We start from the raw sequence: 54,519 nt of genomic DNA on the forward strand, positions 1-54,519 counted from the left end.
GTCATGCGGCGCACCGGCCGCCTCGATTGTCTTGAGGCCGACAAAGCGGCCGATGCCGTGGTCGGCGTGGACGACGATGTCGCCCGACGACAGCGACGCTGCCTCGGCGATGAAGTCGGCAGCGCGCTTGCGCTTCTTCGAGCGCCGGATCAGCCGGTCGCCGAGAATGTCTTGCTCGGCAACGACGACGAGGTCGCCTGACTCGAAGCCGGCCTCGATCGGCAGCACCGCGAGGCCCGCCTCGCCCGGCTTCAGCGCTTCGACCTCGGCCATGTTCGCCACACGCTTGAGGTTGCCGAGTTGGTGCTCGTCGAGGATCTGCGTCAGCCGGTCGAGCGAGCCTTCGGTCCAGCCGGCGACAATGACGCGGCGCTTGGCCGCCCGCTGGTCGGCGATGTGCCGGGCCACCACGTCGAAGACGTTGGCGTTCGGGTCGGCGCGCTCCTCGGCAAAGCTGCGGCCGGCATGCGAACCGGCATGCAGCACCTTGCGTCCGCTCGAAAACGGCGTGTCGAACGGCGTAAGCTCAGCATTGACCTGGTCGGCGAGCGCGGTGAACACCTCTTCGGGCGACAGATACATCTGATCTGGCACCACAGGCTTGTAGGGCACGGCATCTTTGAGCCCCTTGCCCTCGCCCTGCTTGCGGCGGGCCTCGTAGTGATCAAGGATCAGCGCATGGCGCTCGCCCAAAGCCTCGCGCGCCAGATGGTCGAACACCACAGGCGCGTCGGGCAGGTAGTCAAAGATCGTTTCGAGATGCGAATAATAGAACGGCAGCCAGTGCTCCATGCCGGCAAAGCGCCTGCCTTCGCTGACCGCGGCGTACAGAGCATCGTCGCGCGACGGCGCGCCAAAGGCTTCGATGTAACTGCGGCGGAACTTGCTGATCGTCTCCGGCGTCAGCGCCACCTCGCTCATCGCCTGCAGTACCACCTGATTGCGGCTGCCCGTCGTGCGCTGGCTGGCGACGTCGAAGGCACGGATCGTCTCCAGCGTGTCGCCGAAGAAGTCGAGGCGCAGCGCATCGGCGGCACCCGGCGCATATAGGTCGAGGATGCCGCCACGCACGGCGAATTCACCGACGCCGCGCACCGTCGGCACGCGCTCGAAGCCAGCCCGTTCGAGCCGCGCCACCAGTTGGTTCATCTCGACCTGGTTGCCCGGCTTGGCGCGGAATTCCTGCGCTTCGAGCGCAGCCGACGGCGGCATGCGCTGCAGAAGCGCATTGGCCGTCGTCAGCACGATCGCCCGATGCGGCTCTTTCCTCAATGCGATTATCGCCGCCAGCGCATCGAGCCGGCGCGCTGCCGTATCCGACCCCGGCGACACGCGGTCGTAGGGCAAGCAGTCCCAGGCCGGCAGTTCGAGCACCGGCAGGTCGGGCGCGACGAAAGCCAGCGCTTCGACGATCTGCGGCAGCCGCTGTCCGTCGCGCGCGACAAACAGCAGCGGCTTGTCAGGCGCCGTCTCGGCGGCGGCGATGGCGAGCGCGAAGGCCTCATAGCCGTCGGCGACGCCGTCGACGATGAACTGTCCGGCGCGACCCTTGGGCAGGCCGATTGCTTTGGTCAGGCTCATGATTTCACTCAGGCTGTGAACGCGCCGCGCGATGCCACGATCTGGCGGTAGACGTCATGGTCGACTTCAGCCGGCACCGGATGTTCGCCGATGATCCACGACAGCAGCTCCTTGTCGGTGATGTCGAGCAGCACCTCGTAGAGGTCGAGCTCCGCATCGCTCAGCCTGTCGATATTGGCGTCGGCGAAACTGCCGAGGATCAGGTCCATCTCGCGCATGCCGCGATGCCAGGAGCGGAACAAAAGCTTGCGCCTGCGCGTATCAAGCCCTTCGCTCGAGCGTGTCGATCCGGTCATGTCAGCAATCCTCTGATGTCGAGGCGCATATAGCGTGGATAGCCGGCCATGTCAGCCTTTGCCCGGGCTGCAGCAGCGCATAAGCTGACACGATGCGTCCATCCCTTCTCGATCCCCTGTTCTCCCCCATCACTTCGCTCACCGGCATCGGACCTAAGGTTGCCGTGCTGATCGAAAAGGTCGTGCCTGCCGATCTCGGCGACCGGTCCGCCCGCGTCGGCGACCTCGCTTTCATATTGCCCAACAGCGTCATCGACCGCCGCAACCGACCTGGTATCGCGCTCGCCGCGGAAGGTGCCATCGTCACGCTGGAGGTCCGCATCGACCGCCACCAGCCGGCGCCGCGCGGCAACCGCTCGGCGCCCTACCGCGTCTTTGCGCATGACGACACAGGTGAGATCACGCTGACCTTCTTCCATGCGCATGCCGCCTATCTCGAAAAGGCGATGCCCGAGGGCGAGAAAGTCATCGTCTCGGGCCGCATGGAGTGGTTCAACGGCCGCCCCTCGATGGTTCATCCCGACCACATCGCGCTTGCCAGCGAAGCCGACAAGCTGCCGCTGGTCGAACCTGTCTATCCGCTGACGGCGGGCCTGTCGGCCAAGGTGCTGCGCCGCGCCATCGGCCAGTCGCTCGAACGGGTGCCTGAGATGCCTGAGTGGCTCGACGGCGATGTCATACGCCGGCAGAGTTTTCCCGCTTTCGCGGCGTCGCTGCAACGCGTCCACAATCCTGCTGATCCGATCGACGCCTCGCCCGAAAATGCCGCCTGGCGCCGCCTCGCCTATGACGAGTTGCTTGCCGGCCAGGTGTCGCTCGCCCTCGTCCGCGCCCGCGTGCGCAAGCTGCATGGCCGGCCACTGACTGGCGACGGCCGCCTCGTCAACGCACTCCGCGCGGCACTGCCTTATCAACTGACCGGCTCGCAACAGGCCGCCCTGGAAGAGATCGATGCCGACCTCGCCAAACCCGAACGCATGCTGCGCCTGCTTCAGGGCGACGTCGGCTCGGGCAAGACGGTGGTCGCACTTCTGGCCATGGCTCGAGCCGTCGAGGCGGGAGGCCAGGCGGCACTGATGGCGCCGACGGAAATCCTTGCCCGCCAGCATCTGGCGACAATCGCGCCCTTGGCCGAACGAGTCGGCATGCGCGTGGCGATCCTGACCGGCCGCGAAAAGGGCCGCGACCGCGCCCAGACGCTGGCGGGGCTCGAAAGCGGCGAGATCGACATCGTAATCGGCACCCACGCCTTGTTCCAGGATACAGTCACCTTCCGCGACATGGCGCTGGCCGTCATCGATGAACAGCACCGCTTCGGCGTGCACCAGCGCCTTGCCATGAACGCCAAGGGCCAGGCGCCCGACATGCTGGTCATGACCGCGACGCCGATCCCACGCACGCTGGTGCTCACCGCCTTCGGCGACATGGATGTGTCGCGCCTGACCGAAAAGCCGGCCGGCCGACAGCCGATCCGCACTGTCACCATGCCGCTCGAGCGCTTGGAGGAACTCGTCGGCCGCATGCGCGACGCCGTCGCCGAAGGCCAGAAGGTCTATTGGATCTGCCCGCTGGTCGAGGAATCCGAAGAGATCAAGCTGATGTCTGCCGAGGATCGTTTCGCCTCGCTGCAGCCGGTCTTCGGCCAACGTATCGGCCTCGTTCATGGCCGGATGAAGGGCGCGGAGAAGGACGAGGCCATGCGCGCCTTCAAGGAGGGCGAAACGCGTGTGCTGATCGCCACCACCGTCATCGAGGTCGGCGTCGACGTGCCCGACGCCACCATCATCGTCATCGAGCACGCCGAGCGCTTCGGCCTCGCCCAGTTGCACCAGTTGCGCGGTCGCGTCGGCCGCGGTTTGAAACCATCTTCCTGCGTGCTGCTCTACAAGGATCCGCTTGGCGAAACCGCCAAGCGCCGGCTGTCGGTCATGCGTGAAACCGAGGACGGCTTCCTCATCGCAGAGGAAGACCTCAAACTGCGCGGCGAAGGCGAGTTGCTGGGCACGCGCCAGTCCGGCACGCCGGGCTTTCAGATCGCGCGCATCGAAGCGCACGCCGACCTCCTGGAAATCGCCCGCGACGACGCGCGCCTGATCCTTGCTCGTGATCCAGAGCTCGTGTCGCCACGCGGGGAAGCGTTGCGCCTGCTGCTTTACGTGTTCGGCAGGGACGAGGCCGTGCGCTTGCTGAGGGCCGGCTGAGGCAGCGCGCCGGCAGGAGGGTTGCCGATGGGCCCTTCGATCGCCTTGCTCTTGGCTGCTGCGCCCGGCGCCGGTTCTGGCACCACAAGGCCAGCCGAGACGATCAGCTTGGCGCCGTCCTCGATGCTCATGTCGAGCAGCACGACCTCGGAGCGATGCACATACATCAGGAATCCCGTGGTCGGATTGGGCGTGCACGGCATGAACACCGCAATCAGCGGGTCGCCTTCCTTGTCGAGCTTGTCGTTGATCTCCGTCCGCTTTTCATTGCCGACAAAAACGATCGACCAGACACCCTTGCGCGGATATTCGACCATGCCGACGGTCCGGAACATGTCGCTCTTATTCGACAGCGCGGTCTCGAACAGCTGCTTCAGCGTCTTGTACAGGCCGCGCACCAGCGGGGTCCTGTTCAGGAGCCGCTCGCCGAATCCGACGATGGCGCGTCCGATGAAGTTGGCCGTCAGGAAACCGATCAGCGTGATCATCACCAGGGCGACGATCAGGCCGAAACCCGGCACCCGAATCGACAGATAGGTATCGGGATTGTAGCTCGCCGGAATATACGGCTTTACCCAGGAGTCGGCCCAGCCGATGAACGACCAGACGATATAGATGGTCAGCACCAGCGGCGCGCAGACGATGAAACCGGTGAGGAAATAGTTCCTCAGCCGCGTCATCCCAGAAGTCTTGTGGCCATCCGACATCGTTCACCGCCGCACCGTTTGCAGCGCAACATTAGTCAAGCGCGCGACGCTTTGGAACACAGATCTTGGTAGGGGGTGTCGGCCCTACTCCACTGTCACCGACTTTGCCAGGTTGCGCGGCTGGTCGACGTCGGTACCCATGAACACGGCCGTGAAATAGGCCAGCATCTGGATCGGCAGGGCATAGATGATCGGCGCGATGAACTCCGGCACGTCGGGCAACACGATGGTCTCGAGTGTCTTCACCGTCGCCTGCGCGGCACCCTTCTGGTCGGTGATCAGGATGATCTTGCCGCCGCGGGCCGCCACTTCCTGCATGTTCGACACGGTCTTTTCAAAGATGCGGTCATGTGGAGCGATGACGATGACAGGCATGTTCTCATCGATCAGTGCGATCGGGCCGTGCTTGAGCTCGCCGGCGGCATAACCCTCGGCATGAATGTAGGAGATTTCCTTGAGCTTGAGCGCGCCTTCCATGGCGAGCGGGAAATTGGTGTCGCGGCCGAGATAGAGCACGTGCTTGTAGGAAGCCAGCTCACGCGAAACCTTCTCTATCTGCTTGTCGAGCTTGAGCACCTGGGCAGCATAGCGCGGCGTCTCCGACAGGCTGCGTACCAACGCCTTTTCTTCTTCCGCCGTAATCGTCCCGCGTTGCGAGGCCGCCCGTATGGTCAACGCCGCCAGCACCGAAAGCTGACAGGTGAAGGCCTTGGTCGAGGCAACGCCGATCTCGGGGCCGGCAAGCGTCGGCATCACGACGTCGGATTCGCGCGCCATCGTCGACTCGCGCACGTTGACGATCGCGCCGATCGGCACGCCTTCCTTACGGCAGTAGCGCAGCGAGGCCAGCGTGTCGGCGGTTTCACCCGACTGCGAGACGAAGAACGCTGCGCTCTTCCTAGAGATCGGCATCTCGCGGTAGCGGAACTCCGAGGCGACATCGATGTCGACCGGCAGCCGTGCGTGGCGCTCGAACCAGTATTTGCCGACGAGCCCGGCAAGATAGGCCGTACCGCAGGCCGAAACCGCGAGGCGGTCGATGTCGGCGAAGTTGAACGGCAAGTCGAGCGGCTTCGACGTCCCTTGCGTGAAGTCGAGATAGTGCGCCAGCGTGTGCGAGATCACCTCCGGCTGCTCATGGATTTCCTTTTCCATGAAATGGCGGTGATTGCCCTTGTCGACGAGATAGCTTGTGCCGACCGACTGGCGCCGCTGGCGCTCCACCGGCACACGATCCATCGTGTAGATCTGGAATTCGTTGCGGCGCACCACCGCCCAGTCGCCGTCTTCAAGGTAAGTGACCGAGTTGGTGAAGGGCGCAAGCGCAATCGCATCCGAGCCCAAGAACATCTCGCCCTCGCCATGGCCGACAGCCAGCGGTGGCCCATTGCGGGCGCCGACGATCAGGTCCTCGTCGCCCTTGAACATGATGGCGAGCGCGAAGGCGCCGTTGAGGCGCTTCAGCGCCGCATGCGCTGCATCAATAGGCTTGGTGCCACGCGCCAGTTCACGCGCAATCAGATGCGCCACGACCTCGGTGTCGGTCTGCGACGTGAACTCATAGCCATCGGCCATGAGTTCCTGACGCAACTCGGCAAAATTCTCGATGATGCCATTGTGGACGATCGCCACGCCGTTGGAAAAATGCGGGTGCGCATTGGTCTCGTTCGGCACGCCGTGCGTTGCCCAGCGCGTATGGCCGATGCCGATATTGCCATCCAGCGGCTCGGCCTTGAGCCGGCGCTCGAGATTGACAAGCTTGCCCTCGGCGCGGCGGCGCGCCAGTTCGCCATTCTCAATCGTGGCGACACCGGCGGAATCATAACCGCGGTATTCCAGCCGCTTCAGCGCATCCACGATCAGCGGCGCAACCGGCGTCTGGCCGACGATACCAACGATTCCGCACATGATTTTGCCCCGTCCAATCCCTCAAAACCCTGTCGGCCTTTTAGGCAGCACAGTAGCCAAGCGGAAGTCACATTCCGTTTCGCAACGTATCAGCCGCCCGACCGGGCAAGAAGGACCATCCATGGCACGGCAGAATTGAAATGCCGTTACTTTGCACCCGCCTTTTTCGCAGCGGCGGCAGAGGCGAAGCGTTCGCGCAATTCCTTGCCCTTGCCCGGCAAGGTCTTCTGGCGCGCCCGACCAAAGGCCAGTGCATCCCCGGGCACTTCCTCTGTTATGACGCTGCCCGAGGCGACATAGGCGCCGGCCCCGATGACAATCGGCGCCACCAGCGACGAGTTCGAGCCGATGAATGCGCCCTCGCCGATATCGGTGAAGAACTTCGAGTAGCCGTCATAATTGCAGGTGATCGTGCCCGCGCCGATGTTGGCGCCGACGCCGACGCGCGCATCGCCGATATAGGTCAGGTGGTTGATCTTGGCGCCCTTCTCGACCGTCGCCTTCTTGACCTCGCAGAAATTGCCGACCTTGGCTTTCTCATGCAGCTCCGCACCCGGGCGCAGCCGGGCATATGGCCCGACCTCGGCACGGGGGCCGACATCGGCGCCTTCGAGATGGCTGAACGCATGGATGACGGCGCCGTCGGCAACCTTCACGTCAGGACCGAACCAGACGTTCGGCTCGACCAGCACGTCGGCGCCGATCTCCGTATCATGCGAAAAATAGACGGTTTCGGGCGCAATCAGCGTCGCACCGTCGAGCATGGCCTGCCGGCGGCGGCGCTTTTGCCAGATCGCCTCGGCTTCGGCGAGTTCCGCCCGGTTGTTGATGCCAAGCACGCTTTCGAAGCTCGCCTCGGTGGCAACAACCATGAGACTGGCCTTGTCGGCGATCTCGACGATGTCGGTAAGGTAAAACTCGCCCTTGGCGTTTGAATTGCCGACTTGATCGAGCAGCCTCAGCGCATCCTTGCCCGCAATTGCCATCAGCCCGGCATTGCAGAATCCGATCTTGCGTTCTTCGTCGGTGCAATCCTTGTCCTCGCGAATGGCGACCAGGCGCCCATCCTTTTCCAACAGGCGGCCATAACCTGCCGGGTTCGGCGGCCGGAAGCCGATGACGACCACGGCAGCCCCCTCGGCAAGCTTCTGACGCGCCAAGGCAAGCGAATCGGCCTCGACCAGCGGCGTGTCGCCGAACATTACCAGAATGTCGTCATGGCCCTTGGCGATCGCCGCCCGTGCCGCCAGCACCGCATGAGCCGTACCCAACCGCTCAGCCTGGACGAATGCATCCGCCTTCGGCGCGAACGCCTCCGCTGCCTTCTTCACCGCGTCGCCGCCATGCCCCACCACCAGCGCGACTGCGTCGGCGCCTGCGCCCTCGGCGGCCCTGGCGACATGCGCCACCATCGGCAGATTGGCAATCTGGTGCAGCACCTTGGGTGTCGCGCTCTTCATCCGAGTGCCCTCGCCGGCGGCAAGGATGATCGACAGGCAGGTTCTCGAGGTCATGGCGTCGTCCGGATTGGCAAGAAGCGGCGGGATTCGCCCGCCTTTCTAGCATTGCTGGCAATCGCCTCCAATGCACAGGCTATCTGGACGTTTTTGGAGCTAGCCGAGCTGGCCGAGCACCGGAAAGCGCTCCAGCAACCAGTAGGATGCGGTCTGCACGCCACCGGTCAGGAACAGCACGCCTGCAACCACCAGAAGCGCACCGATGGCCTTTTCGACCTTGCCGAGATGGACGCGGAACTTCTGCAGGAACCGCATGAAAGCGCCCGAAAACAGCGCCGCGATCAGGAACGGAATGCCAAGGCCGAGCGAATAGACAGCCAGCAGGGCAGCGCCCTCTCCCACCGTCTCGCGGCCGCCGGCCAGCGTCAGGATCGGCCCCAGCACCGGTCCGATGCACGGCGTCCAGCCAAAGGCAAAGGCTAGGCCCATCAGATAGGCGGCGAGATTGCTCGCCGGCTTGCCTTGCGACTGGAAGCGCGCCTCGCGCGAAAACAGCGGAATGCGCAGGATGCCGAGGAAATTGAGGCCCATCAGGATGATCAGCACGCCAGCCGCCATCGCCAGCGGTTCCTGCCAGGTTCGCAACAGCTGCCCGATCGTCGAGGCGCCAGCACCCAGCGCCACGAAGACGGTGGAAAAACCGAGCACGAAGCAGGCCGACGCGGTCAAAAGCGCGCCGCGGGCGCGGGAAACGGTTGCGGCCCCGCCCTCGGCCCGGAAGTCGTCGACCGAAACGCCCGCCATGTAGCAGAGGTAAGGCGGCACCAGCGGCAGCACGCAAGGCGACAGGAACGACAGGGCGCCCGCCCCCAATGCGCTGAGATAACCGACGTCCAATGCCATTCAATGCCGCTCCACAATGTGCAGGGCCGCTATAGCGGCAGCGGCAATCAGGTACCAATCACCATTTTGTGGCAGACGGGCCGGTTGCTTCCGGCCCGGTGCAGTTTTCTTCGGCGTTCCTGCGGCGTGCATTGCCGATAGCCACTCTATTCGGGGTTCGGCGCAAAAGGTGCCGAATCTGTTCGCGGCGTGACCAGCCCGGGGCTTGCTCGAAGCCAGCCCTATTCGTGGATCGTGTATTCGCCGAGTTCGCAGAGGTTCTGCTTGTCCTCGGTGGTGTCGAGGTCTGAGCCTTCCTCGAATTCGAAGCGCATGTCGTATTCGCAGACGCTGCGGCCATCGGCGATGGTGATCTGCATGCTTTCGCCTGCGCCCAGCGTGTCGCGGCCGAAGATGTCGTCTTCCCACTGGTCAACGCCAACCGGCGAGGCGTAGAAATTCGTCAGCACCGATTTCGTGCCGTTCTTGAGCGTGAAGACAAGATCTTCTGCCTGTGCGACGGCGGGAATGACGGAAGTTGCGAAAACGGAAGCAACGGCGAGTTTCAAAAGAATACGCATCTATCAAATGTCCAAAACGATAAGCCCGATATTGGGCCCCCGATGTCTAGCAGCGCTGCCGGATGCCAGCAATATCACCAAGAGGTAATATTACGCGCGTGAGGGGTTGCCAGGAAATGCCGAGCGAGTTGAGTTGCAGGGTCGAGAGCCAATTGCCGGTCGCCATTCGACAGCCTGTTTGCAATGATGTTTTTCCGGTTGACCCGCCGGGACACTCTCCCTATGTTCCGCCGCAATTTCGGGGTCGCCATACGGCCTCCGGGAGCGCGTAGCTCAGCCGGTAGAGCAACTGACTTTTAATCAGTAGGTCCAGGGTTCGAATCCCTGCGCGCTCACCAATAACGTAATTAAAATCAGCAACTTATAATGCGAACCTACTGATTGATAGGCATTCAGTTCGCGTTGGGTGCTCTATGGGTTCAGCTTGTAATGCGGCTTTGGGCCCCGTTTATCGGGCACGTCTGAGATGCCGATTAGGCTCGTTCCAACCGCCTTCGCCAAGATTCGCCGTGACGGCCCACGCAACCGGCTATTGACGAGCTGCCTCACTTGTAGGATCGCCGAAGGATCCAAGCAAAGCCAACAACTGCTCTGGCTCAAGGTACGTGTACTGCCAGTCTGTTACGCCCATCAAATACGCGGCCTTGGCCCGGCACTGCTCTAAGCTGGTGCACGGATGCGCCAACAACGCCAAGAGTGCTTTAGTCTCGTCATCACTGGAGCGCTGATATTCGGCTACGGCCGCGCTCCAACCAAATGCGCTTTGCCTGTCCTTTTCTTCGGCTGTTAGCTTTTCCAACGCGGCGATGTCGGTTGAGAGCTTGGCATGCAGCGCGAGTTGGGCTTCTTCTGCTAGGCGAGGCTCGATCCGTTCAAGCACTCCAATTTTGCGAATTTGCGTATCGTATTCTTCCTTCATACGCTTCTCACAATTAGAGAAAGCTTCGTCCATGTCCTCGCTGACATACAGCGACAACGCGCCCCCAATGGATAGCAGTGCGAGATGCTCTTTGCGGTTGGCCGCAAAGTATGCCTCCTTCAGGTCGCCCTCCCGATCGATCGCGGCTTCGAATGCAGCCGAGGCTGCTTTGTGAGCCTCGACGAGTGCCGACAGGTCCCCTTCACCGGCTGAGGGATCCACATTTGCTGCCCAACGCCAATCAACTTCACCGAACAAGATTGTTGTTCGTTTTGGGCCCTCTTTCTCGTTCGCTGGTGGGTACACGACAGCCATCACTTCACCGTCGTCGCAATCTCGTAGGGTGTCTTGGAGTTCGCGCGCGAGACGGCGGGCTTTGACCCAGGCGGGTTCAGTGGTGCTATTCACTGTTCTTGCGGCGTTGCGAGTGATCATGCCGCTCATCTCTACGATGAGTGGTCGCATGTCCTCGGCCGTCATAAGGTTGAGCGTCTTCAGCAAATCCGACACCAACATGTCCGGGTGGAATTCCTTAGCATCAAATCTGCGAGCAGCGGTGACCATTTCGATAACTCCATTTTAACGAAAACCGTGTACAATAAACGATAATCTCGAAAGTCTTCTACTGTCAACGGTTTTCGTTTGTGTTAAACGAATTAGAAGAATTGGAACGAATATGTCGATGCCGCTCACCCCTCCTCAGTCCCGTGCAGCGCGAGGCTTATTGGACTGGTCGCAGACCAAGCTGGCCGAGGCCTCCAACCTCAGCGAGAGCACTATTCGTGACTTCGAAAAAGGGCGACGCATACCAACGGTCAACAACTTGGCGGCGGTGAAAATGGCGCTTGAGAAAGCGGGAGTTGAATTTATCCCCGAGAACGGCGGGGGGCCTGGCGTGCGCCTAAGGCATCGAGAATGACCGCTAATACCCCTCGTGAGCGGATGGCGGACAAGCGCCGTCAGCACATCTTTTCCGAGAATTGCACAGCCCACAACGTTGCGCCGTGCTGCATCTGCGGTAAGCCCATCCACCGCCATGACGACCGCTGGATTGTCGAGCACGAGCGCGCGCTGGCCCTGCTTGGAGACGTCAACACCAACTGTGGCCCGGCTCACTACGACTGCGCCCAGGTGAAGACCCACACCGAGGCCCCGGATCAGGAAGGCCAAGCGCCAACAGGCCATGCACGAGGGGACCAAAGAGATTTCCCGCCGCTTCGTGCGGCCCGAAGGCATCGTCTACGATTGGCAGAAGCGTAGGTACGTGCGAGATATGGGGAGCAATCCATGATGCACTTGGATGAAAGTCGTCGGGGTCATTGTTTCGTTTGCAGTCGTTCTATGGCTGACTACCTATGCGGTAGGCGAATTTGAGCAGGCGCAGCGCCTTGGCGTTCTTGGGCCGAGCATCTATGTGACGTTCCTCGTCACCATGATGGCCGGCGCAGCAATTGTCGCTGCCTGGAGTTTCTATAGGGGTCGACGCCCCTGGTTCCTTGAGGGTCCAGTCAGAATGTCGACGTACAACTCTGTGATTTCGAACTGGTGAGTGCTCTAGTGCTCCTTGCATGATACCGCCTCCTTGGAGCCCGCCGCGATTGAAGCGTCGGCGATTGGCGGCTAGGTGTGCCAGTCATTTCTACGATAATCCGCAGATTCCACAGACGTCACGAGGATTGATGTGGACGTACATTTGTTGATTTGGAAAGCTAATGGACTGGCATCGTCTTTGTCGTTGAAAAGACATTCTGCCCCCGACATCTACATCGATACTGGAACTGAATTCGCCAGCAGCGGCCCGATGATCAGTATGCCACTGGCCTCCCCCGCCAAAACTCAGATATGCCGAGGAGGCGGTAGAAGGCCGCTACCTAAATAGGAGAGACAAATGCCGACAATCGTTGAGGACCTGCGAGCAATAGCCGCCAACCCTGCCAGTAAGACAAAAGCCGAAGTGGTCGAAATCCTCCTTGCGGCGGCCGACCGGATCGAATCGAAACGCATCGAGTTGGCAAGAGCGAACAACGATAGCAAGGACGCAAAACGAGGCAGTTAAGCCGAGTTTCGCTGAGGGGAAACGGTTTAGGGGGTAGGATATGGGCGACGACCCCACATCTGGACAGCGCGAGTACATGCGCCAGTCTGATGGCGGAGTATCGGGCCGCCGCGCTCCTTGTGGAGCAGCGACCGACAAGCCGTTCGGGACTAACCGCAATCATAACAGTATGGGCAATCTGCCTAGCCCTCACGACGTGGTTCGTCTGGGCTAGGTTCTCGCAACGGTAACGACAAAAAAGCCCCCCGGCCCGAAGCCAGTGGGGCGCCCTTCTTGCCCGCCGGCACTCCCTGTGATAACCGCAGCATGTATCGCGAACGCTGCCCTGTTCGCTCGAGTAGAGCTTGCAATCAGGGCACCAAATATGAATCTCAGTTCCACACTTCGCGAAGGCATCACTTTACCATTGCTGGCAATGCTGTTGAGCACGAGCCTCGTAGCCACCGGCACAACAGTGCATGCCGGTGAACAGTCCGCAATCGACTGGTCGGGCGTGTATGTCGGTGCTCAGATTGGATACGGTTGGGGGGATAGCAAGCTCTCGGCCTCGAATCCAAATGACACTTGGGAGATCGATCCCGGCGGTGCCAACGCAGGCATTTACGCCGGCTACAACCATCAAATGTCGAGTGGCCTGGTGGTTGGCGTTGAAACCGAGATCAATGCCAATGGCGTCAAAGGCGACGGTCGGTATCTCTATCGCGATGAGCCTTGGGGCAGCGCCGACAATTGGCCTGCGGAAGTTGACCTGAAGTGGTCCGGTTCGACCCGCCTACGCTTCGGTTATGCGATGGATCGCTGGATGCCCTTTGTCACGGGCGGCGTCGCCTATGCCGGCTATGACGTCAAGACCTACGACTTCGGTTCAATTTGGGATGAGGGAGACGGGATGCTCGTTGGCTGGACCATCGGTGCGGGCGCCGAATATGCCGTTACCGACAACATCCGCATTCGGGGCGCCTATCTCTTCACCGACTACGGTTCGGATTCGTTCGACTCGCACCGACCTTCCGGCGATTTTTACGATACGTACGAAATCGACCTGAAAACGCATGCAGCAAGCCTGGGCGTGAGCTTCAACTGGTAGTTCCAACCCTCGCCCGACAACGAAAAGGCCCCGCCGGCAGGAGCCAGCGGGGTAAAGAATCTGCCCAACGTTCAGTTAGCAAGCGCTAATAACACGCCTCCACGGGAGGCGTAAGCCGTAGGAGGCTGCGCCTCTTGACCCGCACTCGGAACTGGCGCGGAATGGCCGCGAAGTGGGGAAGTCAATAGTTAAATCTTGCGATAGCGAAGCCCCTAGGGCTTTGGCAGTCTTCCCTTTTCAAAGGGTGTATCGAGATGAAGCCCATCACGTGTGTGCTGGCTGCAGATGAGACCGCAAGCTGGAAGCTGATCTTCAATATGGACAGGCGGCATATCTACGTCGGCACTGGGCACCCGCCGTACAAACGCATGTCAATTGACGATTTGCTTGCGGTGGAGCCCCCGGACAGATTGCAACGGCAGGCACGCGACAAGCTCATGTCGATGATGTTGGACGCTATTTGTATGCTAGGTTAACGCCTCCTTTTTGAATCAGCGCAATCGTGACCACTCAACCCTGCTCGCAATTCATGACACCACCTAAGTCCAAGCTGCTTGATATCCCCGGAGGCGACGCGCTCGTTGAGTGGTTCGGGCGCGTTCCACGCTTCCATGATGCCGAACTGCTTGAGATCAACGTCTCCGGCAAGGGAGCGGGGCTGCTTCGAATACAGGCCTGGAATATGACGGACGAGGTGGATACCAAGGGCTACTTTGTTCTCGACAAGCACGCGACAGTTACTCTTGCCCTTGAGGGGGTGAGCGCGATCAATTGCGTCGACTTCGACATGATGCCGGCAATCATCTTTGATTTTGAGATCACCAAGGTCGACGAGAAATACCGCATCGAGTGGAGTACAAGCTACGGGGTGGCCGGTTTCATTAATGCCAAGCACGTCCGGATCAGTCTTGTGCCCGGAAGACCTGATTAGAAGAGTTTTCGAGCTAGGCTCTTAGAATGCGGGCGACCCAGTAGCGCCAGTTAAGCACGCGCACACAGCCAACACTTAGAATAGGCGAGACGCCAATTGAAGAAATTCCTGGATGAAATTTGGCCAACAATAGTGGTTGGCGTTCCAGTGGTGTTTCTTACCTACTACCTGCGGTATCTCGGGTTGTTGGGACCATTGGTTTTCATGCTGATAAGCTGGATTACCCTGCTCGTCATCGTGGCCTGGCAAGCCAGAAAAGCTGGACAATCGGTCAAGCAAGGGGCAATTTTTGTCACCGGCATTATGATTTGTGCCCTGATTGGGATAACCTCGCACCCGCTTGTCGGATGTGGCGCGTTTTTGGTGCTTGTCTATCTCGCTGCAAAAATCAAGGTCCTTCAGTCGTGAAAACAGAAGCACCTGGCAGCGAACCTCCTCAGCGAAAACCAGTCGATGATCCATTGCTGAACCCGGCCAACAGATGGGTAACATCATGGTTGGTGTACTTCCTCGACTGGGTCGCCTGGAAAGTGAAATCGTCTAGGAAGCCCTAAGAAAAAAAGCCCCGCCACCTTTCGGCAGCGGGGCTCCTGCTCAGGGAATGTCCTTGTTGAGAACCAGTCCGCACCAAGCCTCCGAAGCCAATAACTCAAACAATTCAATTTCTTGGCGCGGGTACCGGCGGATGCTCGCGTGAGCAGCGTTGTCTAGTTCCGGCTCGTGAAGAATACGTACCTGATGCCCCTTCAGAGAACACGCGCCTCTTATGTCGCCAACTTTTCCAATGGCAAATGCGCTTTTGGGGCTAATCTTCAGCTTCGAATTCCTCATCACTCTCACCGCAGCCTCGATCTGCTGTTGCGGAGTACCGGTGAAATACTCCTGGAGAGTCGACGACAACGTGTCCTCGCTATCGCGCATAACAAAAGCTGTGTGCAAAAAGCCGATAACCTGCTCGCACCCATCATTGTCGATGGTCTTTAGTAACTTGCTCCAAGCGACGCTGCGGATTAGGTGATCTTCATCCCCAATACTACGCTCCGGCATTGGCAAACCATTGCTCTTTGTTATAGGGGGTTAGCACGTCCGGAATTCTCGACGTGGTCGTCGAACCAGCGGCTGTTTCTGCGACACCCTCAGACGTCGTCGACAATACCCACCGGATATGATCATCGGGCTGGCAGATCAATGTGAGTCTGTTCTTCTCAGCCACCCACGCCGCAACCAAATTGCCATCGTCAGTTGCTCCAAGGCTAGGCCGGCGACCAGGCTTGACGAAAAGAAGTAACCTTAAGAAGGTTAAAGACGATTCAGGAGAAACAGGTGCATCCCGCTCGTCCCATTCTTCCGGATCCATTAGTTGATCTACCTGCTTGAAGAGAATATCTCTCCAACCACGATCAAGATGCATTGCGTACATCGACGCTGCAATCTTGAACGATGCTCTTGAATTATACAGCTGATCACTTAGCTGCCCAATTTGCCCGTGGAATTGGAGCCTGGAGGTGCTCACCGCGGACGACGCTACGGCCTCAGCAGTCGTTGATGCGAAAGCGGTGTACTGAGGACCAAGCGCCATTGAGGCCTGCAATCCAGCCGTTGGTCGCGAATTGATCTCAAGCACATTTTTCACTGAAACAACCTCCGAGATAGATCGGTTATCATTTTTTCGAACAGATCATTCTTGAGTTCGCGAGCTTCACCAATAGTCTCCCAAAGTTTCTTGGCATTCCTCGGCAAATCTTCGTCACGGTATACATCTATATCGAGCAAAAATGAGATGTGACTCAAGAGTGGCGGCGGAACAATCACGCCACTATTTAAAGTGACTGACCATTTAGGGTTGTCAAGCTTCGTTGATATCTGGGCAGCAAAACCGAACAATGGATGGCTAGAGATGGATGGGAACTCTGGCCTAAGCCGTATGTAGTCAAAGACGAGCACATTTCCATCTGCATCCCGCGGAACATCGATACGATTGATGAACCTGACGCCTACTCTGACAGCTTGGCTGTTACCGGATATCTTGGTCCAAGCATCCCAATTCTCATGAGCGCTTTCCACGAGAGCTTCCCAGCCGCCGTAAGGGGCTAGCCGGGAAGTTGTAACCCCAGTTGCGTTAATGACACAAATGTCCGCCTGGTCATTTGACGTCAAGCGATAGCCTGCATTCGAATGTTTAACACCGACCTGGTTGCTAGCGCTTTCTATGAGAACTTCGACGCCCTTTACCTCCGAGTGGTTGGGGTAACGAACGCCAAGCTTCTTCGCCAGCCGGTCCAATTCAGCCGCCTCGACCGGAGTGTTCACGCGGAGGTCGATAATTGCCTCGACGATTGGCGCCTTCCGATACACTGCCGACGTCGTCATGGGATTCCTTTCGAAGACGCTGCAAGCAATAATGCAAACTACGCTTGCTTCAAGCTTGTTGTGGCGTCCCAAGGTATTTTCGCAGTGCAGTCAACCGCCGCCCGACCTTTGGGAGCGGAGTTCTGGACATGTAATTGCGAAGGTCAGGGCGGCGGGCTGGTATCCTTCTCAAGCAACCTCACCGCGCGATCGATCTGCACGGACACGTTCTGAAGCGTGACCTCCATGCGTGTCAGGCGATCCTTCATCTCCCCGCTCTGGATTTCCAAGCGCTCGATGCGGGTTGTGTTCGCCGCGGTCGCTAGCCTGTTGGCTTCGATGTCAGATCGGAAGTTCGCCCAACCGAAGACGATTGCCGTAAGCAACGTGCCAATGGTGATCATGTTGCCCAGGCTCATCTTCATGTCGATATCCATGCCGAAGTGCTTTTGGTCGCTCATGGCTTCCTCCCGCACAGTTCCTCGCGTGTCTTCAGAATGGTGAGGTGCCGGGCTGCTTCCTCTGCGTTCATGGCGTCGTAGACCTCCTGCCGGTAGCGGAGGTCAGGACCAAGGCAGATGCTGCCGCGCGCGGTCGCGCAGGCCACGGCGCCCGTTAAAACGACGATCAGCAGCAGGATCCGCGTGACGAGGTCGAGCAGCCGGCGCTTCATGGCCGTGCCCTCTTGGCTAGTTCGGCCCGCACCTGATCGGCCGACATGGCGCCGACGTCGGATTGCACATCGTCGAGGACATCGCGAGCTTTGGCTTCCTCGGCCTCACGCTTGACACGCTCCTTTGCTGCCCCGCGTGAATTGCCTTTGAAGAAAGTGATCAGGCCGAACAGCAGGCCGCCCATGATCGCCAGCAGCGTCGGGTTCGTCAGGGCTGAGAGGATGAGCGCGGTCATTTCGCCCACCCGAACTTGCGAGCGGCCCAATACCAGCCTTCGGCTATCATCGGGGCGACAATGCCAAGGCCCGTGCTCACCCAGGCGACAATCTGCGGATCGGCGATGAGTGCCTGCTGTTCCTCTGGGAGGATCAGGCCGAAGGCCAGCAGCGGAAGCGTCACATAGCGAAGCAGGATGCGGATAATCGGTCCCATGGTCAGTGATCCTTTCGGGAGAACGCCCAGGCGAGTGCCTTGCCGATGAGTTGCAGGAAGAAGGCCAAGCCCTTGGCGGGTTCGGCGGGATAAGGCGCTGGCGCGGGTTTGGTAGGCGCTGGCGCGGGTATTGAGGAAGCAGACAGCCTGAGCGCTTCTGCGCGCACGCCAGACACGCGGGCAGTCCAGCCCCTGCCAAAGGTCGGCCAAGTCTTCAGGCCGTACAGGAACGTCATGCGCTTGTCGCACAGGTCGTTGATGACCGTGGCGCGCATCATCGCCTTGGTTGCGCTGATCGTCGCCGGCCCGATCCGGCCGTCCTGAACAACACCGACGACGCCTTGCAGGTACTTGGCCGCCCTGCCCGGCCCGCTGTTCACCGCAAAGTCGAACACGGCGTAGTCGACGCCGTCGGGAAGCTCGGCGCCATGCACCGCGTCCCAGTAGAAGCGGCGGTAGACCGTTGCCAACTGCTCGTCCGTGATCCGGCGCAGATCGTCCTTGGTGGCGTCCGGCTTCACGTAGCGGCGGAAGTTCGCCAGCGTCACACCCTTCATGGTCGGGCCGCCCGGGTCATCGGTATGATCCGACCAGCCACCTTCATGCTTGAGGACGAGCGCAAGCGCCCGCGGGAAATTGCGATCCATGGTGGTTTCCTTTGATGATGAAGTCGTTCAATCTGCCCGCATCAACGGGAGGGAGGGCTAGATGAAGTGGGTGATTTTGATCGCCGGCGTGTTTTTGTTCTTCAACGGAATGTTCACGCGGACATTCAGCTTCGAGAACGAAACACCTGTCAGGCATTGCTACTATATGGACTACATCGGGCTTAATGGTTGCTTCGGCAGTCCGATGGTGCCGACGCTAATTGCTTGGGGTGCAACCCTGATCGGGGCCGGCCTGATTGCATGGTCGGTATTTCGCGGCAGGCAGAAGTCGGCCTGACGACTGCCATTGAGGTCACAAGCTTCTTGATGCAATGTCGTTCGCGCAGGTGGGGCGGTCAGACGCGAACGCTTGGATGCGTTGCCTCCCGGTTACGCGTCCCCCGAGCCCCCCTCGGGCACCTGCAGCGTCAGCTACGGCGAGCCGAGCAGCAGCGCCGTTGACCTGGCTTTGTGAAAGCGACGTTCCGAACACGCCAGACGAGAGCGCGCGCAAAGTCGCGTAGAACTTACTACGGTCCATGGGACTTAGTCGTCATCGCGGCTTCGGCGATGATATTGTGGCTTGTTGTCTCGTAGCGAGAAGTGCAACGGCCCTGGCCCATTGCAATATCCTTCTTTAGAGCAGAAGAATGTAGCAACAGGTTCGCGGGGGCGTTGAGCCGGAGAGTGCTTCCATGAGCAAGCGACCCGTTGCCGTAGGCGATCATGTACTTGTGCGTTTTGAAGTGACCCACCGACTTAACGATGGCTACCTGATCATGACGTCAAACGGCCTATCGGCGATCACCGTTCATGAAAATGACGTCGCCACCGTGGAGCGTGAGAGCGACTCAGCGGCCAAGCCTCCTCGTCTCGTTGCGATCGGTTAGCCCTTCTCCTAAGCGGGCGGATATTTGCCGGAGAGCAGGAACGTTCGGCGACCTTGGGGAGTTCAGTGATCTTCTCGGGGTCAGTCAAAGGGGGTGGAACTACAGCTTCCGCTTATGTATTGACTGCCTAATGAAACGAAGGCCGCTAAAATTGTACTGGGACGGTGCACTTGTCCGCCCCAACTTTGGGGACACCCTCTCACCCAAGCTGATCGAGATGCTCTCAGGCAGAGATGTTGCCTACGCAAGCATATCCCGATGCGATATGGTTTCAATTGGTAGCATCCTTGATGACGTCATTGCTGGCCACCGCAAGCGCTTGGCGAAGCTACGTCTCAACCGAATTGTTGTCTGGGGATCGGGGTCGTTCGGAACAGAGCGAACCACCGGCTGGCGGTGGTTGGACATTCGCTCTGTTCGCGGTCCTAAGACGCGCGACTTGCTCGGTCTCGGGAAACAGGTTCCGATGGGCGATCCAGCGCTACTCCTTGATCGACTTACTCCCTCAACAGCGAAGGCGCATCGATGGGGCATAATTGTGCACCCCGAAGATGGTGACTACGCCATGGTGCGAACCATGTTGAATGAGACACCGAACTCAACGGCTATCAATCTTGGGACAGAAGACGTCATCGGCACCGCGCGAGAAATCGCCTCATGCGACTTCATTATGTCGTCCAGTCTTCACGGCCTGATCGCCGCCGATGCTCTTGGCGTTCCAAGTGTCTGGATGCACCTGCGCGATATAGGCGGGCATTGGAAGTTCTACGATTACTTCGCCAGCGTTGGCCGGGCTGAGAGGGCACCAGTTCTGTCTGCAACTGATCTGCGCAACCTGGAAGACCAGGCCGACATCGCCGATCAGTCCGTGCTTGTCCAACGGCGGCTCGACCTGGATGCTTCGTTCGCTTCGCTGAACCTGTGAGGGTGGTGGAACGCGCGTCAGCGACTGTGCTATGAGGCGCTATGGTTCTAATGACGCTCGGTGACAGCCACTCGCTATTCAGCTTTGCCGGGATCGCCGAGGCTAAGATTTATTGGCATGGGCCAAGAACGATGCATCGGGCCGCTCGCGATGGCATCGCATCACTGGTTCCTAAGAACTGCCGGACGGTTAGCGGTGATGTGCTTGTGTTGTCGTTTGGTGAAATTGACAGCCGCGTCCACGTAGCGAGGGTCGCACGTCGAAATGGTCGATCTTCTGTCGAGGAAGCCGATGCACTTTGCGACAGGTTCCAGGCGGCGCTGGATCAATTTAAGGCAAGGTGCCCGGCGCGTTTGGCATTGGCATGCATCGGCCCATTCAATCCGGCCTATCTGGAGTATGAGGGGTACGAAAATGAAGAGGCATGCCGGGCCGACGCGAAGGCGATTCGCGACAGGATGAACGACCGCATGGCAAAGATGGGCGTCGCTTTCGTCGATTTCCGGGCGGGCTACAGCAACCCAGATGGCTCAATCATCCCGTCGCTCTCTGACAACAACGTTCACATTGACCCCCGGCATTCTGAGCCAGTCCTGGCAGCTTTGAAGCAAGCCTTGGGAGCGCAATTCAATCTTCGGCAACCGCCGTGGCCGCCGCACAGTCTCGCCGAGAAGCCTTATCAGTCGCCGTGGAAGCGGTTCCGCCGTGCCGTGCGGGCTAAGGTGAAGGGATGGTTCTTCAGAGCTTTCCCGCATTTCGGAAAAACTCATCGACTGCCGCCGCAGGGAAACTGAGCGCAGCGAACCCTGACTGCAGCATAGGGTCGATACGAGCAAAGGTCTTGCTCTCGGCATAGGCAATCTGGACCAGCTTTGGCTGGGCGGAAACCCAAGCCTCGACTTGCTCTAAGATTTGGTCGATCTCGAGCTGCATCTTGAATTGGCGAGAAGACACACGCTCGGGCACAGGCGGTGGCGGCGCAGGCCGAATGGAAATGACGCTCATTTGGTGTCCTCCGAACCCAGTTCCTCCGCGTGCGCAGCGGCAATGATCGCCTCCTGTTCGGCAAACCATGCGGCGGCCCCGATGCCGTAGCCGTCTGGCTGGCTGAAATCGGCGGTCCACAGATCACGTTGCGATCGATCGGTCGGGATTTCGGCAGTGGCAATGATCCGGAACGGCAGTCCCGCAGGCACGTCCTTGCGAGCGACTTCTTGAACGGGAAGCCCGCTCTTCTCTGCGGGAATCAGAACGGCGACGCCGTCACCTGATGGATAGATGATGCGTTGCATTGTCAGTCTCCAAAAATTGCCACATGAACGAAGTCACAATCGAGAGCAGTGTTGTTAACCGCAAATGTTCGTATCTGGTAAGAGCCTGTCGCTGCGGTCGCGGGGATGACTATCCCAGCGGTAGGGATAGTGGTTCCTGCCGCCGCACCTGATGTATAGTTCGTATTCGCCATGGCCGTTGTGAAGTTAAGAGTGTAATTACCCACGCCGTTGTCGGTGATCGAGGTGACGTTGTAGCTGTCGCGGATCGCAACAGTACCGGTGCCGTTGAAATTCACCCATGCTTTGGCCACCCCCTGATGGCTCTTCATCGTCGACACGGACGGCGCGCGGGCGGTGTCAGTCCCCGTTGCCACCTCGGCTGCTGTGGCTAGCTCAACGAGGCCGGCGAACGTTTCCGAGGCCCCAAGGGCAGCTAAATTTGAAGGCGTGAGGCCGCGGGTAGCATCAGATTTGGCCTGTGCTTCAGCGTCAGTCGCAAGTTCAACCAACCCGGCAACTGTGGTCGAGGCGGCGGCCGGATAAACAACTGACTGCCCGTTCGCCTTTTTGTAGTCGACACAAATCCAGTTTCCGCCCCCCTTGGAGCGGAACGTTGCTGTGTCATTTGCTGCCGTGGTGATGTTTGCCGCACCCGGCAGAATAAGGCTCGTCGCATTGTGGGTGAGCGTCAGCGCGCCAGCAAAGACCAGTGTCCGGATCGCACCCGAGCTGACAGTGCCAAGGGCCGTAATCGTCGTGGTGCCGGTGACGTTGACTACCACACCTGTCGCATTGGCCAGATTGAGTGTTGCCGCCGAGGCCATATCGGCGCCGGTCGTGTTGAGGTTGTCATTGCCGGAAACGGCCGTAATGCCACCAGTGCCGCCAGCAGTGATTGGCCGGGCGGCGTTCAGGTCCGCCAGAAGGTCGGCCAGGAATGCATTGTACCTGGTGCTCGAAACTGTCGTGTTGGGTACGCCCTGAGTGTTGGGGGGCCACGACATCACACCTGAGCCGTTACGGGGCATCGGCAGGTCTCCATGTGGGAATTGCCGCTCCAAGGCGGCCTATTGTCGAAACGGCGGTCTGGGATTACTTTCCGGCGCATGAGCTACCGGACCACAGTTCAGTTGATCGCTGCAGCCGTAACCATTGCGGTGATGGTGGCGTTCGGCCTTGGCTTCGATAAGTTTCTCAACTCGATGAGCGACGATTTTATCTACGGCGCGGCCTTCGGCGGGGCTTTTGTTGGCCTGCTGCTTTGCCTAGCGTGGCGCGAAGACCGATCAGCGGCCAACGCCGCCAACCGTGGTGAGCAGCAAGGCCCGCGAAACTCGATCGATCTGTGATGGGTTAAGGCTGGAGCCCTTCGCGGCCTTCAGCAGAGCGTCGACCACTTCCGTATTGTTGCTGGTCAGCGTCTCAGCCATCTGCTTTCGGGCGGCCTCTGTCTTCACGCCCTGCAGCGCCTCGACGACCTTTTCCACGCCCTTGATGCCGGCCGCACGGGTCGCGCCACTGACACCGCCAGCCTTGAAGCTGTCGACCACACCGAAGTCGCCGCCCGACTGCCCTGTCAGGTCGTTGATCGCCTCACGGCGGGCAAGGCTTTCGCTATTGCGGGTGACGATGCTCGACGTGTCGGCAAAGGCTCGTTCATTGTCGAGCAGGCGGATGATGCGGTCGGCGCGATCCTGGCCGAACAGGGTTGCCAGTCGGTCGCGGTTCCAGTCGCCTTCGCCCTTAATCAGCCGCTGAAGCGCAACGCGGTCGTTGGCATTGGTGCCGATGATCCGCTCAATTTCCGCACGCGCACCCTGACGAAGACGGACGGGAACGGCTGACGGGCCGATCTGTTCGCCCTGTGGCAGCGCACCTTGCCTGAACTCGTCCGCAAGCTCGATGGGCCGGGGTGCCTCACGACCATTGGCAAGGACGGTCTGGCCTCGCTGCAATGCCGTGTCCTGACGCGCAAGCTCGGCATATTTCGCGTCGACTTCCTTGATGCCCGGGACCGAAGCGCGCAGTTCGTCGTCAACCGCCTGCCTGGCAGTCGTAAGCGCGTTGCGTGCGTTCGTTTCCTGCACCGTTTCCAGCATGCCGTCGATGGCTTTGCGGGTTTCAAGCAGTGTCACGGGATTGGTTTCAAGTTCCTCGGTCCCGACGCGGTTGAGCATCGTGCGGACGCGCTGCAGACCGCGCTGAGCTTCGCCGCGCAGCGTCTGGATTTCCTGGTCCAGATAGCGAGCAATTGGCCGTGTATCGACGGGCGAGGCGTTTTGAAACACGTCACGATACTGCGGCGACAGGTTCCTCTGGTTGACCTCGATGTTAGCGGTAACCCTGCGCGGGACCGGAGCCGGTCCAAGCTGGCTATTCACCTCGTCAATGATCCGGCGGTTCGCCGCGGCGTCTCGCGCCTCGATCGCGCCTCGGACAACCTTCTGCCCTTCGCCCGGCATGGCAGCAAGCGCCGCCGCCTGATGCTTGAGGTTCGGGCCGAGATCCAGAACCATCGCATCGGGGCCGAGTTCGGCCAGACGGGCATTTGCTGACGCAGCATCGAGCCCATCACGCTCTATGCCTTGCGCCAGGAGATTAAACGCCCCCTTGTCGACGCCTTTGGCCTTGGCAAGCCGGCCAGTCAGGAGAGCGTCGGCAACCTTCTTGACGCCCTTGCCGACCCATGGGGCGACGTAAGTGCCAAGTCCGGCCGTTCCTGCGCCCCAGAACCCGCCCTCGATTGCATCGCGCAAGTCACCGCCAGACCTGACGAAGGCGTCAGCGCTGCCGAGACCGCCGCCGCCCAACATGGCGCCGCCGATCCTGCCGAACCGGGTTGCCTGACCGATACCAAAGGCGCTCGGAGCCGCCGCCATCATCGGGATCGTGCCGGCGACCGCGCCCGTGACCTGCGCGGCGGTGTCCACCTTCGGGTTCATCGACTTTTCAGCCTCCGTGCCCGCCTGAATGGTCCGCAAGACCTCGTCGTAGTCCTTGTCGGAGAACGGCGCGAGCGTGGCCGCAGCGGCGCGATCAACGCCGCCACGGATCAGCGGGCCGACGACGGGAATGCCCTCCAGCACGCCGCCCGACCCCGTCCTGATCTTGCTGAGCGCATCGTCGCCCTCAACCATTCCGGTCTGGCTGTTGTAGCCGGGGACGCCCCCTTCCACGTTGGCCGGGTCGAAATCGAAGTGCTGCGGCTGGCCACTGGGACGCGGCGCCGGCTGTTGCGTCAACTGACCGAGAGCGCCGAGAGCGGAATTCTCGTCGGGCGCATCGATCTCGTAGGTTTTGCCGTCCGGGCCTTGGATCTCGAAAAGGGGCATTACTCGACTCCGGCAGGGAAAGATTCAAAGATGGCCATGGGAAATCGGGCTTTGGGGGAAACTATGGCTGTCTTCGTGGTTACTTATGATCTGCGGCAACCGGGCAGGAACTATCAGCCGCTGTACGATCGGCTTGCAGCATGGAAAGCGCTTCACTGCCTCGACTCGGTCTGGATTATTAAGTGGGATACCAATTCCCAAACGATCCGCGACGACCTGTTGAACCACATGGATAGCAACGATGGGCTGCTAGTCGCTCAACTCAGTGGACAGGCCGCATGGACCAATTTGGACAATTCGACGGCACCGACGCTGAAAAATTGGCTTGAGGGTAAGTAGACCCGTCCAGATTGGTGTTGTCCATTTTGCCACTGTTTCGCGTGCTTCCAACCGGAAGCCCTTCGACGTGCGCAAGGATACCGAGCGATTTTGCGACAATGTGAAGGATCAGAATTTTGAAGGTCATTGTTTCACCCTGATTTTGACGCCGTTGCCTATGTCTTTCCAGCCGCCACCATCACCCGGAGGCGGTGCGCCGGGCGTCTGCCGTTCGACAGAGGCGTCGACGGAGGTCTTGATGTTGTCAAGCATGCGCTTGAGTTCATCCACGCTGTTCTTCGCCCGCGCGCCGGCCCCGCCCGTCACTCCGGTCCATATCTGATCGGGCAGATTGGCAATGCCGCCCTCCTTCAGAGGGTCGACAACCGGGTCGTAGATCATGCGCTCCATAAGCGAGAGATCAGGACCGTTCAGCACGCCGAGGTTAAACAGCTCTTTCATCTGAAGCATGATGCCCTGGCGAACCGTGTTCAGATTGTCCTTGTCCTCTCCGGGCTTAGCCTCGATGCCGGTTTGGCCGACAAGCTCCGCATAGCGGTCCAGTTCACTCGTGATCGTCGAGAACGCCTGGTCGACATTCGAAGACCGATTGCGCTGGGCTTCCGTCGGCTTCTGCGCCTTCGGGCTGGTGATCGGGATCATACCAGGACGCTGCCCTTCGGCCGGCGCGGGGGGCGGGACCGGACTGGCAGGCGCTGCCGGAGGTGCCGGAACAGGTGCCGGGGAAGGTGCAGGCGTCGGTGCTGGCACGGGCGCGGGTGCGCCTTGCGGCATGACTGGCATTGCAGGACCACCCGCAGCCGCCTGTCCAAATACGCCCTGTGGCGTCATGAACATGACGGACCCGTCTGCGGGATTGGTGATGGTCTTGCCGGCGCCGAGCTGCTGCGCCTGTTCTGCGGTTAGGATACCGCTATCCATGAGGCCGTTGAGCGACTGTGCCTCGACCGAATTGCCCTCGAACCGGAACTTGCCGTCGTTCGGTTTGCCAATGCTCTTCGTCTCGCCGGTTGCCGGGTCGAACAGCGTGTCGTCGTCGAGCTTTTGCCACTGCTTTTGCGGCGTCCCAAGCTCCTTCTTGAGCTTCTGAAGCTGAAGCTGCCGGATAGGGTCGTTCGACTGCATCTTCTGCTCGAGCATTGTGTTGACCATGGCGCGCTGCTGCTCGCTCAACCAAGGATCGGCTGCGGCCTGCATGAGCTGCTGAACGGTCGGGCCAGCCTCGCCGGGCTGAAGCGGCGCATGTCCGGGCATGTCGCTATCAATGGCCGTGCCGCGATAGGCTTCCGCGCCGATTGCCTGAGCAACGCGCTGGGTGGCCGGGCTGGCTGCCTGTGCCGCCGGCTGATCGCCATTGGCCTTGGCCAGTGCGCCGGTCACCTTCGAAAGCGGCTGCACCGTGCCGCCCATGGGCGCGCTGTCCCTCATTGCCGCCGTGACGCGCTGAGACGGTGAGGGTGTGACTTTTGCCTCTGGTTGAGGGACTGCCGGCTTTGGCGGTGCCCCCGGTGCGGTTGGCGCGTTCATTCGGGCCCAGGCCTCGGGTGACAGGCCGGTTTTTGCGTATTCCTCCGGCATGGGAGGAACCTGCGTCGCCTGCGCCACGCCAGCCGACGGGTCGAGAGACGCGACCTGGATGGGCTGCGCAGCCTGTGCGACCTGCTTCGCCTCCGCTGGTGATGCGCCCGCAGCGAGCGCACGCTGATAGGTCGACACAAACCTGTCGGTGTTCGTGCCCTGCTCGATACCGCCCGGCAGGCTGGTCCAGATCGGGTTGAGCACCTTGCCAACGCTGGCAATTGCGGCCGGATCACCTGACTGCAGAACAGCGTCCAGATCCTGCCCCGTCTTGGCCTTGTAGGTTTCGGCTGCGAGGTTCCACGCCGCCTTGTCCTGGTTGGCCGGCGAGAAATCGGTGAGCCCAAGCTTGCCGGCCTGATCCTCCCATGTCGAGCCGAGGAACTGATATTTGCCGGCGGCCGACGACGTGCGCCCGGCGTTCGGCCCGGTCTGGATGCGGACGGCCTGCCCCGGATGCTTGGAGAAGTCGTCGAACCTCCCGCCACCATAGATCACGTTGTATCGGCCGCCGCTTTCGGGCCCGGCAATCGTGTTCAGCAACGCCTTCTGGTAGGGCTTGGCGTCGGTCCAGGCGAGTTCGTCGCCGTGGAAGTCGACCGGGGCCGAAGATGAAGACGGCTTCGGCTGGGAAGGTGCTTCGGGGAACGTGCCGGCACCGAACAGCGGGGCCATTGTGGCAGCCGCCTGTTCGCGGCCTGCGGCCTCGCCCTTATCCACATCGGCCATCATCATACGATAGCCAAGCGCCTCACCAAGTGCGGTCAGGCCCTCGCCGACGTTCTGCGGTCCGCGCGAGCGGCCGCCCAAAGCCTCGGCGACCGCGCGCTTCTTGGCGAGGCTCTGGGGCGTTTCCTTGGAAGCATCGAAGATGAAAGAAAGTGCCATGGTTCAGGCCCCCAGCATCAGCGCTTTGCCGTAATCGACGGCCTTGAACCCGCTCGGCGTGGTGATCACAGCGTCCGGGCGCTTCTTCTCGACGTCCTGCGCCATCAGGCCGAGTTGCATCGGACCGCCGGCCTTGTAACGGTAGGCATAGAGCGGCTGGCCGTCGGTGGTCTTGCCGATCTTCTTGATGTCGGTTTTCAGGCGCTTGTCGGAGAACTTGATCAGGTTGGCGCCGAGGCCGAACAGGCCGCCCAGGACACTGTTTCGCTGGGCCATCTGCTGATTGTAGGCGTTCATTTTCTGATTGTAGTTCTCATTGATCAGCCCGGCATTGTCAGTCGTTGGAATGGTCGAGCCATTGAAGCCCTGCGCCTGTGGGCTCGAAATCTGAGAACCGGAGAGCAGCGCCGAAATCTCGTTGATCGGCTGGTCGCGAACCGCTTTGGCTTCGGCAAAGGCCTGCTGACGGCCACTCAGCAGCAGCGAGTTGTAGGCATCGTTCGTCGTCTGCCCCTGTTGAGCCATCGCCCGGTCATAAGCTGCCGACCCAGGCATGATGCCCTGATTGGCAAGACGGGTCTGAAGAGCTTCATTCTGCTGGGCAATCAGCGGATCCAGGCGCTTCCGGCCGAGTTCCATGAGCCGCGATTCCACCGCCTCGTTGGAGCCGTCGAACGGCTTGGCCATGTACTCATTCAGAAATGACGACTGATTGTTGGCAAGCGTACCGAGGTTTAGCTGGGCCGCGTCCGTTTGATCCTTGATCTTCTGCGCGGCCTCCGAAAGCGTCGTCGTGACGGTCGTTTTCGGGATTGTGTAGGTCTTGCCCGTATAGGGATCGGTTATCTTCTCTTCGCCGGTCTTCGTATAGGTGATGGTGCCGTCAGGTGTGACCTGGTTGGCATTGTTCAGCCACGAATTGGCAATCGCGGTCGAGATGTTCGTGCCGGTCGATGCCGCTGAAGTTTCCTTCGGATCGGGAGGCGTCGGCGCTTTAGGCTTGCCCATGGTATTTCCTCGTGAACTTGCTGTTCCGCCAGGCGTCGTCAGTCAGCGTGAAGACATATCCATCCTCATTGCGACCGCGCATGCGCTCGATGAAATGCGGGGTGAAACCGAAGGCCTTTGCGATGCGCACCATGCGCTCGTTGGCGGCCGAGACTTGAAGAACCACCATCTGGCAGCCGACCTCGTCGAACGGGTACGAAAACATCTTGTGCCGCACCTCGGCAGTCAGCCACCGCGGGGTCGTCGACGCGCTCGATATCTGGATAAGGCCCGGCCCCGGCTGCCAGTCGTGAAACACCATGCCCGCGACCAGTTCGGCAGCCTCTTCGTCAACGACGCCGATGGCCTTGCAATTGCCAAAGCCATTTTCACAGCCCGGGATGAGGCTGGCGACAAACGCCGCAACCTCTTCGTTGTACCCAAAGAGCAACCGCATGCTCAGACGACCACAGCACCGACTTCGTAGGTGATGTCGATCGCTACCAACTCGGCGTCAGGCGTCGGTGTGACGCCGCATGTCACCTGCACCTGAGGGGCGGCAACGAACCCGGAGCGACCAATCGAGCCCCAGCGCGTCGAGATGCGCTTATCTGACCCGGCATCCCACTTCATCACGTCCCAAAGACCGCTGTCCCATTCGTCGAACAGCGTGTCATCGGGGATCGACGCCGGAGCAGCCGGCAAAGAAACCTGATAGTCGGTCGACATCGACAGCTTGGCGATGAATGCGCGGGCCGCGAGGAAAACGGACCGTCCCATGTGGATGATCTTGTTCGCCGCGGGCACCCTCAGATGGTCGAAAAGCCCGACATAGGTGCAGACATAGGGGCTGCCGTCGTCATTGCCGCCGACCTCGCACTGCATGATCTTGCCGTCTGACGTGCCGAAATAGGCCCAGTCGTCATGAATGGCGAGGCAACGCGCGTCCCAGCCGGTGTAATCGGCCCACGCGCCTGTTTCCAGATTGACGACGAAGCAGAGCCTGTCCTGGCCGACGTCGGCCGGCAGCGAGACGATGCCCATATTCATCAGTGGCCACTTGGCGATTTCCCAAGGCAGCACTGCCGCGCGTCGAGCCACTTCGCGGCGCCAATCCAGCTCGATGTTGCGGCTTACGCTGCTCATGGACAGCGCAATGCGATCCTTGGAAATTGCCTCGCTGATCGGGACAATGCCGTCTTCCATGGCAATCAGCAGGTCACCGCCGGCCTGAGTGAAGGCGCGGCGTCCCATCGGCCTGGAGATGTCGTAGCGACCGACAAGCCGCCAATCGTTCGGATCGGCCGGGTTCGCACCTTCGTAGACCGCGACCTCGCCCTGATCGGAGACGATGACGCATTTGTCGTCGACGCCATCGCCGGCATCGAGCGACCAGGTTGCCCCGAACTTGATTGCGCCACCCTTCTGGAAGACGCCGGCAAGGGACAGATCCTGCGCCGTGCCCGAGATCTGATTGACCGGAAGGAACCAGACGACAAGGCTGTCTTTCTGGACGAAAAACTGCCGGTTTCGGTAAGCCCAGATTTGCGCCAGCTTGTTCGTCGCGATGGGGCCGAGCGCCGCCACCGTTGACCAGACACTGCCATTGAACTGGCGCATCGAGTCCGTGCCGTTGACCGCAGACAGGAAGTCCCCGCCGGCCGTCGCGAACTGGATATAGCTGTAATACCCGCTGGTCTGCCCGCTGACAGCAGCAGCCGGCGGCACCAGAGGGTCGGCAGGGCTGGTCACGTCAAAGATGTTGGTCGCATCAGCGGCGAACATGAAACGACCGCTCGAGCTGTCGTAGGTGATCATGCTGACCACCGGACCGGAACCAATCGTTGCCTTGCGGCGAGTGCCGCCGCGCAGCCTGATACCGGTGCTGGTCGGGAACCAGTTTTCCAACACCCGGGCGCCCTGAGGCTGCGAGGCCGCAAGGTTCTCATTCGAAATCTTGCCGCGGACTGGTGCCGGGAAAGTGTGCGTGCGGTGCTTCTGCTGGGCAGGAGCAGCGACCGGGACACGTCGAAAGGCGCGCCTCATGGGGTGATCACTCCGGGGAAGGCGCATTCGGCGCCGGCCGGCAGACGAGGTGTGCCGACGGTCAGGATGTTCGAGCCCTTGTCGTTGCCGCTGGCGACCGCAAGCGCGTCCTCGTAGGTCACCATGTCCTCGGCGTAGGCTTGACCCTTGTTGGCCTTCCACTGCCAGATCATGCCGAGTTTCAGGACACGCTCATCGAGGCGGAAGACGTCATCGTCGGCGGTAAATTCGGCTTTCGGCGTCCCGTCCTCGGCCTTGATGATCAGATCGGAGATGTAGAAGAACGATGCGGTCGCCAGATTGGGCATCACCGGCTTGATGTGGACCTGTTCGCCAATCATCGTCCACGAGCCGGTCAGGCTCTGGTAGTTCTGGACTGCCATGGCGAGCCAAGTGTCGCTGTCGGGGTAGTGCGTCAAAGGCGAATAGGGCGTTGCCGAAGGCCAGATGCGGGCCTTTTTCAGCATCCGCTTGTAATCGGGGGGCAGATTGAAGCCGGTGGCGATGCCGTCACCGGTCAGCGTTGCGAGCACCTTGAGACGCGTCCAATCGCGGCCGTCGAAGGCAATGCGCTGCGCCATTTCATTGGCGAGCGCCTGCAATTCGACGTGCTCCCGGTCAGTCGACGAGAACACTGCATCGGGGACGGTGAGCCCGATGACCGGGCACACCTGCTTTATGACGCTCAGGATGCTCATGGGCGCTTAGCCGTTCGCCAGTTCAACGGCAGCCGCGACGAGCGTGTTGTGGCTGGGATTGCCACGAGGACGCGAGCCGTTGTGTTCGGCGATGTAGTCCTTCAGCTTGTCGTCGTCCCACTTGTCGAAGTCGGTCGACGCATCCGGCCTGGCCTCAGTTTCCGGCTCATCGTGCGTCGCATACACGTTGGGATCGGCCGTCGCCCCGACTTCCTTGACGGGGGTGTTGCGCCCGGACATCTGGGCAATCTGCTCCCTGAGATCGGCCATTTGCTCAAGCAGCGAGGCGTTTTGCGCAGCCAGCGCCGTCACGTCCGCGGAGCCGGCCGCATTGTCCAGATAGGCCTGCGCCTGGTTCTTCAGATCGCGCCCGCCCATGCCGAGCTGCTTGAGTGGGTTGCCATCCAACCCGGCCAGAGCTTCCACCGTGTGGATGTTCAGCGCCTTGAGTTCGCGGCGCTTGGCTTCGGCCAGGAATGGCGCTTCCGACAAAGGCGTGCCGCTCGTCGGCTGGGAAACACCTGCCTTAAAGGCGCGATACTGCTCGTTGTAGAGCATGGCGTAGGTCACGACGCCGTTGCCGTCCTTGACGCTCTCGCGCGTCGCGTTGGGCTCGGCTTCATGGGCCGGAAAGGTCGCCCTGGTCTTGGTGTTGCCGGCGAATGCGATGTCGCAGACTTCCATGTCGGAGAAGATCGGTCGGCCTGCCTTCTGGCTGGCGGTGGCGTCGGGCATCGTGTGAATGCGGAACACGACAGTCGTCTGATTGTTGTTCGATGTCATTTTCTCGGTTTCCTGTCTGAGAGGGTGCAAAGGAAAACGGGGCCCGCCGAGGGGCCCCGCTTATTGCTTTGTCGTCAGGGATTAGGCTGCGAGGCCGTCGTCGACGAACGGACGATCGATCTCGAATTCGGCCAGGCCGGCGGAAGGCGTACCGACCGCAGAGGCGCCCTTGGCGTTCTTGACGCGATCACCGGCAACGATGGCGTCGTCCACGGAACCAGCGGTAAGCGTGGCATAGACGTTGGCATTGTCGAGGAAGCCCGCCAGCGCCTTGCCGATGGCCTTGCCCTTGATCTGGTACCAGCCGTACTGGCTGGCCACGTTCGCCGACATGGCGACAGCGACCGAGCCGGCAGCGTCGGCTTGAAGCAGGACCGTGGACCAATCGTCCGGATTGTAGACGACCCACGAGCCAACTGCCGTCGAGCCTACGCCCTGAAGGTAGATGAACTCGCCGACGCCGTAGACCGGATCGACCGCGCGGATGACATCGCCCAGCTTCCAGGGAGTGCTTCGGCCGGCCACGTTTGATGCGGGACCGGTGAAGGCAATCGGAGGGAAGCCGAGGTTCGGAGTTTCGGGAATATAGGTCACTGGACCCTCCTTAGGCCGCCGGGTTGGAATCGATGAGCTTCCACTGGAACAGCGGATTGGTCATCGTCAGCTCGCCCATGAAGCCGATGTACTGGACAACGGCGTCCTGGTTGATCGGCGTGAGCGCCTTGCCGATCTTGTTGAAGTTGCGTTCCGGGTGGTAGCGGAGCCACAGGTTGGCGAGGTCCAGACCGTAGGTCGTATTCGCCGGCATGTTGGAGCCGATGCCACCTTCCTGCACGATGTCGGCAACGCGGCCGGCGCCGTAGTATTTCAGGGCCGAGAAGCCGAGCTTTCCGAGCTTGGTTTCGTCGTTGATGCGCTGAATGGCGACGGTTGCCGCGTCGTAGGCCGCGTAATGCTCCGGCGACATGAGCAGCAGGTTTGCAGCCTTCTTGCCGCGCGACCGCTGGGTCATGATCGAGTTGAGCATGGGGCGCACGGTGTCCTTGGTCACCTGCGTTCCGATGGCCGGAAATGCAGTGTGCGCGTCGAACACCGAAGTACGCCAGGCCGGCTGGGTGCCGCGGTCGATGCCGGCATAGGTACCGGAATTGACGATGGTCGGCACCGCAAGCTGAAGGCCGCCGAGTTCCTTGCCGCCGAAGCGCGTACCGTTGCCATGGAGCGAGATGTCGGCCTCATCGATAAGCTCGCTTTCGGCGGCTTCGATGTGGCTTTCCAGGATGTCCATCAGCTGGTTTTCGCCTTCGTTGTTGAGGATGTCCTCATTCGGAAGGGTGACGGCCACGGCGACCATCTTGGGGGTGTACTCGGCATCGCTGAACAGCTCGGCAGGAACCGGGTTCAGGAAGTCGAAGCCGTTGTACCAGATCGCCGAGCCCGTCTTGTTGTAGAGCAGGCGTTCGCGGATCTTCGGGCCCGAGTATTCCTTGAAGTTCCCCCTGTCCTTGAGCAGATAGAGGGTGGCCGACGAGTTGGAGACAAGGTCCTGGTAGCCTTCGGAACGATCCTCCAGCGCCAGGGACAGGATCTCCTGGTTCTTTTCAACAGAAGTGAGGGCCAATTTGGCCTCCTATAGACGCGGGTTATCCGGCCTGCGCGACGGCGCGGGCGAGAGATTCCCTGATTGAGGTGGAGCGCTTCCGGGCATTCGGGTCTGAGCCGAGCGAGGGTGCGCCAGAGACGGATTTCGAACCTTTCCGGGTCTGAGCCTCAAGGTCTGCAGTAATGGCCGCTGGGGCGGCTGGGGCCGGGGCAGATGGGGCGGGGTTGAGCCGGTCCGCCATCTTGTATGCCTCGGCCAAATCCTTGGTTTTGCCGCTCTCAATGAAGAACACGATGTCGTCGGCGAGTTCTTCAAAGCGGGGATTGTTTTTTGCGAATTCGTCGACCGATGCCTCGATCTTCGATTGATGCTGCTGTTGCATCGAGGTCGTGACGCCGCCGATCTGGCTCTTCAGGCCAGCGATTTCCTGCTGCAGTGCGCGGATAGTCGCGTCGTTCTGCGCCTGCGCCTGATCAGGCGACTGGCCCATGACGGCAGCGGCGAGTTCACGAAGCGAAACGCCGGCATATTCGCAAACCGCCTGAATTCCCTGCATTGGATTGGTCAGCAGGGTCTTTTCGAGGTCGGTGTAGCGGGTCATCGCGTCACGAATGGTCGTGCCGTTCTTCCTCGCGAGGTCGTCGAAATCCCTGATCTGGTCGAATGCCTCGGCATCGGCGCGATACTTCTCATGGCCCTGCTCGAGCTCGCGGATTGCCCGATGCACCTCTGCCTTGATGGGCTCTGGCGCCGTCGCCCATGCGGCTTTCGCATCCGCGGAGAACCGGGCGGGCGCATCGGTCTTGGACTGGACCGGATCTGCTGGCTTTTCGCTTGTACGCGCCGCATCGGCGGGCTTTGCCGGTGTCGTCTTGTCGCCAGCGCCCTCGGATTTTGCGGTGTCGACCGGCTTTGCGACGGTTTCCGGCTTCGGTTCGGCCTTCGCGACCTTCTCGGCTGCTCGCTTCAGCGCCTCTCGCGCGGTCGGGGCCTTCTTGGGCTCCTGGCCCTCGTCTTTGGCGGGCTTCGGCTCTGGCAGATTGGTCTGTGCCGGCGGCTGGGTCTGATTGACCTGCGTTTCCGGGGCAACGGTCGAGGGCTCGGAGGGCGCAGCAGCGCCGCCGTTCAATGCGTCGGTCATGGTTCTACCTGTCTGAGAGGTTGCGGTGGATGGTTAGCGGGGCCGAACGCGCTCGCCGCGATCAAATCGAGCCTTGGCCTTCTCAACTGTGGTCTTGATCGCTGCCCGGTCTGGTTTCGGGCGCTTCCGAGGGCGGAGCCTGGCCGGATCGTTACCGACCTCGACCATGCCGGCCGCGCGGTAAGTGCTGCGGAGCTTGGACTTGCTGTCGTACATCTTACCGTCCAGCATGCTCTGGACCGGTTCCATGGTGTCTTGCGCGATCATCGGACAAGCGAGATGCGAGCGCTTCGGCTCGTGCTTGTCCGCCTTACGGTAGACAGACCGGCCGTCTTCCATCTCGAACCATTGGTAGCTCATGCGCTCAGCCCTTCAACTGCGAGAGGAGCCGCCACCTTCTGGGCTTGTTGTGCGACCTGCAGGCGAAGGCGCTCGATCTCCAACGCGCCCTTCTGCATTTCCTGCGCATGCTTCTGCGCATCGGCCACGGCGCGCGCCTCGATCTCACGGATGCGGATGTCAGCCTCGCGCTGCTTGGCTTCTGCGTCGGCATTGATCCGGGCGATGTCTGCCTGTGCCTTCAGCTCGATCTGTCGACTGTCGCTCTGGGCCTTCGCCGCTGCCGCCTGGGCCGCTGCTTCAGCCTGTGCAGCCCCTGGCTGGGGTTGTGCGGCGGATGCCTTCATCTTCTCGACGAACTCGTCGATCGCCGCTTGCATCTGCCGACCGGGCCGGAATGGTGCGATGGCGAACTTCAGGATTTCGCCGGCAAACGGTGCCGTTTCTGGGCGCTGAGAGACCATTGGCGACAGTTGGGCAAGCGCACCACCCAAGGCAGTCAGAAACTCGGCTGTGCGCTGCTTTGCGGCGTCCTCGTCGGGCTGGATCGTGCTGTCTGTCTCGATGTCCAGCGTGAACGGGCGAATGCGTTCGTCCCGGAGGAACTTCATCACCTTGTCGATGGTGATGGTGTCTTCAAGCTCCTGCACCTGCTGCGCGATCTGCTCGACCTGCTGCTGCGCCTGTTCGAATGCCGCTTGAGCCTCTTCGGGCTTTTCAGCAGCCATCGCCTGAATGCGTGGGTCCGACTGTGCGGCCTTGATGCTGTCGACGATCTGCTTTGCTTGGCCTTCGAGCGCCTTGACCGATTTTGCGATGTTCTCGTCGGTTTCGAACTCCATCTGGGACATGTTCAGCAGGGTCTTGCCCTGGAAGTTCTCGGCCTGGATCTCGGCCACGATGCGCGCTGTGTCGCGGGCAATGCGGACAAGCTCGTTCTGGCGTTCCCTGATGCGAACCGAGCCGTATTGCGATTTCAGGGTCTGGGCGCCCAACGTCTCATTGGGGTTGGTTGCCCCGCGCATGACGTCCGACAGGCCGCTGATCTGGTAGATGTCCTCGATCAGTTGCTTTCGCAGGGCGATAAGCTGGGTCAGGGTCGAGGCGACCATATCCAGCGGCAGCCAGACGATGGTGTCTTTTGCTGACCCATTGCCAGTGACCGCCCAATTCGCGATGGGGACGAGGACCTTGCGGTCGTCGACCGACTTGACGGCCGCCTCGATGGCATCGCTGAGTTCGCCGGCACCGGACGGATAGAAACCGCGCACCTTCAGCGCTTGGGTCAGCGCGGATATGCGATTGGTGAGTTCGTTTACTTCCTCGGCCTGGTCCTTGTAGAACAGGAAATCAGGCACCGGGATCAGGCTGTTCGGCTCTACCGTGCCATATGCAGGCTGCGGGCACGGGAAGAAGCCTTCCAGCGACAGGTGCGGCTTGTCCTCGTCGAGCACGACGTCAACACCGGGCGTGACCCACACCACCTTGTTTTCGGTCTTTGACCAGATTTCCCACACGCCGGCCTTCAGCTTGCCGTCGCTCTTGTTCTTGTCGTCCTTCTGCTTGGCGAAGATTGCCCCGGCATAGGCATTGCCTGATGTCTTCTGGAAACGCTGACGCATTTCCTTTCGCGTCATCCAGGCACGGCCAGCCACCCAACCGACCTCTTTCCATTCGCGGCCGGGCTCGTGCGCGAAGTCACGGCGGTTCTTGTGCTCGATGCAGGCGCGTTCAGATAGCCCGTTGTCCTTGCTCTTGGCCTCATACCTGACCCAGATGCAGCCGCGGGCATTGATCGACAGATCGTCGCGCACGCGGCGCATGACGCTGTCCATGTCTTCACGATCAAACGACACTGCCGTCGACCGCTCCAGAAGCTCTGAAGCTGCGCGCGGAATCGGCTTGGTGTTGTTGAAGCGGGTGGCAATGACCGGGATCGGCGGGCGGGCATACATCGACGGCCGAAGCACCTCGATATTCGCCCAGAAGATCTGGAATTCCCGGCTGCGGCTGATACTGGCGAGCCGAGCGAGGTTCGCATACTGCTTTTCGATGTTCGTGCAGCGCGTCTGATAGTCCTCGAACCCAGCCTTTTCATAGCTGGTGATCAGGCCCAGCCACGGCTTGGCGGACTTCGGCTTGCGCGTGGGCTCGCCGTCAACCGGTGCCGTGTCGAGTTCGTCGTCGATGTCGGTCACGGTTCAACCTTCATATTCTGATCCTTCCACCGGTCGCGGGCTCAGGAGGTCCGGGCAACCGCACCATGCCGGGCTTCGGCGGCGAGGCTTGTTCAACCAGCTTCTTGATCCATGGGCGGGACATGCAGGCGTAGCGGACCATGTCGGCCGCGTGGTCTTCCTGCGATGTGTCGAGGTCTTCCAGGTTGGTCTGGTCGTGCTGCAGCGATGGAAGCGTTCGGATCGTGTGAACACAGGTGCTGAAGAAGAACAGCAGTGCGTGCCCGTCTTCGTCCCCAGTCAGTCGGCTGCGCAGTTGGTCCCAACCGCCCATCGCACCACGGCCAGGCGTACGCTTGTTGTCGGCTCGAGTGAAGGTGACGCCCTCGCCGTTCTCGCCTTTGGCCATGCGCTCGGCGATCGATGGACCGCCGTCTTGGCTGAATGCTGCCGGATCGAGCACCCCATATGCGATGGCATCGCCATAGTCGCGAAGCCTGACACCCGCGCCGACGGCCTCGGCATGGAGCTTCTGGCCGGTGTCCGGAATGAACTTGCCTTGGGCGTCGGTCTTCACCCCATACCATTCGCGGTACATGACCAGCGCGCCGCGCGGAATGACGAGGCCGGGGCCGCCAATGGTGTCTTCAGAAGCGACCGCGAACCACCCGAAGGCAAAGGGCTTGGCACTGCCCCAGTCACCAGCCCGGAACCTGATCCAGTGGTCTGGGATCGTGATCGGCCGGATGACATGGCGCTCACGGCGGAAGTTGTCGAAGTAAGCACCCTCGACGATGTCCCAGTCGCCATGACGCATGGCCCTGACGAGGCTTTCCGATCCCAGGCCGTGAAGACGATCCTCATATTCGGGATCGTTGTCGTTCATCGCCGGGTTGTCTTCGAGCTTCGCCGGGATGTATTGGCGAAGCATGCCGCCCTCGGTCTTGGGCGCCCTGTAGACCTTGTATGCGGCCGCACCGTCGATGAACGTGCTCTTGACGAACTGATGCCCGATGCCGCCCGGATTGCCGCTGCACAGGATGCGCGGGAAGCGGCCTTTGTACTTCTCGGGCACCTCGATGCCGACCATGCGCACGCGGCCACGGAGGTACCGGTAAATCTTGTCGGTGAAGTGCGTCAGCTCGTCGATCAGCAGGACGTGGATTTCGGCGCCCTGGTATTTGAAGCGGTCCTTCTCGTCCTTGCAGTGGCAGAGGTAGATCTTACTGCCGTTCCAGAACCTGATTTCGTCCTCAACGATAGTGACGAAGCCACAGGCGACCCAGCCGGCGAGTAGCGCCCGAAAGCCGTTCGGGCCCTCCATATGGTTCTTGACCAGATCGCCGCCGATACGGCGGAATAGATAGACCTGAAGGCCTGCAATCTCGGTGCACCAGGTGATCGCCGCCGACCGTATTAGGTGGCTCTTGCCGCCTCCTGCCGCGCCCCCGAAGAAGGTTTCCGTTGCCTCGGTGTTGAATGCTACGCCCTGCTTGGGATGCAGGACGAGGTCAAGTGTTGCGGCTGACTGCGACATTCAGGATGGGCACCAGAGGCGCGCCGTCTTTGCCGGTCAGTTCGGATTTGTCAGCCAGACCCAGCTCGCGGGCGATGATGTTCGGGTTCAGCAGGTCGGCGGCAGCCCCCTCGAACTTCTGGGTGCGGATGATTTCGTCCACCTGCGCGGTGATGCCAACAAAACCTTCTCGCTCTCGGTAAAGGTCCCATGCTTGGCGCGAGATATCGAGAAAGATGCACAGGCCCGAAATGGTCATGGCCCGCATCTTGGCTATCTTCTCGACCTTCACGTCGCCCTGATAGGCGAAGGGCCGTGCCTCATACAGCGGGTTTGCTTCGACCCAATCGAAATACTCGGTGCATGCTTCCCACAGTGCATCTGCGGTGGCGAAGATTGGGGCGCGGCCGTGGGAGCTGCGAACCTTCCAGAACTGATTACCTGATGGTGCGGGCATGGTGTCCTCTCGCCGGTTTGAGCGGTCGATGGATGTTGACGGAACCTCAACAAAATGGAGGCCAGGAAACGCCAAATCGCGTAGCTGATCACATTTTCCATGGTCACTCGGGGCAGGTTGGAACGGATCGGTGCTTGATCTGTTACGGCCATCTAACCCCCAAAGGAGGAGACCACCGATGGACCACAGCAATCACGTCCCCCTCACCGAAACAGAACTCACGTCCGAATTACTCGAGGGCGCCACGGTCTATGGGCCCGATGATGACGACATCGGATTTGTGTCACATGTCCACGGCTCTGGAAGTACCGCTCAGATCATCATCGACGTCGGCGGGTTTCTTGGTATCGGCGCCAAGCCGGTTGCGGTAGCAGCCGGCGAGCTTGATTTCATGCGGGACGAGGACGGTGAAGTCCATGCAGTCACGTCTTGGACGAAAGATCAGCTCAAGGACATGCCCGAGCACGTCGATTAACCGTCAGGAGGGCAAAGACACTGGACACCCTGCCTCCCATAAGGGCGGCAGAAAGGGTGGAGCAGCGTCGGCATCTCGCTCTGCTGCGGATCGGTCGGCGTCGGCCAAGAAGGCAGCTGCGACCCGTAAACGAAATGCTGAGCATCGCGCTCATTAAGCCCTGTCGCCACCCGTGAAGCTCCGTAGCATTCCACGGGTGGCGAGAGCCGAGGGGCTGCAGGTTGTGGTGTCCACCCAAGTTTGATGGGCAACCCGGTAAGCGAATTTGGCGAGGAACCCAACGGTCGTACCTGCGTTGTCGCCCCCAAGGGACGTACGCAAACATGGGAGTTCTCTGATGAAAATCGCAACGATTGCAGCATTGGCACTTGCAACCAGCCTGTCGGCCGCGTGGGCTCAGGATGTAATAATTACACCTGAACGCGAAACCGTCATCCGCGAGTACATCCAGAAGAAACCTCTGGCCTCTATCACTCTCCCAGGTGTGGAACTGAACATCGGCTCCACCCTGCCCGAAACGGTTGAGGTGCACTCCTTTGAGGGCGTTCCGGACGTCACCTACCAGTATGTTGTGATCGACAACAAGACAGTGCTGGTTGAGCCTGGCACACGCAAAATCGTCAAGATCTACAACTGATTGAGCAGTCTCCGCTGCTGCTTCTAAAGTGGCAGCGGGGACAATTCGAACGAAGAAATTCGGACGCATTTCCCCTATGGCGGGGCGGCGATCTGCCCCGACTGCTTCGGCGTGTGACGCTCAGGCCCCGCACAGACAAGCAAATCGCCAATTCGTTACGGACCCGAAATTAACTTACCTTTCCCATGATTTCAAGAGGCGCCCTCGCCTTCACCTGGCGGCCGAACATTTCGAGCATAAAGATCACTCTGGCGTCGTCGGACGCGGCAACATGGCCTTTGATGCCCGCAAGCGCGCCGTCCAATACCTTGACCTCAGAGTTTACCGGCACGCGCCCGTGCACACGCATCTCATCATAGACGCCTGCATCCTGTGCTTGCCTGATCGCCCGCACTACGTCGTCTTCTATCGAGAACGGTACGCCACCGGGATTCCGCAGAACGTGCGACACGCTCTCACAGCCAAGCACCCTGCCCCAATGTTCCGATCCCAATACGAAGATGTAGCCACTCAAGAGCGAGAAGTACCGGATCGACCACCCCTTGTTTCGCTTATTCTGGAACTCTTTGCGGAACCGCGGAACGTATACCGTTTGCCCAAGGCTGATCATTTCCTCTGCGGCTCGTAGCTCGTGCGATGGCCGGGCAAGAACAATGTGCCAAGTTGGCAGATCTTGCTTCTGAAGCTGACTTGTCACCCACGCCCCCTTTTCCGATCATAAAGCAATCGCTCGCTGAATTGACGCTTCTTGTTATCGATGTGGCCCTGCCGCTGGCCCTCGACCACCGTGGCCGATGGAACGCCACATCGTTCGGCAGTCTCCCGGGCGGATTCCTCGCTGGGATAGACCCAATCATCCCACGGGCGGCCGCCAGACAGGATAACCCACCCCTTCCTTACATGTTCACGGCGTAGGCTCATCTGCCCCTCCGAGCCGCCGCACGGCCAGCTGTTTCTATCCAAGTCGCTAACGGCGACAGTCCAGACCGATCTGGCACCGGCAAACCGAGTAATTCCACGATCAACCAGTCCCACACGAATTCGCCATCAAAATGCCGCTCTAAGCCGAGCGCAATGTCATTCGGCTTGCGGGCATCACAGAAGGCCACGGCCATAAAGCTATTGCCGTGCCAGACCGAACGAGCTGTCGGCCCTAGAGCCCTCTTCAGAGAATCCTTTGCGCTCTCAATTCTACGCACCTCGTGTTCTTCGCCGCAGGTCCAGACCAACAGGAGACGCCGTCCGAAAGTTGGGCGTTCCAACGCATCCAGATCCACGTTGCCGACGAGAGCAGCTGCTTCATCGAATTCGTCTTCGTGCCTGTTGTCGTAAAACTCGAAATCCGGCGCGGCGTGATGCCTCCCGATTTCTACTACTTCGACCATATGCAGCCATTCTGGCTCCGGATCAGCGCCCAATAGCAGGGAGCGGTCTGTTGCTTTTTCGGCATAGACAGATCGCACAACTGTGTTGCCATCGACGACTGCGAACTGGCCAGCTGGGTCAGTTAGCTTCCAGTCTTCGGGCCGAATGAACTCGTTGAATTCCATACGTGACGCCACAAAAGCAAGATAGCTCGACACCATTGGTTTGCTCCGTGAATAGCCGTCGTTCATGCCAACGCCTCGTGTGCCTCAGATGCACTGAATGTAATGGGATAAACCCTCCCCCCTTGATCAGCGTTGAGAGCGGCAACCACCCTCGGGCTTTGCAGACGGTATTGATTTGGCTGCTTGACCCGGCCTTTTCGAACAATGGCCAGCAAACCGACTTCGATGAGGACATCGCGGGACCGGTAAATCTGGCGTCGGCTCATCCCGAGCAACCCGGCTGCAATGATCGCGTCCGGCACAACTGCGAAAGTCTTGCCGGGTTGGTGCCCATGGTTTGAGACCAGTAATATGTAGAGGGCCAACGCATCGGCACCGTCCGGCCTGGGCAGAAGCAAATCGGTCGCCAGACGGTTTATTCCCATTTCGGAGTTCCTTCCGGCCCACAATTTGCCTTCCAATCGGAGCTTCCACGCCCAATCGGCCACTTTCTGAATTTCGGCATCGGGCACCGAGGCTGCGTCGTCAAACTCGATGTCGCGAAGCGCGACAAGGTCGGCCAGAAGGCCGTCGAAATCGTCGGCCAAAGGGGCGTATTCTACCGCGCGGCGCCACAGCGCGCCGTTGCGCTGGCCTCTCTGGACCTTTCCGCCGTCGTTGGCAGGGGCAGTAGGCGCACGATCCCGAAAAACCGGCAAAGTCGATGAACCGAGAGTTCCCCGGACAGGCAAATATAGCCGGCCATCTGGCCGGGTTGAGCCGGGTCCGACTACAAACTGCGCGCTGCCCGCCTTGAAATCGATCGAAACTTCGTCTGATCGGACGGCCTTGGGCACGAACCCTTCGCACCGATAGTAATGATGTGCGCCTCGGCCAGTGCGAACCACCACATCTGACTGTTGAAACCGACCGGCGAAGTAATCGCGCGTTTCTTGGTTATCGGTGTCGATGTCGACAACTAACAGCCCGTCGAGCCGGATGCCGTAGGACTGTGAATTGTCGTTGGCCATTCGCCGTAAGCAGGCTTCGAGCGGAATGCGCCGGCCTTTCCAACCGGCGATAAGCGGTTTCTTGCCATCAGGACCGCCCAGCGGGATCAAAGCGAAGTTGGCCGCGTATAGCTGCTCCATGACTTCACGCAGCGAGTTCTCTCGATGGAGAGGAAGAGCAGCCGCCATCAATGCGACCTCCCCTTTATCAAGGTCGCCTCACGCACCGCAGCAACAGCTTCAAGCAACGTTAGGCCAAACCGCTGCCGGAGATCTGGAACTATCGGGTGTGGCGGGGACTTTTCGGCGGCCAGCCAATTGGCCGCAGCGGCAACGCCAGGTGACGTCACCTGCGCCAATGGTGTCGAAGGAGCCATCATTTCAGCAGCCCCTTTGACTTGGCCGTCATTAGAGCGGTGGTGACGGCTGCGGCATATTCTTCGAGCTTATCGAGTTTGATAGCGAAACCGTCCTTGCCGGGGCGCATCGCCCCGTCGGTGGTTTCGAAGAAAACGCGCGTGTTGAACACGTAAGCGCCAGCAAAGAAGTCCAGCGAGACGCGTATTTCGTCGCCTCGCAGGTTCTTCCTCATCGACGCAATCGGCATCGATGTTTTGCTCATGCAGCGGCTTGCCTCGCATCGTCGAGAATGCGAACCGGCGACTTCAAACGGTAAACCGCGTGGGATCCCGGGAATTGCCCTCCATGCGCCTCGTGCTCTGTCTCAATCACCAGTTCATATTCGTGACGCAGCAGATAGACAAAGTGAGCGAGGCGCAGGCCAGCCGGGAAATCGGCAGCGCTGCAGCCGCTTTCTCCGGCCTTTACCAGTTCATTCAATGCCCAGCCCGCGCGACCAGGCACGACAATGCGGCGCTCGTGGACGGCGTCGCCAGGATGAACCAAGGCTGTGAGTTGAAACTTGCCCTTGCCAGAATTGAGTTGGCGGGCGGCGGCTTCCCTTGCTATGGAATCCATCACGGTCCTTTTGGAATTTGGGGAAAACAAATCTTCTGGGATCGAAGGGAGATGGGCGGTTGTGTTTGGCGACTGGCCGCTCATCTCTTCGCAGTTCGGGGGACGCCTCATGCAGCCTCCTGATCTCGAACAGCAATCTTGTCGGCGATCCAGGCTTCAACCTCAGACAGCAGAAACGCTTTCCGGGCGCCATCATCATCACCGCTCAGTCGAAGGGGCTTCGGGAACTTGCCCGCCTTGGACTTGAGGAAAATGGAAGACCTGCTGAGTGATGTAAGGCGGCAGGCTTCTTTGATACTGATCAGCCGGAAGTCGCGGCTGTTTGTGCTCATGCGCAATGCCCTTTGTTGATTTGGCATTGCTAACAATACTGTTTCAGGGAGTCGCAACCAAGTCTGCGCGACCTGTCCCCACCCCGGCATCCCAGTTATCCACAGGCAATCAGGCTAACTAACTGAAAATAATGGCATTTTTACATCACACCAAATCGAGAAAACCCCAACTTTTGTTCCCTGTAGGTTCTTGATTTTGGCTCTTAACGTTCCGCCTCGGCTAAGCGTTTGTTTTTATTGAACAATACTTGTCAGGTGCGAGGACCACTTGACAAGGGCTTCTCGCTTTTCTGGCTCATAAGTCGCTCTGTTGTACACGCCAGCCACGCCAGCTCTGAAACCACTGATGTGGTTCAAGACCGCCTCGACGATGTGCGGCATGATCCCAATGGTAGCCATGCCCGTTGCAACGGTCCTGCGTATGTCGTGAGGCGTCCAGCGCTCCTTGCCGGCCTGCAGCTTGAGACGCACAGCCTGGGCAATCGCGTTGCTCTCAACCGGTTCGCCTGTCCGAGTGAAGAGCGGTGCGTCGTCTTCGTCTTCGGCAGCGTTTACCGCCTCTGTCAAAATTGCCAGGGCCGCAGGCGAAAGCGGTACGACATGGGTCAATTCGTTCTTAGTGCGCTCGCCTGGGATAGTCCAAGTTGCTCGCTGCAAATCGACCTCTGATTTGCGCATTCCGCAGACTTCCCCGGAACGCTGGCCGGTGAGGAACAGGAGGCGCAGGACGTTTGCGGTGACCGGACTAATTGACGCCGACGTAAGGCTGCCCCACGCCGCTTTGACCTCGTCATCTGACAGCACCCGCTCACGACGCGTCGGCTTGCTGCGAGACTTCAGACCGGCAATCGGTGACGTCAGCAGATACCCATCGTCTACAGCCCAGTTAAAGAGCTTCCGAAGCACCGCGTGAATGCTCCGTGCCTGCGCCTTGGCGCCGGATGCCGACTTAGCGTCAATGATGTCGAGCAGATCACGCCGCGACACGGCAACGCCCTTCATTCGGCCGATCGATGGATAGACTTCATTTTTCAGAATTCGGGCGTCTTCTTCCCACGTCCGCTTGTTCGGCTTGGCGTAGATCTTGATGTACAAGTCGCCAAGGTCTTCGACGGTGACAGCCGCCCGCCGTGCCCGCTTGGCTTGGGCAGGGTCTTCGCCATCTGCAGCGGCAGACATTGCTTTGAGCGCCTTCTTCCGGGCCACCTCAAGGGAAACGGCCGGATACCGCCCTAGCTTAACTCGCTGCCGGGCATTGTCGCTCTCGCGGGTATAAATTAGATTCCAGGTCTTGGTGCCTGTCGGTGCCACCCGAAGTGACAGCCCTGCCAGTTGCGTGTCGAAATAGTCTGTGCGAGTCTCTGCCGAGACACTGGCCACGAAGCGATCAGTCAGCTTCAGTTTTGGCAAAACGTCGACCTACTGATTTGTTGACGCGATTGTTCAGTTGGGTACGACATGGGTACGGAATTGTCAAAACTGCATGACACGCCGCTGAACAGCTTTGAACAGATTTCCTCAAAGTTTCCGCGACATGCGGCTGTATGATGGTGTCTATGCTGTTCAAGGGTGTTGGGTCAGAAACGCGCTTTTAATCAGTAGGTCCAGGGTTCGAATCCCTGCGCGCTCACCACCTTCAAACCCTTACAGATCAAGGTCTTCAGCGTTGTCGGCTTCCGTGAACGGAAACGGAACGAGGGATAAAAGGGAGAAGTGTGGAGAAACTTTTCTCGCATGGCGTTTCCGGCTTGTTCATCCGGAAACGGGTTCAGCGAATGTTGAGTGCTTCTTGTTGAGTACATACCGGATGCTAGCGTCGTTGAACGGGGCGCCGAGGAAGTCGAACAGACCGCGCAGTGCTGACGCGTTACGGGCGTAGTCATCGTAGTGAACGTGGAAGACGTCAGATGCACCTTCCGACACAAATTCCCGCAACGTGACGTCAGCATCGGTGAACTGTTCGGACGCCATGCCCATGCCAGTGCGGGTAGCGCTGGCTATCGTGTTGTCCAAACTTCTCATGTTCACGATGAACGCCGGATGACGAAAAAATCGGCGAGCAAAATCGATCGTTCGCCGAAATGCCTCGTGTTCCATGACTGCGTACCGGATTTCCTTGAAACCGATCACGCTTGCGCCACGACAAGGCGAAACATGCCTGCGGCCGCAGGTGGCATTGGCAGTTCGATGCGGAGAATGCTGTGACTGAGCGACCCGAGACATAGGTGACGTTTCGTACCGGACACATGGGTAACACTTTTGGCTTTTGGCCGGAGGTGTTGATGCCGTGGAAGGAGAGTTCGGTGATGGAGGAACGTCTTCGTTTTGTTGCGCGGCTTCTGGATGGCGAGGGCATGAGTGATGTGTGCCGAGAGTTCGGGATTTCCCGCAAGACCGGCTACAAGATCCTCAACCGCTACAAGGACGACGGCCTGGAGGCGCTGACCGACCGGTCACGGCGGCCGGTCCGCTATGCCAACCAACTGCCCTGTCAGATCGAGCAGGCGATTGTGAAGGCCAAGAAGGACAAGCCGCACTGGGGCGCCAGGAAGATCCGTGAGCTTCTGGTGCGCAAGCTGGCCGGCGACGTTCGGCTGCCGTCGACGAGCACGGTCCATGCCGTGCTCGACCGCCACGGCCTTATCACGCGCGCCCGTCAGAGGCGGCGCTGCAAGGCCGAGGGCACGCCGCTGTCGGCGGCATGCTGCCCCAACGATCTGTGGTGTGTCGATTTCAAGGGCGAGTTCAGGCTCGGCAATCGCCAGTACTGTTACCCTTTGACGGTGACTGACCAGGCCTCGCGCATGATCCTTCTGTGCGAAGCCCTCGAATCAACGCGGGAGGTGCCCGTCGTCGAAGCCTTCGTGAGGTTGTTCAAACAGCGCGGCCTGCCGGCGGCGATCAGAAGCGACAACGGGCTGCCCTTCGCCTCTCCCAATGGGCTCTACAATCTGTCCAGGCTCTCGGTCTTCTGGCTGCGGCTGGGCATCGACATCGAGCGCATCAAACCCGGCAACCCGCAGCAGAACGGCAGGCATGAGCGTATGCACCGGACCCTCAAGCAGGAGACGACCCGGCCGCCGGGCATGAACATTCTACAGCAGCAGGCCAGGTTCGATGCATTCGTCAGCGAATTCAATGCCGAACGACCGCACCAAGCGATCGGCATGAAGGTGCCGGACGAACTCTATAAGCCCTCTTCAAGAGCCTATGAGGGGCTGCCAGACCTGCATTACCCCTTCCATGACCGCGACATCCTCGTCACCGCCTGTGGCCGCATCTGCATGCACCGCAAGAAGATCAATATCTCGACCGTGCTCGCCGGCCAGAGGCTCGGAATCACTGAAGTCGACGACGCCATTTGGCTCGTCTCCTTCATGCACTATGATCTTGGCTATATCGACCTCGAACAGAGGACCCTGCAGACCATCGACAACCCGTTCGGCACGAGGTTGTCACCCATGTCTTAGGTACAAACTGTTACCTATGTCTTCGGGCTGTACAGACGCAGAAAGGTGAGCGCCCAGGGATTCGAACCCTGGAACTGCTGATTCCGTCTCGCCGCCCCAGGAACAATTGTCGTCTCCCGCCGTTATGCCCGTGAAGGAACATCCGCTTTACGAGGAAACGATCATGAACAAATTCATCTCAAGCGTCATGGCAACGGCCATCGCGGCGTCGTTTGCGGTGCTGCCGGTTGCTGAGTCGGTCGCGGCGCCGGCCTTCGTGCCCAAAGCTCCCCAGGCCGACACGGCTATCCAACAGGTCCAGTATGACGGCTACTGGAAAAAGCGCCGTGTGATGCGCAGCGACAGCGCCAGCCATTTCCGCGCACCGCGCAGCGGTTTCTATCGCGAACGTGGCGACGTGGTGTATTTCAACGGTCATCGCGGTTATCGCGACTACCGACCCGGCTATCGTCGCCACAACAACTTCTGGTTCCCGGCAGGCGCCTTCATAGCGGGTGCGATCATCGGCGGCGCCATCGCCAACCAGCCACAGCCCCGCTACGTCCAGCCGAGCCGCTACGGCAATGCGCATGTCCAATGGTGTTATGACCGCTACCGGTCCTACCGGGCCTATGACAACACCTTCCAGCCCTATAACGGGCCGCGCCAGCAGTGTTATTCGCCTTACTAGGCACGCTGACGCTCAGGCGCGCTCACTCAGGACCCGCGCTCACGGCGCGGGTCTTTTGGTTTCGACGAGCTGCACGTCCGATTCCGCACAGATCTTGCGGATGCTGGGAATGTCGCAATGGTCGGTGATGAAGGTGTCCATTTGCGACAGATGCGCGATGCGCACCGGTGCGGTGCGCTCGAACTTGGTCTGGTCGGAGACAAGGATGACGTGGCGTGCGTTGGCGATGATTGCCTGCGCCACCTTGACTTCGCGGAAGTCGAAGTCGAGCAAAGCGCCATCATGGTCGATCGCCGAGGCGCCGATCACCGCATAATCGACCTTGAACTGGCGGATGAAGTCGACCGCCGCCTCGCCGACGATGCCACCGTCCGAGCCGCGCACCACACCACCGGCGATCACCACCTCCATGTCAGGGTAGACCCGCATCCTGTTGGCGACGTTGATGTTGTTGGTGATGACCATCAGCCCCTTATGGTCGAGCAGCGCCTTGCCGACGGCCTCCGTGGTCGTGCCGATATTGACGAACAAGGAGGCGTTGTCGGGAATGATGCGCGCCGCCGCCTGGCCGATCGCGTCCTTCTCGTCGGCGGCAATCTTGCGCCGCGCCTCATATTCGAGGTTCTCGATGCCAGAGGGGAATAGCGCCCCGCCATGGATGCGGCTCAACAGCCGCTGGTCGCAGAGATCGTTGAGATCCTTGCGGATCGTCTGCGGCGTCACCTGGAAATGGCTCGCCAGGTCGTCGACCAGCACGCGTCCGTTGTCCTTGGCCAGTTGGATGATCTCGGACTGGCGCGGCGACAGATACATGATGAGCGTTCCCTGAATTTCGTTTTGAGCAACGATAGGCCAGAACGAAAGCAGTGAAAAGGCACTTCGAAAGTCACATCGAAGCCGCATTGGTCGAATATCCGGCCTCCCCGGGATGTGGAACAAATGCGGTTTCGGCCTTGAAATCCGCGCAGCGATCGATTACCAACCTGCCACCCAGGCCGGGCCCCTCTGGCAGTCACCATGGCTGCGATGTCGGACTGGAGTTTCCAATCCGGCGGCCTGGCTCAAGATGCATTCACCACTCAGCACGTCCTGATTCTTGCTCGACCGGAGCCATCCCGGTGCGGCAGATCATGTCTGCAAGCCACGCCGCCCTTGCTGAAAGCAAAGGGTGCCATATGACAGAATTCTTTACCCCCGAGGCCCTGACCGCCCTCTTCCAGGTCATCATGATCGATCTGGTTCTGGCCGGTGACAATGCCATCGTCATCGGCCTCGCCGCCGCGGGCCTGCCCAAGGACCAGCGCGCCAAGGCGATCTTGGTCGGTATCATCGCCGCAACGGTGCTCCGTATCGGCTTTGCCGCTGCAACGACCCAGCTTCTCCAGATCGTCGGCCTGCTGCTCGCCGGTGGCGTGCTGCTTCTGTGGGTGTGCTGGAAGATGTGGCGTGAACTCCGCCACAGCCATGCCGAGGAAACCCAGGCCGTCGAAGCCTTGTCCGACCAGGATATCGACAAGGACGGCAAGGTCGCGGGTACCGCGCCGCGCAAGACCTTTGCCCAGGCCGCCTGGCAGATCCTCATCGCCGACGTCTCTATGTCTCTCGACAATGTGCTGGCCGTCGCCGGTGCCGCGCGCGACCATCCCAACGTTCTGATCTTCGGCCTGGTGCTGTCGATCGCGCTGATGGGCGTTGCCGCGAGCTTCATCGCCAACCTGCTGCAGAAGCACCGCTGGATCGCCTATGTCGGCCTGGTCATCATCCTCTATGTCGCCGGCGAGATGATCTATCGCGGCACGATCGAGGTGCTGCCCTACATCCAGGGCGCCTGACACATTGCCTGAACAATGAAGCCAGCCGGAACGTTCTGTTCCGGCTGGTCTTTGCTACGATTGACGCCTATCCCGCAGCCCGTGCGATCTCGACGATCACCTCGAAAGCCGTGTCGACATCGGCTTCCGTCGCCTCGAACTGCCCGGCCTGGAAGCGGATTACGGCGCGCCCGTCGAGCCGCGTCTGCGTCAGATAAATGCGTCCGTCGCGATTGATCGCCTCTACCAGCGCCAGATTGTGGTCGTCGAGATCGTCAACGCCCGGCGGCGCATGACGGAACGAAAACAGCGACAGCATAGGCTCGCTGGTGATCTCGAAATCGACCTCACGACCCAGCCGCCGCGCCAGCCCCTCGCTCCATCTGACATGATTGCGGATCATCCCGCGCAAGCCATCCAGCCCATGCGCGCGCAGCAGAAACCACAATTTCAGCGCCCGGAAGCGTCGGCCGAGCGGCACCGACCATTCCGAATAATTGGTGATCCCGTCGCGGCCATGCGTCTTCAGGAACTCCGGCCGGATCGCCAGCGTGCGTACGAGGCTTTCGGGATCGCGGATGAACTGGATCGAACAGTCGAACTGCGCCCCCAGCCACTTATGCGGATTGAAGACAATGGAATCCACGCCCTCGACACCTGCCCAGAAATGGCGGAACTCCGGGCAGATCATCGCCGAGCCAGCCCAGGCGGCGTCGACATGAACGTAGAGGCCGTGGCGCCTGGCCACCTCCACGACCGCCGCCACGTCGTCAGTGCCGCCCACGCTGGTGCCGCCGACACAGGCAATGATGCCAGCCGGCAGCAGGCCATTGTTGCGGTCCTCGACGATTGCCGCATCCAGTCCCTCGGGCGACAAGGCACGAAAGCGCCCCTCGCTCGGAATGCGCACCAGATTGTCATCGCCAATGCCTGATATCCAGATGGCGCGATCGATCGACGTGTGCACGTGCTCCGAGCAGTAGACGCGGATCCGGGGCGCAGCCGACAGGCCCGACTTGTTGCCCTGCCAGTCGAGTGCGCGTTCGCGCATCGTCAGCACGGCGGCAAGCGTCGCCGACGAGGCCGAATCCTGGATCACACCGGCAAAGCTTTTAGGCAGACCGAGGGCCTGGCGCATCCAGTCGACGACGCGGGTCTCGAGTTCGGTCGCCGCGGGCGAGGTCTGCCACAGCATGCATTGCGCCGCCATTGCGCTCACCAGATACTCCGCCACCACAGACACCGGTGCCGCATTGGCCGGAAAATAGGCGAAAAAGCGCGGATGCTGCCAATGCGTCATGCCCGGCACGATCTTGGCCTCGAAGTCGGCGAAGATCTCGTCCATCGGCTCGGCGGCCTCAGGCGGGCTGGCGGCAATCGTGTTCAGCACCTGGCCCGGCTCGAGGCGCGGTCGCACCGGCAGGTCGCGCAGGCCGTCACGATAGTCGGCGCCCCATTCGGCGGCCTTCTGCGACCAATGGCGAAACGCCTCGCTATGCATGGCAATTCTCCCTCCCCATCAGCCTCAGGACCGGCCAGGCATTCGATTATTCGATGAAATCGGGCAAGCTCTGGAACGCGGCCTTCAAGGCATCCGACCAGCCTTCGGACACACTCCGGTAATAGGGATCGTCGGGGCCGATGCGCCTCTTCAGCCCGATCTTGAAACTGTCCTTCTCGTAGAACGCCAGATCGAGCGGCAGGCCGACCGACAGGTTCGATTTCAGCGTCGAATCGAACGACACCATCAAAAGCTTCACCGTTTCAGCAAAGCTCATTGCGCGGTCATAGGCGCGCACGATGATCGGCTTGCCATATTTGGTCTCGCCGATCTGGAAGAACGGCGTGTCGTCGCTGCATTCGACGAAATTGCCTTCGGGATAGATCATGAACAGTCGGGGTTCGCTGCCTTTGACCTGGCCGCCGAGAATGAAGGAGGCGTTGAAGGCAGCATCCGCTGTCTGGCCGGCCGGGGCCGATTGGGCGATCACTTCCTTGACCGTGTCGCCGACGATGCGTGCGATCTGGAACATCGAAGGCGCTTCGAGCAGCGTCGGCGCACGCTCGGCGGCAGCCTTGGTGCGCTCGTCGAGCAGGCTGACCACGGCCTGCGTGGTGGCCAGATTACCGGCCGACATCAAGACGACCGCGCGCTCGCCCGGTTGCTCCCAGATGCGCATCTTGCGAAAGGTAGAGATATTGTCGACCCCGGCATTGGTCCGCGTGTCCGACATGAACACCAGGCCACGGTCAATTTTCATGCCGACGCAATAGGTCATCGATTCCAGTTCCGGCAAATGTTCTTATGCCGGATTACTGCTCTACCGTGATGTGGACTGCAAGCCGTTCCTGCGTATGCCCGATCAGAATGCCGGCTATCGGCATCGCCTCGCGATAGTCGCGGCCGACAGCGACGCGCACATAGCGTTCGTCGGGCGACATGCCGTTGGCTGCATCGAAGCCGACCCAGCCGAGGTCGCTGACATAGGCCTCCGCCCAGGCGTGCGTGGCAACCTGGTCGACCCGGTCGTTCATCATCAGGTAGCCGCTGACATAGCGCGCGGGAAATCCAAGCAGCCGGGCCGAAGCGGCAAATACATGTGAGTGGTCCTGGCAGACGCCGGTCCCTTTCACCAGTGCTTCCTCGGCGGTCGTGCGCGAGTCCGTCGTGCCGGTGACATAAGCTATCCGCTGCTGGATGAGCGCCATCAACCCGTGCAGCCGCTGCAGATCGCCTCCATCGCCGACGCTTGCCGCCAGATCGCGGATCGCTGTGCCGGGCGCCGTCAGCGGCGTCTGGTGTTCGAACAGCCAGAGCGGCGCAAAACCGCGATGTGGTCCCGAAACACCAGCCGTATCGTTGGTCTCTATCTCGCCTTCAGCCACCACGCTGATCGTATGCGGATCTCCATCGATGGACAGAAGCCGCGTGTCGTTGCCGAACTGATCGAGGAAACGCACCTCCTCCCGCGCGCCTTCGATGTGCAGCGCCCAGGTCAACATCGTCTGCGCCGGACCGCTCGCGGGCCACAGCCTGAGCCGCTGCAAGCCGTAGCGGATCGGCTCGTCATAGCTGTATTCGGTGCGGTGGCTGACCTTGAGCCGCATCATCCTATCCGATCAATAAAAGCCGAAATCCTGGGCGACCTGATCGCCCAGCCGGTTATTGTCCCTGATGAAGTCGGCCAGGAACTCGTGCAGACCGGTTTCGAAGATGTCCTTGATTTCGGTGCCACGCAGACGGGCATAGATCCGCTCGGCGATCTCCTGCGCCGGATGCCGGGCGCCATAGTCCTCGCCGAGGAACTTCAGATGCTCGGCAAGGAAGCGATAGCTGAACGACAGCGAACGCGGCATGCGCGCATTGAGGATCAGATACTCGGCGATGTTGGTCGGCTTGTATTCGGCCTCGTAGACCCAGCGATAGGACCGGTGCGCCGCAACCGACCGCAAGATCGATTCCCACTGGTAGTTGTCGAGCGACGAGCCAACCCAGGAGACCGAGGGCAAAAGCACGTAATATTTGACGTCGAGGATACGCGCGGTGTTGTCGGCGCGTTCCATGTAGGTGCCGAGCTGGGCGAAATCGAAGATCTCGTTGCGTAGCATCGTTCCATAGAACGAACCGCGGATCAGAGCGGTTTCACGCTTGATGGCGTCGAGCACGCCGGGCAATTCGCGCTGATCGATCGGAGACGCCAGCATGCGCTTCAGCGCCATCCACGCTTCGTTGATGCTCTCCCAGGTCTCCCGCGTCAAAGCCGTGCGCACCATGCGCGCATTGTTGCGCGCGGTCTCCATCGCCGCCACGGCACTCGACGGGTTCGACATGTCGCGCAACAGGAAATCGGCAACGTTTTCCGCCGTGTAGTCTGAGTGTTTCCCGGCAAAAGAGCTGGCAGCACCGGCGGAGAGCAGCACCGATT

Annotated in this window: 64 protein-coding genes, 1 tRNA gene and 1 pseudogene (2 of these 66 only partly in view); 20 read left to right on the top strand and 46 right to left on the bottom strand. The window is 60.4% G+C overall.

Annotation, left to right across the window (positions count from 1 at the left end):
* On the bottom strand, positions 1-1,581 hold the 5' portion of the coding sequence (gene mfd, locus IG197_RS01655; protein WP_192316559.1) for a transcription-repair coupling factor. 1,920 nt of this gene lie to the left of the window's left edge; the window shows 1,581 of its 3,501 coding nt (coding positions 1-1,581); its start codon is at positions 1,579-1,581; its stop codon lies beyond the left edge, outside the window.
* A gap of 8 nt (positions 1,582-1,589) precedes the next feature.
* Positions 1,590-1,877: a succinate dehydrogenase assembly factor 2 gene (locus tag IG197_RS01660; RefSeq protein WP_192316561.1), complete on the bottom strand. Its 288-nt coding sequence runs from the start codon at positions 1,875-1,877 to the stop codon at positions 1,590-1,592.
* A gap of 92 nt (positions 1,878-1,969) precedes the next feature.
* Here IG197_RS01660 and recG point away from each other — a divergent pair, with 92 nt between their 5' ends.
* Positions 1,970-4,078, top strand: a complete 2,109-nt coding sequence (recG, locus tag IG197_RS01665) for an ATP-dependent DNA helicase RecG (protein WP_154387377.1) — start codon at positions 1,970-1,972, stop codon at positions 4,076-4,078.
* Here the strand turns inward: recG and IG197_RS01670 are convergent.
* The 5 genes from IG197_RS01670 to IG197_RS01690 all read right to left on the bottom strand — a co-directional run bounded on the left by IG197_RS01670 (position 4,030) and on the right by IG197_RS01690 (position 9,613).
* Complete coding sequence (locus IG197_RS01670; RefSeq protein ID WP_067962205.1) at positions 4,030-4,785, bottom strand: DUF502 domain-containing protein; 756 nt, start codon at positions 4,783-4,785, stop codon at positions 4,030-4,032. The two genes, recG and IG197_RS01670, sit on opposite strands and share 49 nt — an antisense overlap.
* A gap of 84 nt (positions 4,786-4,869) precedes the next feature.
* On the bottom strand, positions 4,870-6,693 hold the full coding sequence (gene glmS, locus IG197_RS01675) for a glutamine--fructose-6-phosphate transaminase (isomerizing) (protein WP_067962207.1): 1,824 nt from the start codon (positions 6,691-6,693) through the stop codon (positions 4,870-4,872).
* Between the two features lie 146 nt (positions 6,694-6,839).
* Complete coding sequence (gene glmU / locus IG197_RS01680; protein ID WP_067962210.1) at positions 6,840-8,207, bottom strand: bifunctional UDP-N-acetylglucosamine diphosphorylase/glucosamine-1-phosphate N-acetyltransferase GlmU; 1,368 nt, start codon at positions 8,205-8,207, stop codon at positions 6,840-6,842.
* Positions 8,208-8,306: 99 nt separating this feature from the next.
* The gene (locus IG197_RS01685) at positions 8,307-9,053 is read right to left on the bottom strand and encodes a cytochrome c biogenesis CcdA family protein (protein ID WP_067962212.1); all 747 of its coding nucleotides are present in this window, start codon (positions 9,051-9,053) and stop codon (positions 8,307-8,309) included.
* A gap of 221 nt (positions 9,054-9,274) precedes the next feature.
* Positions 9,275-9,613: a hypothetical protein gene (locus tag IG197_RS01690; protein ID WP_067962214.1), complete on the bottom strand. Its 339-nt coding sequence runs from the start codon at positions 9,611-9,613 to the stop codon at positions 9,275-9,277.
* A gap of 262 nt (positions 9,614-9,875) precedes the next feature.
* Between IG197_RS01690 and IG197_RS01695 the strand changes: the two genes are divergently transcribed.
* A tRNA-Lys gene (locus IG197_RS01695) sits at positions 9,876-9,951 on the top strand.
* 191 nt (positions 9,952-10,142) lie between these two features.
* On the opposite strand, the gene IG197_RS01700 is transcribed toward IG197_RS01695, so the two are convergent.
* Positions 10,143-11,096 (bottom strand): hypothetical protein, encoded by a 954-nt coding sequence (locus tag IG197_RS01700; protein ID WP_192316562.1) that lies wholly within the window; start codon positions 11,094-11,096, stop codon positions 10,143-10,145.
* Between the two features lie 118 nt (positions 11,097-11,214).
* Between IG197_RS01700 and IG197_RS01705 the strand changes: the two genes are divergently transcribed.
* From IG197_RS01705 to IG197_RS01730, 6 genes are all read left to right on the top strand, one after another.
* Positions 11,215-11,451, top strand: coding sequence for a helix-turn-helix transcriptional regulator (locus IG197_RS01705; RefSeq protein ID WP_192319533.1), 237 nt, complete (start codon positions 11,215-11,217; stop codon positions 11,449-11,451).
* 969 nt (positions 11,452-12,420) lie between these two features.
* Positions 12,421-12,588 carry a hypothetical protein gene (locus IG197_RS01710; protein WP_192316564.1) on the top strand — a complete coding sequence of 56 codons (168 nt, stop codon included), beginning with the start codon at positions 12,421-12,423 and terminating at the stop codon, positions 12,586-12,588.
* Between the two features lie 364 nt (positions 12,589-12,952).
* A complete protein-coding gene (locus tag IG197_RS01715; protein ID WP_192316566.1) occupies positions 12,953-13,675 on the top strand; it encodes an outer membrane protein in 723 nt (240 codons plus the stop codon).
* 254 nt (positions 13,676-13,929) lie between these two features.
* Positions 13,930-14,151, top strand: a complete 222-nt coding sequence (locus IG197_RS01720) for a hypothetical protein (RefSeq protein WP_192316568.1) — start codon at positions 13,930-13,932, stop codon at positions 14,149-14,151.
* Between the two features lie 26 nt (positions 14,152-14,177).
* Positions 14,178-14,606 carry an Imm50 family immunity protein gene (locus IG197_RS01725; protein ID WP_192316570.1) on the top strand — a complete coding sequence of 143 codons (429 nt, stop codon included), beginning with the start codon at positions 14,178-14,180 and terminating at the stop codon, positions 14,604-14,606.
* A 96-nt stretch (positions 14,607-14,702) separates the two neighbouring features.
* Complete coding sequence (locus IG197_RS01730; protein ID WP_192316571.1) at positions 14,703-15,014, top strand: hypothetical protein; 312 nt, start codon at positions 14,703-14,705, stop codon at positions 15,012-15,014.
* Between the two features lie 186 nt (positions 15,015-15,200).
* On the opposite strand, the gene IG197_RS01735 is transcribed toward IG197_RS01730, so the two are convergent.
* The 8 genes from IG197_RS01735 to IG197_RS01770 form a co-directional block, all read right to left on the bottom strand.
* On the bottom strand, positions 15,201-15,653 hold the full coding sequence (locus tag IG197_RS01735; RefSeq protein ID WP_192316573.1) for a hypothetical protein: 453 nt from the start codon (positions 15,651-15,653) through the stop codon (positions 15,201-15,203).
* Entirely contained in the window at positions 15,640-16,239 is a 600-nt protein-coding gene (locus IG197_RS01740) for a hypothetical protein (RefSeq protein ID WP_192316575.1), read from the bottom strand. The genes IG197_RS01735 and IG197_RS01740 overlap by 14 nt, the downstream gene beginning before the upstream one ends.
* Positions 16,236-16,976, bottom strand: coding sequence for a TIGR04255 family protein (locus IG197_RS01745; RefSeq protein WP_192316577.1), 741 nt, complete (start codon positions 16,974-16,976; stop codon positions 16,236-16,238). The genes IG197_RS01740 and IG197_RS01745 overlap by 4 nt, the downstream gene beginning before the upstream one ends.
* A gap of 143 nt (positions 16,977-17,119) precedes the next feature.
* A complete protein-coding gene (locus IG197_RS01750) occupies positions 17,120-17,416 on the bottom strand; it encodes a hypothetical protein (RefSeq protein WP_192316578.1) in 297 nt (98 codons plus the stop codon).
* Complete coding sequence (locus IG197_RS01755) at positions 17,413-17,628, bottom strand: hypothetical protein (RefSeq protein WP_192316580.1); 216 nt, start codon at positions 17,626-17,628, stop codon at positions 17,413-17,415. The genes IG197_RS01750 and IG197_RS01755 overlap by 4 nt, the downstream gene beginning before the upstream one ends.
* A complete protein-coding gene (locus IG197_RS01760; protein WP_192316582.1) occupies positions 17,625-17,864 on the bottom strand; it encodes a hypothetical protein in 240 nt (79 codons plus the stop codon). The genes IG197_RS01755 and IG197_RS01760 overlap by 4 nt, the downstream gene beginning before the upstream one ends.
* Positions 17,861-18,061, bottom strand: a complete 201-nt coding sequence (locus tag IG197_RS01765; RefSeq protein WP_192316584.1) for a hypothetical protein — start codon at positions 18,059-18,061, stop codon at positions 17,861-17,863. The genes IG197_RS01760 and IG197_RS01765 overlap by 4 nt, the downstream gene beginning before the upstream one ends.
* A 2-nt stretch (positions 18,062-18,063) precedes the next feature.
* Complete coding sequence (locus IG197_RS01770; protein ID WP_192316585.1) at positions 18,064-18,708, bottom strand: glycoside hydrolase family 108 protein; 645 nt, start codon at positions 18,706-18,708, stop codon at positions 18,064-18,066.
* A 61-nt stretch (positions 18,709-18,769) separates the two neighbouring features.
* On the opposite strand from IG197_RS01770, the gene IG197_RS01775 reads away from it, so the two are divergent.
* The 4 genes from IG197_RS01775 (at position 18,770) to IG197_RS01790 (ending at position 21,317) form a co-directional block, all read left to right on the top strand.
* On the top strand, positions 18,770-19,006 hold the full coding sequence (locus tag IG197_RS01775; RefSeq protein ID WP_192316587.1) for a hypothetical protein: 237 nt from the start codon (positions 18,770-18,772) through the stop codon (positions 19,004-19,006).
* Between the two features lie 397 nt (positions 19,007-19,403).
* Positions 19,404-19,598, top strand: coding sequence for a hypothetical protein (locus IG197_RS01780; protein WP_192316589.1), 195 nt, complete (start codon positions 19,404-19,406; stop codon positions 19,596-19,598).
* A 151-nt stretch (positions 19,599-19,749) separates the two neighbouring features.
* Positions 19,750-20,523, top strand: coding sequence for a polysaccharide pyruvyl transferase family protein (locus IG197_RS01785; RefSeq protein WP_192316590.1), 774 nt, complete (start codon positions 19,750-19,752; stop codon positions 20,521-20,523).
* A 50-nt stretch (positions 20,524-20,573) separates the two neighbouring features.
* The gene (locus IG197_RS01790) at positions 20,574-21,317 is read left to right on the top strand and encodes an SGNH/GDSL hydrolase family protein (protein WP_192316592.1); all 744 of its coding nucleotides are present in this window, start codon (positions 20,574-20,576) and stop codon (positions 21,315-21,317) included.
* On the opposite strand, the gene IG197_RS01795 is transcribed toward IG197_RS01790, so the two are convergent.
* The 3 genes from IG197_RS01795 to IG197_RS01805 are packed head-to-tail and all read right to left on the bottom strand — an operon-like array spanning position 21,262 to position 22,825.
* Complete coding sequence (locus tag IG197_RS01795; RefSeq protein ID WP_192316594.1) at positions 21,262-21,528, bottom strand: hypothetical protein; 267 nt, start codon at positions 21,526-21,528, stop codon at positions 21,262-21,264. The genes IG197_RS01790 and IG197_RS01795 overlap by 56 nt on opposite strands.
* Positions 21,525-21,815: a hypothetical protein gene (locus IG197_RS01800; protein WP_192316596.1), complete on the bottom strand. Its 291-nt coding sequence runs from the start codon at positions 21,813-21,815 to the stop codon at positions 21,525-21,527. The genes IG197_RS01795 and IG197_RS01800 overlap by 4 nt, the downstream gene beginning before the upstream one ends.
* A gap of 2 nt (positions 21,816-21,817) precedes the next feature.
* Positions 21,818-22,825, bottom strand: coding sequence for a hypothetical protein (locus tag IG197_RS01805; RefSeq protein WP_192316598.1), 1,008 nt, complete (start codon positions 22,823-22,825; stop codon positions 21,818-21,820).
* Positions 22,826-22,903: 78 nt separating this feature from the next.
* On the opposite strand from IG197_RS01805, the gene IG197_RS01810 reads away from it, so the two are divergent.
* Positions 22,904-23,146, top strand: coding sequence for a hypothetical protein (locus IG197_RS01810; RefSeq protein WP_192316600.1), 243 nt, complete (start codon positions 22,904-22,906; stop codon positions 23,144-23,146).
* On the opposite strand, the gene IG197_RS01815 is transcribed toward IG197_RS01810, so the two are convergent.
* Positions 23,084-25,129, bottom strand: a complete 2,046-nt coding sequence (locus tag IG197_RS01815) for a hypothetical protein (protein ID WP_192316602.1) — start codon at positions 25,127-25,129, stop codon at positions 23,084-23,086. The genes IG197_RS01810 and IG197_RS01815 overlap by 63 nt on opposite strands.
* A 63-nt stretch (positions 25,130-25,192) precedes the next feature.
* Here IG197_RS01815 and IG197_RS01820 point away from each other — a divergent pair, with 63 nt between their 5' ends.
* A complete protein-coding gene (locus IG197_RS01820; RefSeq protein ID WP_192316603.1) occupies positions 25,193-25,468 on the top strand; it encodes a SinR family protein in 276 nt (91 codons plus the stop codon).
* Positions 25,469-25,591: 123 nt separating this feature from the next.
* Here the strand turns inward: IG197_RS01820 and IG197_RS01825 are convergent, their stop codons facing one another.
* The 13 genes from IG197_RS01825 to IG197_RS01885 all read right to left on the bottom strand — a co-directional run bounded on the left by IG197_RS01825 (position 25,592) and on the right by IG197_RS01885 (position 39,681).
* Positions 25,592-27,934 (bottom strand): glycoside hydrolase family 104 protein, encoded by a 2,343-nt coding sequence (locus tag IG197_RS01825; protein ID WP_192316605.1) that lies wholly within the window; start codon positions 27,932-27,934, stop codon positions 25,592-25,594.
* A 3-nt stretch (positions 27,935-27,937) separates the two neighbouring features.
* Positions 27,938-28,942, bottom strand: a complete 1,005-nt coding sequence (locus tag IG197_RS01830; RefSeq protein WP_192316607.1) for a tail fiber domain-containing protein — start codon at positions 28,940-28,942, stop codon at positions 27,938-27,940.
* Complete coding sequence (locus IG197_RS01835) at positions 28,929-29,378, bottom strand: GNAT family N-acetyltransferase (protein ID WP_192316610.1); 450 nt, start codon at positions 29,376-29,378, stop codon at positions 28,929-28,931. Before IG197_RS01835 ends, IG197_RS01830 begins: the two co-directional genes overlap by 14 nt.
* Before the next feature lie 2 nt (positions 29,379-29,380).
* Positions 29,381-30,967, bottom strand: coding sequence for a hypothetical protein (locus IG197_RS01840; RefSeq protein ID WP_192316612.1), 1,587 nt, complete (start codon positions 30,965-30,967; stop codon positions 29,381-29,383).
* Positions 30,964-31,665, bottom strand: a complete 702-nt coding sequence (locus IG197_RS01845) for a hypothetical protein (RefSeq protein ID WP_192316614.1) — start codon at positions 31,663-31,665, stop codon at positions 30,964-30,966. Before IG197_RS01845 ends, IG197_RS01840 begins: the two co-directional genes overlap by 4 nt.
* 6 nt (positions 31,666-31,671) lie before the next feature.
* Positions 31,672-32,448: a hypothetical protein gene (locus tag IG197_RS01850; protein WP_192316616.1), complete on the bottom strand. Its 777-nt coding sequence runs from the start codon at positions 32,446-32,448 to the stop codon at positions 31,672-31,674.
* 81 nt (positions 32,449-32,529) lie between these two features.
* A complete protein-coding gene (locus IG197_RS01855; RefSeq protein ID WP_192316618.1) occupies positions 32,530-33,042 on the bottom strand; it encodes a hypothetical protein in 513 nt (170 codons plus the stop codon).
* 10 nt (positions 33,043-33,052) lie between these two features.
* A complete protein-coding gene (locus IG197_RS01860; RefSeq protein WP_192316620.1) occupies positions 33,053-34,069 on the bottom strand; it encodes a phage major capsid protein in 1,017 nt (338 codons plus the stop codon).
* Positions 34,070-34,091: 22 nt separating this feature from the next.
* Positions 34,092-35,192, bottom strand: coding sequence for a hypothetical protein (locus IG197_RS01865; RefSeq protein ID WP_192316622.1), 1,101 nt, complete (start codon positions 35,190-35,192; stop codon positions 34,092-34,094).
* Between the two features lie 33 nt (positions 35,193-35,225).
* Positions 35,226-35,552 (bottom strand): hypothetical protein, encoded by a 327-nt coding sequence (locus IG197_RS01870; RefSeq protein WP_192316624.1) that lies wholly within the window; start codon positions 35,550-35,552, stop codon positions 35,226-35,228.
* A complete protein-coding gene (locus IG197_RS01875; protein WP_192316626.1) occupies positions 35,549-37,729 on the bottom strand; it encodes a hypothetical protein in 2,181 nt (726 codons plus the stop codon). The genes IG197_RS01870 and IG197_RS01875 overlap by 4 nt, the downstream gene beginning before the upstream one ends.
* 10 nt (positions 37,730-37,739) lie before the next feature.
* Entirely contained in the window at positions 37,740-39,245 is a 1,506-nt protein-coding gene (locus IG197_RS01880) for a terminase family protein (RefSeq protein ID WP_192316628.1), read from the bottom strand.
* Positions 39,220-39,681 (bottom strand): DNA-packaging protein, encoded by a 462-nt coding sequence (locus IG197_RS01885; protein ID WP_192316630.1) that lies wholly within the window; start codon positions 39,679-39,681, stop codon positions 39,220-39,222. The genes IG197_RS01880 and IG197_RS01885 overlap by 26 nt, the downstream gene beginning before the upstream one ends.
* A 178-nt stretch (positions 39,682-39,859) precedes the next feature.
* Here IG197_RS01885 and IG197_RS01890 point away from each other — a divergent pair, with 178 nt between their 5' ends.
* The 3 genes and pseudogenes from IG197_RS01890 to IG197_RS01895 all read left to right on the top strand — a co-directional run bounded on the left by IG197_RS01890 (position 39,860) and on the right by IG197_RS01895 (position 40,793).
* On the top strand, positions 39,860-40,156 hold the full coding sequence (locus IG197_RS01890; RefSeq protein ID WP_192316632.1) for a PRC-barrel domain-containing protein: 297 nt from the start codon (positions 39,860-39,862) through the stop codon (positions 40,154-40,156).
* Between the two features lie 10 nt (positions 40,157-40,166).
* Positions 40,167-40,313, top strand: a pseudogene (locus IG197_RS36135) (plasmid stabilization protein); the annotation flags it as partial.
* Positions 40,314-40,493: 180 nt separating this feature from the next.
* Positions 40,494-40,793 (top strand): DUF1236 domain-containing protein, encoded by a 300-nt coding sequence (locus IG197_RS01895; protein WP_192316634.1) that lies wholly within the window; start codon positions 40,494-40,496, stop codon positions 40,791-40,793.
* A gap of 169 nt (positions 40,794-40,962) precedes the next feature.
* On the opposite strand, the gene IG197_RS01900 is transcribed toward IG197_RS01895, so the two are convergent.
* The 8 genes from IG197_RS01900 to IG197_RS01935 form a co-directional block, all read right to left on the bottom strand.
* Entirely contained in the window at positions 40,963-41,490 is a 528-nt protein-coding gene (locus IG197_RS01900) for a transcription termination/antitermination protein NusG (RefSeq protein ID WP_192316636.1), read from the bottom strand.
* Between the two features lie 220 nt (positions 41,491-41,710).
* Complete coding sequence (locus IG197_RS01905; RefSeq protein ID WP_192316638.1) at positions 41,711-42,409, bottom strand: hypothetical protein; 699 nt, start codon at positions 42,407-42,409, stop codon at positions 41,711-41,713.
* Positions 42,406-43,521 carry a bifunctional DNA primase/polymerase gene (locus tag IG197_RS01910; RefSeq protein WP_192316640.1) on the bottom strand — a complete coding sequence of 372 codons (1,116 nt, stop codon included), beginning with the start codon at positions 43,519-43,521 and terminating at the stop codon, positions 42,406-42,408. Before IG197_RS01910 ends, IG197_RS01905 begins: the two co-directional genes overlap by 4 nt.
* 187 nt (positions 43,522-43,708) lie before the next feature.
* Positions 43,709-43,954 carry a PC4/YdbC family ssDNA-binding protein gene (locus IG197_RS01915; protein WP_192316642.1) on the bottom strand — a complete coding sequence of 82 codons (246 nt, stop codon included), beginning with the start codon at positions 43,952-43,954 and terminating at the stop codon, positions 43,709-43,711.
* Positions 43,951-44,421, bottom strand: a complete 471-nt coding sequence (locus IG197_RS01920; RefSeq protein ID WP_192316644.1) for a hypothetical protein — start codon at positions 44,419-44,421, stop codon at positions 43,951-43,953. The genes IG197_RS01915 and IG197_RS01920 overlap by 4 nt, the downstream gene beginning before the upstream one ends.
* Entirely contained in the window at positions 44,418-44,642 is a 225-nt protein-coding gene (locus IG197_RS01925) for an AlpA family transcriptional regulator (protein WP_192316646.1), read from the bottom strand. Before IG197_RS01925 ends, IG197_RS01920 begins: the two co-directional genes overlap by 4 nt.
* Positions 44,643-44,876: 234 nt before the next feature.
* Positions 44,877-46,052, bottom strand: coding sequence for a site-specific integrase (locus IG197_RS01930; RefSeq protein WP_192316648.1), 1,176 nt, complete (start codon positions 46,050-46,052; stop codon positions 44,877-44,879).
* A 342-nt stretch (positions 46,053-46,394) separates the two neighbouring features.
* Complete coding sequence (locus IG197_RS01935; RefSeq protein WP_192316650.1) at positions 46,395-46,772, bottom strand: hypothetical protein; 378 nt, start codon at positions 46,770-46,772, stop codon at positions 46,395-46,397.
* Between the two features lie 152 nt (positions 46,773-46,924).
* Here IG197_RS01935 and IG197_RS01940 point away from each other — a divergent pair, with 152 nt between their 5' ends.
* The gene (locus tag IG197_RS01940) at positions 46,925-48,112 is read left to right on the top strand and encodes an IS481 family transposase (protein ID WP_192315358.1); all 1,188 of its coding nucleotides are present in this window, start codon (positions 46,925-46,927) and stop codon (positions 48,110-48,112) included.
* Between the two features lie 163 nt (positions 48,113-48,275).
* The gene (locus IG197_RS01945; RefSeq protein WP_192316652.1) at positions 48,276-48,782 is read left to right on the top strand and encodes a BA14K family protein; all 507 of its coding nucleotides are present in this window, start codon (positions 48,276-48,278) and stop codon (positions 48,780-48,782) included.
* Between the two features lie 39 nt (positions 48,783-48,821).
* On the opposite strand, the gene IG197_RS01950 is transcribed toward IG197_RS01945, so the two are convergent.
* Positions 48,822-49,595: a DeoR/GlpR family DNA-binding transcription regulator gene (locus IG197_RS01950; protein ID WP_067962218.1), complete on the bottom strand. Its 774-nt coding sequence runs from the start codon at positions 49,593-49,595 to the stop codon at positions 48,822-48,824.
* A 362-nt stretch (positions 49,596-49,957) separates the two neighbouring features.
* Here IG197_RS01950 and IG197_RS01955 point away from each other — a divergent pair, with 362 nt between their 5' ends.
* Positions 49,958-50,614 carry a TerC family protein gene (locus IG197_RS01955; protein WP_067962220.1) on the top strand — a complete coding sequence of 219 codons (657 nt, stop codon included), beginning with the start codon at positions 49,958-49,960 and terminating at the stop codon, positions 50,612-50,614.
* A 67-nt stretch (positions 50,615-50,681) separates the two neighbouring features.
* On the opposite strand, the gene IG197_RS01960 is transcribed toward IG197_RS01955, so the two are convergent.
* The 4 genes in view from IG197_RS01960 to IG197_RS01975 are tightly spaced (at most 46 nt apart) and all read right to left on the bottom strand, a layout consistent with a single transcriptional unit that may run on beyond the window.
* Positions 50,682-52,094, bottom strand: coding sequence for a pyridoxal-dependent decarboxylase (locus IG197_RS01960; protein ID WP_192316654.1), 1,413 nt, complete (start codon positions 52,092-52,094; stop codon positions 50,682-50,684).
* Positions 52,095-52,140: 46 nt separating this feature from the next.
* Positions 52,141-52,872: a proteasome-type protease gene (locus IG197_RS01965; RefSeq protein ID WP_067962223.1), complete on the bottom strand. Its 732-nt coding sequence runs from the start codon at positions 52,870-52,872 to the stop codon at positions 52,141-52,143.
* A gap of 34 nt (positions 52,873-52,906) precedes the next feature.
* The gene (locus tag IG197_RS01970; protein ID WP_192319535.1) at positions 52,907-53,701 is read right to left on the bottom strand and encodes a transglutaminase family protein; all 795 of its coding nucleotides are present in this window, start codon (positions 53,699-53,701) and stop codon (positions 52,907-52,909) included.
* 12 nt (positions 53,702-53,713) lie between these two features.
* On the bottom strand, positions 53,714-54,519 hold the 3' portion of the coding sequence (locus IG197_RS01975) for an alpha-E domain-containing protein (RefSeq protein ID WP_067962227.1). Its footprint extends 136 nt past the window's final position; the window shows 806 of its 942 coding nt (coding positions 137-942); its start codon lies off the right edge, out of view — the gene reads right to left on this strand; the stop codon is at positions 53,714-53,716.

It is taken from the genome of Aminobacter sp. SR38 (assembly GCF_014843375.1).
Lineage (GTDB): Bacteria > Pseudomonadota > Alphaproteobacteria > Rhizobiales > Rhizobiaceae > Aminobacter > Aminobacter ciceronei.

Coding starts and splice junctions, on each gene's coding strand:
- IG197_RS01685 (WP_067962212.1), bottom strand. CDS start 9,053: ATGGCATTGGACGTCGGTTATCTCAGCGCATTGGGGGCGGGCGCCCTG.
- IG197_RS01840 (WP_192316612.1), bottom strand. CDS start 30,967: ATGAGGCGCGCCTTTCGACGTGTCCCGGTCGCTGCTCCTGCCCAGCAG.
- IG197_RS01925 (WP_192316646.1), bottom strand. CDS start 44,642: ATGAGCACAAACAGCCGCGACTTCCGGCTGATCAGTATCAAAGAAGCC.
- IG197_RS01905 (WP_192316638.1), bottom strand. CDS start 42,409: ATGAACGACGGCTATTCACGGAGCAAACCAATGGTGTCGAGCTATCTT.
- IG197_RS01835 (WP_192316610.1), bottom strand. CDS start 29,378: ATGCGGTTGCTCTTTGGGTACAACGAAGAGGTTGCGGCGTTTGTCGCC.
- IG197_RS01720 (WP_192316568.1), top strand. CDS start 13,930: ATGAAGCCCATCACGTGTGTGCTGGCTGCAGATGAGACCGCAAGCTGG.
- IG197_RS01970 (WP_192319535.1), bottom strand. CDS start 53,701: ATGCGGCTCAAGGTCAGCCACCGCACCGAATACAGCTATGACGAGCCG.
- IG197_RS01895 (WP_192316634.1), top strand. CDS start 40,494: ATGAAAATCGCAACGATTGCAGCATTGGCACTTGCAACCAGCCTGTCG.
- IG197_RS01770 (WP_192316585.1), bottom strand. CDS start 18,708: ATGGATCGCAATTTCCCGCGGGCGCTTGCGCTCGTCCTCAAGCATGAA.
- IG197_RS01755 (WP_192316580.1), bottom strand. CDS start 17,628: ATGAAGCGCCGGCTGCTCGACCTCGTCACGCGGATCCTGCTGCTGATC.
- IG197_RS01780 (WP_192316589.1), top strand. CDS start 19,404: ATGAGCAAGCGACCCGTTGCCGTAGGCGATCATGTACTTGTGCGTTTT.
- glmS (WP_067962207.1), bottom strand. CDS start 6,693: ATGTGCGGAATCGTTGGTATCGTCGGCCAGACGCCGGTTGCGCCGCTG.
- IG197_RS01820 (WP_192316603.1), top strand. CDS start 25,193: ATGGCTGTCTTCGTGGTTACTTATGATCTGCGGCAACCGGGCAGGAAC.
- IG197_RS01950 (WP_067962218.1), bottom strand. CDS start 49,595: ATGTATCTGTCGCCGCGCCAGTCCGAGATCATCCAACTGGCCAAGGAC.
- IG197_RS01850 (WP_192316616.1), bottom strand. CDS start 32,448: ATGACATCGAACAACAATCAGACGACTGTCGTGTTCCGCATTCACACG.
- IG197_RS01885 (WP_192316630.1), bottom strand. CDS start 39,681: ATGCCCGCACCATCAGGTAATCAGTTCTGGAAGGTTCGCAGCTCCCAC.
- IG197_RS01870 (WP_192316624.1), bottom strand. CDS start 35,552: ATGAGCTACCAATGGTTCGAGATGGAAGACGGCCGGTCTGTCTACCGT.
- IG197_RS01765 (WP_192316584.1), bottom strand. CDS start 18,061: ATGGGACCGATTATCCGCATCCTGCTTCGCTATGTGACGCTTCCGCTG.
- IG197_RS01865 (WP_192316622.1), bottom strand. CDS start 35,192: ATGACCGACGCATTGAACGGCGGCGCTGCTGCGCCCTCCGAGCCCTCG.
- IG197_RS01800 (WP_192316596.1), bottom strand. CDS start 21,815: ATGCAACGCATCATCTATCCATCAGGTGACGGCGTCGCCGTTCTGATT.
- IG197_RS01890 (WP_192316632.1), top strand. CDS start 39,860: ATGGACCACAGCAATCACGTCCCCCTCACCGAAACAGAACTCACGTCC.
- glmU (WP_067962210.1), bottom strand. CDS start 8,207: ATGACCTCGAGAACCTGCCTGTCGATCATCCTTGCCGCCGGCGAGGGC.
- IG197_RS01960 (WP_192316654.1), bottom strand. CDS start 52,094: ATGCATAGCGAGGCGTTTCGCCATTGGTCGCAGAAGGCCGCCGAATGG.
- IG197_RS01735 (WP_192316573.1), bottom strand. CDS start 15,653: ATGCCGGAGCGTAGTATTGGGGATGAAGATCACCTAATCCGCAGCGTC.
- IG197_RS01965 (WP_067962223.1), bottom strand. CDS start 52,872: ATGACCTATTGCGTCGGCATGAAAATTGACCGTGGCCTGGTGTTCATG.
- recG (WP_154387377.1), top strand. CDS start 1,970: ATGCGTCCATCCCTTCTCGATCCCCTGTTCTCCCCCATCACTTCGCTC.
- IG197_RS01940 (WP_192315358.1), top strand. CDS start 46,925: ATGCCGTGGAAGGAGAGTTCGGTGATGGAGGAACGTCTTCGTTTTGTT.
- IG197_RS01790 (WP_192316592.1), top strand. CDS start 20,574: ATGACGCTCGGTGACAGCCACTCGCTATTCAGCTTTGCCGGGATCGCC.
- IG197_RS01795 (WP_192316594.1), bottom strand. CDS start 21,528: ATGAGCGTCATTTCCATTCGGCCTGCGCCGCCACCGCCTGTGCCCGAG.
- IG197_RS01660 (WP_192316561.1), bottom strand. CDS start 1,877: ATGACCGGATCGACACGCTCGAGCGAAGGGCTTGATACGCGCAGGCGC.
- IG197_RS01945 (WP_192316652.1), top strand. CDS start 48,276: ATGAACAAATTCATCTCAAGCGTCATGGCAACGGCCATCGCGGCGTCG.
- IG197_RS01810 (WP_192316600.1), top strand. CDS start 22,904: ATGAGCTACCGGACCACAGTTCAGTTGATCGCTGCAGCCGTAACCATT.
- IG197_RS01715 (WP_192316566.1), top strand. CDS start 12,953: ATGAATCTCAGTTCCACACTTCGCGAAGGCATCACTTTACCATTGCTG.
- IG197_RS01845 (WP_192316614.1), bottom strand. CDS start 31,665: ATGAGCATCCTGAGCGTCATAAAGCAGGTGTGCCCGGTCATCGGGCTC.
- IG197_RS01750 (WP_192316578.1), bottom strand. CDS start 17,416: ATGAGCGACCAAAAGCACTTCGGCATGGATATCGACATGAAGATGAGC.
- IG197_RS01710 (WP_192316564.1), top strand. CDS start 12,421: ATGCCGACAATCGTTGAGGACCTGCGAGCAATAGCCGCCAACCCTGCC.
- IG197_RS01745 (WP_192316577.1), bottom strand. CDS start 16,976: ATGACGACGTCGGCAGTGTATCGGAAGGCGCCAATCGTCGAGGCAATT.
- IG197_RS01670 (WP_067962205.1), bottom strand. CDS start 4,785: ATGTCGGATGGCCACAAGACTTCTGGGATGACGCGGCTGAGGAACTAT.
- IG197_RS01910 (WP_192316640.1), bottom strand. CDS start 43,521: ATGGCGGCTGCTCTTCCTCTCCATCGAGAGAACTCGCTGCGTGAAGTC.
- IG197_RS01705 (WP_192319533.1), top strand. CDS start 11,215: ATGCCGCTCACCCCTCCTCAGTCCCGTGCAGCGCGAGGCTTATTGGAC.
- IG197_RS01825 (WP_192316605.1), bottom strand. CDS start 27,934: ATGGCACTTTCTTTCATCTTCGATGCTTCCAAGGAAACGCCCCAGAGC.
- IG197_RS01830 (WP_192316607.1), bottom strand. CDS start 28,942: ATGGGCAAGCCTAAAGCGCCGACGCCTCCCGATCCGAAGGAAACTTCA.
- IG197_RS01915 (WP_192316642.1), bottom strand. CDS start 43,954: ATGAGCAAAACATCGATGCCGATTGCGTCGATGAGGAAGAACCTGCGA.
- IG197_RS01920 (WP_192316644.1), bottom strand. CDS start 44,421: ATGAGGCGTCCCCCGAACTGCGAAGAGATGAGCGGCCAGTCGCCAAAC.
- IG197_RS01880 (WP_192316628.1), bottom strand. CDS start 39,245: ATGTCGCAGTCAGCCGCAACACTTGACCTCGTCCTGCATCCCAAGCAG.
- IG197_RS01760 (WP_192316582.1), bottom strand. CDS start 17,864: ATGACCGCGCTCATCCTCTCAGCCCTGACGAACCCGACGCTGCTGGCG.
- IG197_RS01700 (WP_192316562.1), bottom strand. CDS start 11,096: ATGGTCACCGCTGCTCGCAGATTTGATGCTAAGGAATTCCACCCGGAC.
- IG197_RS01690 (WP_067962214.1), bottom strand. CDS start 9,613: ATGCGTATTCTTTTGAAACTCGCCGTTGCTTCCGTTTTCGCAACTTCC.
- IG197_RS01775 (WP_192316587.1), top strand. CDS start 18,770: ATGAAGTGGGTGATTTTGATCGCCGGCGTGTTTTTGTTCTTCAACGGA.
- IG197_RS01955 (WP_067962220.1), top strand. CDS start 49,958: ATGACAGAATTCTTTACCCCCGAGGCCCTGACCGCCCTCTTCCAGGTC.
- IG197_RS01815 (WP_192316602.1), bottom strand. CDS start 25,129: ATGCCCCTTTTCGAGATCCAAGGCCCGGACGGCAAAACCTACGAGATC.
- IG197_RS01805 (WP_192316598.1), bottom strand. CDS start 22,825: ATGCCCCGTAACGGCTCAGGTGTGATGTCGTGGCCCCCCAACACTCAG.